The following is a 56703-nucleotide window of genomic DNA, read 5'->3' on the forward strand; positions in this document are numbered from 1 at the left end:
CGAAAACCTTGTCGCCCGGATCAACGCATGGTGGGGGATGGTTGTGCTGCTGGCGCTGGCGATGCTGGGCGGGCAGGCGGGCGTCGTGATCCTGTTCGCGCTGCTCAGCTTTGCGGGGCTGCGCGAGTTTCTGACGTTGACCGCCAAACGGCGTGCAGATCACTGGGCGCTGGTGGTCAGTTTCTTCGTGATCCTGCCGGTGCAATACGTGCTGATCTGGGTGGATTGGTATGGCATGTTCTCGGTCTTCATCCCGGTCTATGCCTTTCTTCTTCTACCCATCGTCATCGCCGTCCAAGGCGATACCGACGGATACCTGACCCGCGTCGCCGAAACCCAGTGGGGTCTGATGATCTGCGTGTTCGCGGCCAGCCACGTGCCCGCACTTCTGTCGCTGAATATCCCCGGATATGAAGGCAAGAACGTGCTTCTGGTCGCCTTCCTTGTGGTCGTGGTGCAGCTGTCGGATGTGCTGCAATATGTCTGGGGCAAGCTCATCGGTCGCCACAAGATCGCGCCGCACCTGTCACCCTCTAAAACGTGGGAGGGGTTTGTGGGCGGGGTCGCCAGCGCTTCGGCCGTCGGGGCGGGGCTTTGGTGGATGACCCCCTTCACCCCGCTCGAGGCCGCTGGTCTGGCCTTGGTCATTACGCTGATGGGGTTCTTTGGCGGGCTTGTGATGTCCGCCATCAAACGCGACAAGGGTGTGAAGGACTGGGGCCACCTGATCGCAGGGCATGGTGGGTTCATTGATCGGCTGGATAGCGTGGTCTTCTCTGCCCCGGTCTTCTTTCATCTGACCCGCTATTTCTGGTCGGTCGCCTAATCGGAAAGCAACGTCGCATGACACAACGTCGACCCATCGCAAGCCGCGACCGAAAATGGGCGCAACGCATCGCCGGCGCGCTGGCTGCCCGTGCTGCAACGCCAAACCAGATCAGCCAAGCCTCGTTACTGTTTGCTGCACTGGCCGGGGCCGCGTTCTGGCTGTCGGGTGGCGTGTCTCCGGTGTGGCTGGTGGTCGCTGCACTGGCGGTGCAGGGGCGACTGTTGTGCAACCTGTTCGACGGCATGGTCGCAGTCGAAGGTGGGCGCGCGGAACCGGATGGGCCATTTTGGAACGAAGCGCCTGACCGTTTCGCCGATATCGTGATCCTGGTTGGTATGGGCTTGGGGGCAGGCACGCCCGCGCTGGGCTGGGCGGCGGCGACGATGGCGGTTTTGACGGCCTACACGCGCGAAACGGGCGCAGCGCAGTCGTTGGCGCCAGATTTCAGCGGCCCAATGGCAAAGCCGCACCGCATGGCTTTGGCGACCGGGGCGGCTGTCGTCGCGCTGTTCGTGCCTGTGATTTTCAGCGTGCCAACCATTGCGCTTGCGCTTTGGGTGATCGCGCTTGGGGCGATGGCTACGACACTGCGACGCAGCATGAACATGATTACAAACCTAAAATCGCGCTGACCCGTTTTCCGTGCTATGGTTAATGAATTGGAGTGTAGGGAGTGTGCGATGAAATTCATTTTTAGCGCAATAAAGGGCTTTGTTCTGTTAACTCTTGCTATGTTCGCACTGGCGTTTTTTCTGCCGGACGAAGTAACGGTCAGCAGGTCAACCGTGGTGTCGATCGAACCAGAAGAAGTCTTTCCCTATGTTAACTCGATGCAATCCGGGGAAGCCTGGTCGCCATGGCTGGCCCGGGATCCGGATATCCAGATGACATATGAGGGGCCGGTGGAAGGTGTTGGGAACACCCTGCGTTGGACCTCGGACCATCCGGATGTCGGCAGCGGCATGCAAGTCATCACCGAAAGCATCCCCTCTGAACGGGTTGTGATGGGATTGGATTTTGGCGGGCAAGGGCTTGCCACCGCCACGTTCGACCTTGAGCCCATCGACGGGGGAACCGAAGTGACGTGGAGCTTGAATACCGAGCTTGGCTACAACCCGGTTGCCCGTTGGATGGGGTTAATGTTCGATGGCTGGATCGGCCCTGATTTCGAAGCTGGTCTGGCAAATTTGAAGACGTTGGTTGAAGGCGGGTGAAGCGGCTTGGATGGCCGTTCTATGGACTTTTCAGTCGATGAATATCGACAAGAAAGTCGTCTTACATCACCCAGTATCTAAGTCTTATCACCATCGCTCTTCGACTTAGCAATTTCTTCAAGCGCGTCCGCAATGCGCGCTTGTTCTCTGGATTTTCTCTTACTTGAGCGTCTTATAAGCCAAGTCGGCAAACCGATAATCAACACCAACAAAAACAATCCTGGTAAACCAATGTTTTTGAGCATCTTGCTTGACCTTTGTGTGAATTAGACATCGTTGATCAATCTATGCAGAGGCTAAAGGAAACCTCAAGGTCAACTTTTGGTTGTTCTTGAGGTTTGTACAATGGACTCCCATCAAGCACACAAAAGCCCCCGTCAATAGACGAGGGCTTTGGCAGTCAAATCAAAAGCGTTAATCAGCCCTTCTTCAAAACCTCACGGCCCAGAAGTTCGGCGATCTGAACGGCGTTCAGCGCAGCCCCTTTGCGCAGGTTGTCTGACACACACCACAGGTTCAGGCCGTTTTCCACGGTCACGTCCTGACGGATGCGGCTGACGAAGGTGGCATAGTCGCCGACGCATTCCACCGGCGTGACATAGCCGCCATTTTCGCGCTTATCGACGACCAGAATGCCCGGAGATTCACGCAGAATGTCGCGGGCTTCGTCTTCGTCCAGAAACTCCTCGGTCTCGATGTTCACCGATTCCGAGTGGCCGACGAAAACCGGGACGCGCACGCAGGTGGCGGTCACCTTGATCGACGGGTCGACGATCTTCTTCGTCTCGGCGACCATTTTCCATTCTTCTTTCGTGTCGCCGCTGTCCATAAAGACATCAATATGCGGGATCACGTTGAAGGCGATTTGCTTGGGGTAAACCGAAGGCTCGACTTCCTGACCCGGCACATACATGCCCTTGGTCTGGTTCCACAGCTCGTCAATCGCGTCTTTGCCCGAGCCGGACACCGACTGATAGGTCGACACGACAACCCGCTTGATCTTGGCGCGGTCATGCAACGGCTTCAGCGCCACAACCATCTGCGCGGTCGAGCAGTTGGGGTTCGCGATGATGTTCTTCTTGGCATACCCGTGGATCGCCTGTGGGTTCACCTCGGGCACGATCAGCGGAATGTCGGCGTCGTAGCGATAGAGCGACGAGTTGTCGATGACCACACAACCGGCCTTTGCCGCCTTGGGGGCGTATTGCTTGGTGGCCTCGGACCCGACGGCGAACAGGGCTATATCCCAACCAGTGAAATCGAACGTGTCGAGGTCTTTGGTCTTAAGGGTGGTATCGCCAAAGCTGACTTCGGTGCCGAGCGACCGGCGCGACGCAAGCGCGACAATCTCGTCCACAGGAAACTGGCGCTCTGCCAGAATGTTCAGCATCTCGCGGCCCACGTTCCCCGTGGCACCAACGACAGCGATTTTATAGCCCATCACGGCCTCCTCTAATATCTATGGCCCGCCCGCCTTGATGTAAGACTCGGCTGGACCGAGGGCGTCCATAGCGCAATTGCCGCGATTGCGAAAGGTTCTAGCACGCAGTTGCAGCGTTTTATCATTGACTTGGCCGCTTCATGCTGTGATACGGGCACAAATCTGTCCGGCTGACGCGTGAGCAGCCCGCCCCTTTATGCGGCAGACAGAAACCCAAGGCGCATACCGCGCCTGACACAAGTTCCCAAATCACGCGGGGTTCTGACGGCCAGATCGGCGGGCAGGAAACTGTATAGGGCACTCGGCCCACCGCGAGCATCAGCCGCTAACCGAAGCGATGGGGCGCTTGCCCCCAAACCCGCGTGATAGCGGTGTGCTAGCGTGCATGCCAGAAAGACGATAATGACAAAATTTGCAGAGCTCGGGCTTGACCCGAAGCTGGTCACAACCGTGACCGAAGCCGGATATGAAACGCCGACACCCATCCAGATCAAAGCGATCCCGCTGGTCCTTGAAGGCCGCGATGTGATGGGTCTGGCCCAGACCGGCACCGGAAAGACGGCGGCCTTTGGCCTGCCTTTGATCCACCAACTTTTGGGCAATCATGACAAGCGCGAACCGAAATCGGTTAAGGCGCTGATCCTTGCCCCCACACGCGAACTGGTGAACCAGATCGCAGTGAACCTGCACGACTATGTAAACGGCACCCACTTGAAAGTCCGCACCGTGGTGGGCGGCATGTCGATCAAGAAGCAGATCAACACGCTGGCCCCGGGCATCGATATTCTAGTAGCCACTCCCGGTCGTTTGATTGACCTGATGGACCGCAAAGCGATCCGTATGGACACGGCGAAGTTCCTTGTCCTCGACGAAGCTGATCAGATGCTTGACATGGGGTTCATTCATGCGCTGCGCCGGATTGCGCCCGAACTGGGCACTCCGCGTCAGACGATGCTGTTTTCGGCCACCATGCCAAAGCAGATGGAAGAACTGTCGCGCGCCTATCTGACCAACCCGGCCAAGGTGCAGGTGTCACCTCCGGGCAAAGCGGCCGATAAGGTGACGCAGGGCATTTATTACTCGCCCGGTCGCAATGAAAAGATCACGCTGCTGATTGACCTTTTGGGCCATGACGCAGACTCGCTGTCGCTGGTGTTTTCGCGCACCAAGCACGGGGCCGAAAAGCTGATGAAAACGCTCGTTGCGGAAGGCTTCAAAGCCGTTTCGATTCACGGCAACAAAAGCCAGGGGCAACGTGATCGTGCGCTGGCCGCGTTCCGGTCGGGTGAAGCACGTGTTCTGGTTGCCACCGATGTGGCTGCCCGTGGCATCGACATTCCGGGCGTCAGCCACGTCTACAATTTCGACCTGCCCGAGGTTGCCGAAAACTACGTGCACCGCATTGGCCGGACGGCCCGTGCGGGCGCTGGTGGCGATGCGATTTCCTTCGTGTCAGGTGTCGAACTTGGCCTGCTGCGTGACATCGAAAAGGTGATGAAGATCGACATCCCGATCCTTGGCGGAACGCGTCCGGCCGAAGAAAAACGCCCGACCCGCAATCAGGGTGGCGGCGGCGGTCGTCGCGGTGGTGGCGGTGGCGGCGGCGGGCGTAAACCCCGCGCCCATGGCGGAGGTGATACGCGGTCTGGTCAATCGGCTGGCCGAGGCGCCCCCAAACCCGCCAACAGCTCAAAGCGTCGCCGCCCGCGTCGTGGTGCGAAATCGGCTTAGTCTGTGCGATCTTCGCTGAGAAGATAGAGCAGACAGCCGATCAGCCCCGGCACAGCAAAAAACAGGAACACGGCCTGATAGGGGGCCGTGACCGCGACGTCGGGCCCTTGTGCCGCACGGAACACACTGGCCGAGCTGTATTGGAAAATCCCGACGCCGCCGATCCCGAACATATTCATCAGCGTCACGCCGCGCCCGACAAGATGCGGCGGATAGAAGCTGCGCCCATGCGCCATGATCAAAGGGAAGCTCGCGCCGAACAGCCCGATGGCCGCCATGGTCAGCGACACCTGCCAAACGCCAGCGCCGGGGACGGCCCATAGTAAGAAGACCAATCCGACCGCGATCATGTTGCCGACAAAGATCACCCATTTTCGCGTGCCAAAGATTCGGTCCAACGGGCCATAGGCGAAACTGCCGATGACCATCGCCAAGGCAATCGCCATTGTGGCCCAGCCAATGCCGGTGGTGTCCAGACCATAGACATCACGCAGATAGGGCCCCGCCCAACTGCCCCTTAACCCGGCGGCGGCGGTATAGTTCACGAACATGATCGGAAAAATCGCCCACAGTGCGGGCATTTTCAGCAAGTCCAGAACCGATCCTTTCGGCGTGCCTTCTTTGGCGACCAGCTTTGGTGGGTTGTCGACCGCCAGCATAATCAATGCGGCCACCACAAGCGTCACCGCCGACAAGGCCCAAAGACAAGCGCGCCAGCCAAATTGCTCGACCGCCAGCGCCATTGGTAATGCACCTGCGATATTGCCCAGTGACCCGATGCCAATCACCATGCCGGCCAAAGTGCCGAAGACCGCAGGGGAATACATGCGCGCAAAGATGAAATAGCTCGCCATCAGAACCGGCGAACAACCGATCCCGATCAGGACCATCGCACAAAGGATGTGATCGGGCGTGGTGGCCACCGCGAAAAGCGCGGCACCTCCGGCACCGCCGAGCGCCAACAGCGCAGCCGCCACTTTGCGCGGCCCGATATTGTCCAAGCCCCAGCCCACCGGAAGCTGCATCAACGCAAACACCAGAAACCAAGCCCCCGAAGCGCGGGCCAGATCCTCAGGCGAGGCACCCAGATCGGCCTTCAGCGCAGGCGTCATCACCGCCAAAAAGGCGCGATAGAACTGGCTCAGCACATAAGCGATAATCAGGGTGGCGATACCAAGCCGCATCGGCTCCTCCTAAAGACAACACGGCCACAAGATATGGCCGCGTGTCAAAAAGCAAGCAGAGAGGTCTTGCGGCGAACGGCTGATCAGCCGCCCCGCACCGTGTCGATCATCAACTGCACGTTTTCCGGGTCTGCATCGGGTGTGATCCCATGGCCAAGGTTGAAAATATGGGGGCCGTTTCTAAACGCCTCGACGACTTTCCGGGTCTCGTCAACCAGCGCCTGACCGCCCGTGACCATGTGGCTTGAGGCAAGGTTGCCCTGCACACAGCCATCGACCTGCACATGCTTGGCGGCCCAGTCCGGGCTGACCGAGTTGTCGATCGCCACACAATCCACACCGGTCGCCTTGGCAAAGCCGATATAGCCGTCGCCCGCTTCGCGCGGGAAGCCGATGACGGGAATGCCGGGGTGACGCTTTTTCAGGGCTTGCGTGATCAGGCGGGCGGGCTCGACCGCGTATTTCTGGAAATCGGCGCTGTTCAGCGACCCAGCCCAGCTGTCAAACAGCTTGACCACCTCGGCACCGGCGTCGATCTGCATCGACAGGTATTCGATGGTCGCCTCGGTCAATCGGTCCATCAGCGCGTCGAACACCGCAGGATTCTCAGCTTTCAAGGCATGCGCCGGACCTTGGTCCTTGGTGCCCTGGCCTGCGATCATATAGGTCGCGACCGTCCACGGCATCCCGGCAAAACCGATCAGGGTGGTCTCGTCGGGCAACTCGCTGCGCAGAATGCGGACCGTTTCGTAGATCGGGTTTAGCGTCTTGTGGATGTCATCCTTGCCCAACAGCTTGTCGAAATCGGCTTGGCTGGTGATCGTGGACAGGCGCGGGCCTTCGCCGGTGACGAACCACAGATCTGCGCCAAGCGCCTGTGGCACCAAAAGGATGTCGGCAAACAGGATCGCGGCATCAAATCCGTAACGGCGAATGGGTTGCAGCGTGACCTCGGCGGCCAGTTCGGGGTTATAGCACAGCTTGAGGAAATCGCCTGCTTGCGCCCGGGTGGCGCGATATTCGGGCAGATACCGCCCCGCCTGACGCATCATCCAGATCGGTGGCGTGGGAAGTGTTTCGCCCGCCAGTGCGCGCAGAATGGTTTTTTGCTGGGACATGATGGCGGGCCTTTCCTGACTGCGTTTGAGCCGTCGTCCCTCACACGCGACAGGATGTCAAGCGTGCGGGGTGCCGCAGGCATGGACAGCCCCGATCTTCCGGCGTAAATGGAGTGCATGACACATGCATATCCGACCCCCGACGCCCCGCTGAAAATCGGCACCCGTGGCAGCCCGCTGGCGCTGGCGCAGGCCTATGAAACCCGCCGCCGCCTGATGGCCGCCTTTGACCTGCCGGAAGCCGCGTTTGAGGTGGTGGTCATCCACACCACCGGCGATGATCGTGCGCTGATCGACGCGGACCGCCCGTTGAAAGAGATTGGCAACAAAGGCCTGTTCACCAAGGAGATTGAAGAGGCGATGCTGGATGGCCGCATCGACATCGCCGTGCACTCGATGAAGGACATGCCGACCGAACAGCCCGAGGGTTTGGTGCTGGACTGCAACCTGCCGCGTGAAGACACGCGCGATGCGTTCGTGTCGATCAATTACCGCTCGATCAGTGATCTTCCCAAGGGTGCCGTTGTCGGCACCTCGTCCTTGCGCCGCAAAGCCCAGCTTCTGAACCGTCGCCCCGATCTTGAGGTTGTCGAGTTTCGCGGCAACGTCCAGACCCGCCTGAAGAAACTGGAAGATGGGGTGGCCGAGGCGACCTTCCTTGCGATGGCTGGCTTGAACCGTTTGGGCATGGATGGCGTGCCGAAAACCGCCATTCCGACTAACGAGATGCTGAATGCAGTCGCCCAAGGCGCCATTGGGATCGAGCGCCGTGCCGACGACATGCGCGCCAAAGAGATGCTGGATGCCATCCACGACGCGGAAACCGGCCAGAGGCTGGCGGCTGAACGCGCGTTTCTGGGCGCATTGGACGGGTCTTGCGAGACCCCGATTGCCGCCCTTGCCACTCTGGATGGCGACACGTTGACCCTGCGCGGGGAAATCCTGCGCACCGACGGGTCAGAGGCTGAATCGGATCAGATGTCGGGGCCTGTATCAGACGGACCCGCGCTTGGCATCAAGCTGGCCGAAGAGCTTTTGTCGCGGGTTGGCGACGATTTCTTCGACTGGAAGTAACGTCTTTGCCCGGCGCTTACGCCGGGCAAGATTGACCTTCTGATCAGATGCGTTCGATGGCCAGCGCGATGCCCTGACCGCCGCCGATGCACATGGTGATCAGCGCTTTCGACCCACCAATACGCTCCAGCTCATACAGTGCCTTGATCGTGATGATCGCGCCGGTTGCCCCGACGGGGTGTCCCAACGCAATTGCGCCGCCGTTCGGGTTCACCTTGGCCGGGTCCAGCCCCAAACCTTTGTTCACGGCGATGGCCTGCGCGGCGAACGCCTCGTTTGATTCGATCACATCGAAATCCGCGACACTCAGCCCGGTTTTCGCCAGAAGGTTTTCGACCGCAGGCACAGGGCCGATGCCCATGACCTCGGGCCGCACGCCTGCATGGCCATAGCCGATGATGCGGGCCATGGGCTTCAGGCCTGCCTTTTCGCCGGCATCTGCACGGGCCAACACCAAGGCGGCCGCGCCGTCATTGATGCCCGAGGCATTGCCCGCCGTGACGCTCCCATCCTTCTGGAACACGGTGCGTAAACCGGCCAAAGCCTCGGCTGTCGTGGGCTTCGGATGCTCATCGCGGGTAAATTCCACCGTTTCGCGGCGCTGTTTGACCTCGATCGGGACGATCTGGCTGTCGAAATGGCCGGCTTCGATGGCGGCGGCGGCACGTTTCTGGCTTTCCAGCGCAAAGGCATCCTGATCTGCGCGGCTGACATCATGCTCGGCCGCGACGTTTTCGGCGGTCACACCCATATGCCCGGTGCCAAACGGGCAGTTCAGCGCGCCCAGCATCATGTCCTGTGCGCCGGTGTCGCCCATCTTCTGACCCCAACGGGCTTGCGGCAAGATATAGGGCGCGCGGCTCATGCTTTCGGCGCCACCTGCGACGCCAAAGTCCGCGTCCCCCAGCATCAGCGATTGTGCGACAGACACCACCGCCTGAAGCCCGGACCCGCACAGGCGGTTCACGTTCATTGCGGGCGTGGAGTCGGGGATGCCAGCCTCGATCATGGCGACGCGCGAAAGATACATATCGCGCGGTTCGGTGTTGATGACGTGGCCAAAGGCTACGTGGCCGATCTGGCCCGGCTCGACGCCCGCGCGGGCCATCGCCTCAAGCGTGACAGCGGCACCCAGCGCGCTGGGCGGAGTCGCGGCAAGGCTGCCGCCAAAGGTGCCAATTGCGGTGCGTGCGCCGCCAAGAATTACAATGTCGGACATGGTAAGCTCCTTTAAACCGTTTGAGTTTAGGATGGCATGGGCGTTGCGGGCTGTCGCCCGTGACGCACCGTCAGATCCCAATTGGCGCGCGCTTAGTCGCGATCCAAGTCTGTTTCATCCTCGAGCGCGGCACTAAGCGCTGCCACACGATCGCGGAAAGCTTGGTCGGCTTCGCCAAGGACCGCCGATAACTGGGCCTCGTAGTCGCGTGCGATCGGGGTAAGAGCCGCAATCATGTCGCGCCCTTTGGGGGTCAGGCTGAGTTCAACAAGACGCCTGTCCTGCGGGTTGATTGTCTTGGTGACATACCCCGCAGCTTCTAGCCGTGACGCCGCGCGGCTGACCTTGGGTTTGTCCATATCCACACGGGCGTGGATTTCGCGCACGCTGACGCTGTCCGCTTGGCTGAGATGGGCAACAACGCGCCACTCGGATACCGAGATGCCATAGGCGTTCCGATAATGCTTCGAGAACCCCGCACTGACCCGGCTGGACAGAACAGTCAGTTGATAGGGCAAAAAGTCGTCAAGCTTGAATGCAGACACTGGCGCACCTTTCATTTCACATACAACAAGCTGCCTTGATATGCGTGGCAAGGCAAGCCACGCTTTGCACCTGACCTAGACCCACTTTGCAAGTGGCGGCAGGCTCATCAATACCGCATCGGCATCATGTCCCGTGGTCAGCCCGAACTTGGTGCCCCGGTCATAGACAAGGTTGTATTCGGCATAAAGACCACGATGGATCAGTTGCTTGTCCTTGTCGTCTTCGGTCCACGGCGTGTTGCGGCGCGCTTCGGTCACCGGCAGGAATGCGGGCAAGAAGGCCAAGCCCACGTCCTTGGTGAACGCAAAATCCTTCGCCCAATCGCCGGTGTTGAGGTCATCAAAGAAGATCCCGCCAACGCCGCGCGCGCGCCCGCGGTGTGGCACGAAAAAGTATTCATCCGCCCAGGCTTTGAACTTGTCGTAATAGCTGATGTCATGGGGCTCGCAGGCGCTTTGAAGCTGCGCGTGGAAATGGGCCGTGTCTTTATCGTATTCGATGCAGGGGTTCAGGTCCGCGCCGCCGCCGAACCACCAGGCGTTCGGGGTCCAAAACATGCGTGTGTTCATGTGGACCGCGGGGGCGTGTGGGTTTTGCATATGCGCGACAAGGCTGATGCCCGAGGCCCAGAACCGCGGGTCGCCTTCGATCCCGGCCACACCACGCGCGGCCATGGCTTGCTGCGCCTGTTTGCCCAAGGTTCCATAGACGGTTGAGATGTTGACCCCCACCTTCTCAAAGACCCGCCCGCCGCGCATCACGCTCATCAGCCCGCCGCCGGCGTCGGTCCCGTCATCGGAGGCCCGCTTGGTTTGCTTAACGTCAAAGCGGCCAGCGTCAAGCGCCGCGGTCGGGCCGGTCACTTGCGTGTCTTCAAGCGCTTCGAACGCGGAAACGATCTGGTCACGCAACTCGCGGAACCACTGGCTGGCGAGGGCTTTTTGGTCTTGCATCTGGTCGGTCACGTGCGCGCTCCTTTTGTCGTTGGGCAAGGGCTAGCAGGTTTCGACCGGCTGCGCCAAGGGGTGTTTGCCCGACATCGAGGAACTGGCTAGTATCGGCGTGTTACCCAGCAAAAGGAGTGCCCCATGGGACGCTTGTTAACCAGTGCCCTCGTCGTTGTGTTGCTTGCCGGCTGCGAAACCACAACGACAGGAATGAAAACACCCAATTCGCAATCTGCGCAAAGCCCCACCCAGCAATCGGCAACAACATGTCGGGTGCAATACAGTGCTCAGATCTCGGCGTTGGATGACCAGATTGCGGCGATGGATGCTAAATTGGCACGCGGTTATCGCACCGTTGGGTCGCCTGTGGCGTTTTCGAACCCGCTGAAGGTTTGCAAAGGCATCGGCCCGTTGGCGCGCATTTGCCTTCCGTCGCCCGAAATACAATCAACCTTGCCGACCCACGCCCAATACCGGGCAATGCATGCCGACAAGGTTGCGCTGGAAAAAGACCGCGACGCATTGGTTGCCAAACGTGCGGATTGCAGCTGACATCGGTCTTCAGTGGCAGGGATTGCCCACGACATCCAAAAGGCTGCGTCCACCGTCCACCGTCAGGATATGCCCGGTCATGAAACCGGATCCTTCGGAGGCAAGGAACTGCACTGCCTCGGCCAGTTCGTTGGCTGATGCAATGCGGCCCAGCGGTGTGCCTTCGATGATGTCCGCGCGGGTGTCGCCCGTTTCGCGGATTGCGTCACGCAGGCTTGCGCTCATCACCGATCCGAATGCGACCGCGTTCACCCGGATGCGGTGACTGGCAAGGGCAACCGCGAGGGACCGGGTCATCTGATCCAGTGCCGCTGATGCGATCGAATAGGCCATCAATCCGGGTTGGGTCCGCGTTGCAGCGACAGATGACAAATTGACGATGGCTCCAAGCGGCGAGGTCTGTTCTTCTTCGTCAAGACCCTCGCCCTGCTGAATCATGCGCCGGGCGACCAGCTGGCTCAACCGCAGGCTGGTCATCAGGTTCTGATCCAGAAGCGTCTGAACGGCGCCGTTGTCCACGTCCAGCGGGTCCGCCAACAGCACCTGACGCGAGGCGTTGACCAGAATATCGACACGTTCAAACGAATCGATGGTGGCAGAGAGCAAGTTGGCGATTGTCAGCTTCTGGCGCAGGTCGCCCGCAAAAATGCGGGTGTTTGATGGTTCGTCCACGCCATCATCGGGGTTCGGGCCCCATTCATCGACAAGCCGCTTTTCATCTATGTCTGCACAAATAACATTTGCGCCGCGATCGGCGAAGTGGCGTGCAATCGACAGGCCAATACCATTTGCCGCGCCGGTCACGATGGCGGTTTTACCAGAAATTGAAAAAGACATGTGAGCCTCCTGATTCCCTGACGAGCCTAGCTGATCCTATCGGTCGGCGCGACGGGGCTTTGTGCCGCTGAGGCACTTGAAACCGGGGCTGCCACCGAGGTCTTCGACCTCTCGAAACAGTTCGGCCAACGTGTCTTCATAGGGCAAATGGCGGTTCGCAACCATGATGAGCCGACCCGAGCCTTTCAGCATCCGCGCCGCCGACCGGATAAAGGCCCGACCCAGATCAGGATCGCCCGCGCGTCCGGTGTGAAAGGGCGGATTGGAAATGACGACATCATAGGGCGCATCAGGTGAAAAACGTGTCGCATCCCCCCAAATGAAGTTGGCACGTTGATCGGTTATATTGAGCTTGGCGCAATCGAGCGCGGCAAGATCCGCCTCGATCAGGTCCAGCGTTGTGACGCCCTCTCGCATCAGGATATGTCGTGACAGATAGCCCCAACCAGCGCCAAGATCGGCCACGCGCCCTTTGATCTCGGTGGGGAGCGCCGCGGCCAACACCGCAGAGCCCTTGTCCACCCCATCGGCTGAAAAAACACCCGGACGGGTGATGAACCCCCCCTCAAGCTGCGTGTCCGCCGGGGCCCAGTCGGCCACCTCTGCGTTGGTCAACCAGACCAGCTTGCCATGTGCTTTGGACAAGCTGGCAAGCCCATCAGCGCGGTTTTTCAGGGCCTTAACAAGGCTGTCGATCCCATCAGTTTTTTGACCATCCAGCACGATCAGACCGCCACCCGTCGCGCGCGCCGCGGCGTAAACCCAAGCCTGCGCAAGCTTCTTGGCGCGGGGCACACACACCACAGCGGCCGCAAACCCGCCCTCAGGCAAGGCTGTGACCACATCGAGCCCGCGCGCCACCCAAGCCGCATGGTCAGGAAAGAACCGACTGTAGATCGTCACCCGGTCCTTGGGCAGATCCGACAGGTCGTGGCCTGCTGTTGGGCCTATAACAAGGATACGCCCGGCAGCAGGCAACGATAGCGCGCCGTCGCGCAGGGCTAGGGACAATCTTGTGTGAAACATGGTGGGCACCGCGGCTGCGGTCATTCCTTTTCCATCGTGCATTGAAGCGGGTGCTGATGTTCACGTGCCAAATGCATAACTTGTGTCACCTTGGTCTCAGCAATCTCGTAGGAAAAAACGCCCGCGACGGCCAACCCCTTCTTGTGAACCGTCAGCATCAATTCAAATGCTTGTGCGTGGTTCATGCCGAAGAACCGCTCCAGCACCATCACGACGAATTCCATGGGTGTAAAGTCATCGTTGAGGATCAGCACTTTATACATGGGCGGTCGTTTGGTTTTGGGCTTTGTGGCAACCGCTACGCCCACCTCACCGTCACCGTCGTCGGCGCCGTCGTCTTGTGACAGGATGAAAGGCAGTGTCGTCATGTCGACATCACTCCACAGGTTGCAAAAGAGTCTGCTTGGGTCTCAGAATATATGGTCACTGTCGCCAATGAAAAGAGGGCAGGGCGGGTGTTCTCTTGAAAGGCACATACAAAATGGGCGCAAAAGTAACAACAATTGGTTTCGATGCGGACGATACGCTGTGGCAAAACGAACAGTTCTTTCAACTGACCCAAGCACGTTTCACCGCCCTGCTGGCTGATTTTGCCGACCCCGATCACCTGTCCGAGCGGTTGTTGGCGGCCGAGCGGCGCAACCTGGGCCATTACGGCTTTGGCATCAAAGGCTTCACCCTATCGATGATCGAAACGGCCTTGGATGTGACCGACGGGAAGGTGCCCGGTCACGTCATTCGAGCTTTGGTCGATGCTGGACAAGAGATGCTGTCCCATCCGATCGAACTTCTGCCCCACGCCAAGCGCGTGATCTCGGAGCTTGCCCGGTCGCACAAAATATTGCTGATCACCAAGGGCGACTTGCTGGATCAGGAGCGGAAGCTTGCACAGTCCGGGCTGGGGGATTTCTTCGATGGGATCGAGATCGTTTCAGACAAGACCCCTGCCGTTTATCTAAGCGCTTTGGCGCGCTTTGGCGGGGTTGCGCAGGGGCTGATGGTCGGAAACTCGTTGAGGTCAGATGTGCTCCCGGCACTTGAGGCAGGCGCGTGGGCCATTCACGTGCCGCACACCCTGACGTGGAGCTACGAACACGCGGTGCCACCTGTTGATCACCTGAAATTTCGCACATTGGGTGATTTGTCGCAGCTGCCCAACTGCTTGGCGGATTTGCCCCAGATATAGGTGTTTGCTCCAGTCAGACCACTACATGTTCTGCCCGTTGCCTGACCGCCACGATTTAGGCCTTTGAAAATAAGCTGTTTTCTCAAACGCGATCTTCGTGTTACGCTGAAAAAAACAAATCAGCCGGGCATAAGACCTAGGCGATTGAGGCAGAAAAGGTGGACGACGTGCAGACACGTCCGTGGCAGTGGGTCCGTTTAGGGCTGTTCCTGGCTATTATTGGCTGTTTGGTCATGCTTGCGCCATCGCGTGCGCAGGCTGCGCCCTATGCGGCGATGGTGATTGATGCGCGCACCGGCGAGGTGCTGCATGCGCGCAACGCCGATACGCGATTGCATCCCGCATCTTTGACCAAAATGATGACACTCTACATCGCGTTCGAGGCCATCAAACGCGGTGAGATTACACCCGACACAGTCGTTACGATCACCCAAAAAGCCGCGTCCGAACCACCGTCCAAATTGGGTCTGCGCGCAGGCCAGAAGATCAAGTTTCGCTATCTGATCCGCGCCGCCGGCGTCAAATCAGCCAATGATGCAGCCACCGCGATCGGCATTGCGATTGCAGGCTCCGAGGCCGCGTTTGCCCGCCGAATGAACCGCACCGCAAAGGCGCTGGGCATGACGCGCACACATTTCAAGAACGCCCACGGGTTGACGGAAAGCGGGCATTTGTCCACCGCGCGCGACATGACGACGCTGGGGCGCCACCTGTTTTTCGACCACCCGGAATATTACAACCTGTTTTCGCGCATAACGACCGATGCAGGTATGCGCCCTGTGTCCAACACGAACCGCCGGTTTCTAAGTGCCTATAAGGGCGCGGATGGCATCAAGACGGGTTACACCCGCGCGGCAGGTTTTAACCTTGTGGCCTCGGCTGAACGTGGATCAGAACGGATTATCACGACCGTTTTCGGCGGTCAGTCCACAGCGTCGCGCAATGCCAAGGTCGCCGAATTGATGGATCTGGGGTTCCGCCGTGCGCCCAGCCGTGCCTCGGTGCGCAAACCTGCGCTGCCTGTCTACTCCGCTGAAGTGTTCGAACCCGGTGCAGCCGGTAAGACAATTCGCCTTGTGACGGCTGTGAAGCGTAGCCCGCGCCCAACGCCGCGCCCGATCACGCAAGACCCCGTCGCCCAAGCCCAGCTTGCGGCCTTGACCGAAGGCATCAAGGATGCTGTCGCAACGGCCATCACCCAACCGGCCCCGGTCGAAGTTGCCGCCGTTGTCGAAACGGCGCCCCCGGCCGTGACGCCAGCCCCCCGCGCCGAACTTGTTGCCGCTTTGGTGCCAACTGCCCAAATTACGACAGCTGCCCCGGTGCAAGCGCGACCAGCGACGCCAGAGGCTCCGACGACTGTCGCACCCCCCCGGCCGCGCCCGGAAGCCATCATCCTGACGGCGCTTGAACCCAAGCCCGCCGCTGCACTGGCCGAACCCGAAGTGGTCAGCCGCATGTCAACATCTGGTGGTCGTCACTGGGCAATCAATGTCGGAGTGCTAGGGTCGCGCTATCAAGCAGAACGGACGCTTCTCAAGACGGCGCTGAAAGAAATCGACACGTTGGATGACGCGCTTCGTAAAGTTGTCCGCCGGTCGGATGGATGGCATGCAAACTTTGTCGGTATGACGCAGACCCAAGCCGATCTGGCATGCCGCCGGCTGAGCGCGCGCAACGCGCGTTGCAACGTGCTGGGACCGTCCTGACCCCCCAAAGATGTGGTTAGTCGGAGGCGCCTTTGGCAACTTCCAGATCGAACGCCGCTGCCATCAGGGCGCGGGTGTAATCTGTTTGCGGGGCATCGAAGATCTGGTCCGCTGGCCCACGTTCCACCACATCACCCGCGCGCATGACCAGCACCTGATGGGACAGCGCACGCACCACCCGCAAGTCGTGCGAGATGAACAGATACGCCAGCTTGTGCTTTCTTTGCAGGCTGCGCAGCAAGTCGACGATCTGCACCTGCACCGTCATATCCAGCGCCGAGGTCGGTTCATCCAGCACAACAAGCTTGGGTCTAAGGATCATCGCCCGTGCAATCGCGATACGCTGGCGCTGCCCGCCGGAAAACTCGTGCGGATAGCGGTGCATCGTGGCAGGGTCCAGCCCGACTTCTTCCATGATCTCCCAGACCATCTCACCCCGGTCACGACCGGGGTCCAACCCGTGAACCGACAAGCCCTCGGCAATAATTTCCTCGGCGGTCATGCGGGGTGACAGCGACCCATAGGGGTCTTGAAACACGATTTGCATGTCACGCCTGAGCGGCTGCAATTGACGTGATTTGCGCCCCTGTATGTCCTCACCCAGAAAAACCACAGGCCCGTCCGAGCTGATCAACCGCATCACGGCCAGTGCCAGCGTTGTCTTGCCCGACCCGCTTTCACCAACGATCCCGACGGTTTCGCCGGCCCGAACCGAGAAGCTGGCCGCGTTCACCGCCTTCACATGCCCCACCGTTCGGCGCAGCAGGCCGCGTTGGATGGGGAACCAGATGCGCAGGTCTTTCGTTGTCGCAATCTCGGGCGCGTTTTCGGGGACAGGGTCGGGGCGGCCCTGTGCCTCGGCATTGATCAGTGTGCGGGTGTAGTCGTGTTTCGGGTTCGCGAAAAGCGCGGCGGTGGGGCCTTCTTCGACGATCACGCCATCTTTCATCACGCAAACCCGATCCGCGATTTTGCGCACAATGCCAAGGTCATGGGTGATGAACAGAAGGCTCATCCCCTCGCTTTCCTTAAGCTCGGCCAACAGGTCAAGGATTTGCGCCTGAATGGTCACGTCCAGTGCCGTGGTGGGTTCATCTGCGATCAGAAGTTCGGGACCATTGGCCAGCGCCATAGCGATCATCACGCGTTGCCGCTGCCCGCCCGACAATTGGTGCGGATAATGCGCCAGTCGCGTTTCCGCGTCGCGGATGCCGACTTTGTTCAAAAGCTCAAGGATGCGCACGCGCACGGCGTCACCGGTCAGGCCTTGGTGCAGCTCAATCGACTCGGCCAGCTGCTTTTCGATCGTGTGCAACGGGTTCAGTGATGTCATCGGCTCTTGAAAGATGAAGCTGATATCGTTGCCGCGCACATCGCGCAATTCGGAGGGCGATGCGCCGATCATCTCGCGGCCGCCATAGGTGATTGACCCTTCGACATGGGCGCTGTCGGGCAAAAGCGACACAGTGGACAGCGCAGTGACGGATTTGCCGGACCCGCTTTCCCCCACAATCGCCACGGTTTCGCCCTTGGCAAGCTTGAAGCTGACCCCACGCACCGCCGGGTGTAGCTGTCCATCCTGCCGAAAGCTGACATGCAGGTCTTTCACGTGAAGAACGCTCATTGGAAGGTCTTTCGCGGGTCGAACGCATCGCGCACGCCTTCAAAGATAAAGACGAGCAGTGACAGCAGGATCGAGAAGGTCATGAAGGCGGTGAAGGCCAGCCATGGCGCTTGCAAATTCGCTTTGGCCTGGCGGGTCAGTTCGCCCAGCGAAGGCGATGAGGACGGAAGGCCAAAGCCCAGAAAATCTAGCGTTGCTAGGGTCGAGATTGTCCCGGTGATGATGAAGGGCAGCATTGTCAGGGTCGCGACCATGGCGTTGGGCAACACATGGCGGAACATGATGATCCGGTTCGACACGCCAAGGGCGCGCGCGGCGCGGACATACTCGAAATTGCGGGCGCGCAGGAATTCCGCCCGCACAACGCCGACAAGCGCGGGCCAGCCGAACAGCACCGTCACGAAGACCAGAAGCCAGAAACTTCGACCCAGAATCGCAAACAGGATGATGATCACGTAAAGCGAAGGGGTGGAGCTCCAGATTTCCAGAATGCGTTGGAACACCAGATCCACCCAGCCACCGAAATAGCCTTGGATGGCGCCAGCGGCGACACCGATGACCGACGTCAGAACCGTCACGATGATGGTAAAGAAGACCGAAAGGCGGAACCCGTAGATCACTCGCGCAAGCACATCGCGCGCCGTGTCATCCGTACCCAGCAGGTGTTTTGCATCTGGCGGCGAAGGGGCGGCCCCGTCAATGTCATTGATGGTGTTGAAGCTGTAGGGCACCGGTGGCCACAACAGCCAACCCGTCGTCACGGCCTCGCCGCCGACTGTGCCGGTGGCGGTTGCCTCGGCAATCGCCTCGTTGGGTGTGTCCCAGCAGGCCTCGGCGCCGCCGGTGGTGATCAGGCATTTCACCTCGATGTCGCGATAGACGGCTTCGGTTTTGAAGTCGCCGCCAAAGGTCGTTTCTGGATAGAAGTTGAAAACGGGGGCGTAATAGCTGCCGTCGTATTTCACCAGGATCGGTTTGTCGTTGGCGATAAACTCGGCGATCAGCGACAGCCCGAACAGGACGCAAAACAAGATCAGCGACCAGAAGGCGCGCCCGTTGCGGCGGAAATTTCGCCAGCGGCGTTGGTTCAGGGGGGACAGTGCCATGATCAGACCTCGCGCCCCTCGAAGTCGATGCGGGGATCGACGAACACATACATCAGGTCCGACAGAATCCCGACCAACAGGCCAATCAGGCCAAACACGAACAGCGTGCCGAAGATGACAGGATAGTCGCGGGCCAGTGCCGCTTCGAAGCCGAGCCGTCCCAAACCATCCAGCGAAAACAGCGTTTCGATGATCACCGACCCGCCAAAGAAGACGCCCAGAAAAACCGCAGGGAAGCCCGCGATCACGATCAGCATCGCGTTGCGAAAGACGTGGCCATAAAGCACCCGGTGTTCGGCCAGACCCTTGGCGCGGGCGGTCACAACGTATTGCTTCTTGATCTCGTCCAGAAAGCTGTTTTTAGTCAGCAGGGTCAGCGTGGCGAAACTGGCGATGGTCGAGGCAAGGACCGGCAAGGTGATGTGCCAGAAATAGTCCACGATCTTACCCCAAAGCGACAGCTGGTCCCAATTGTCCGAGGTCAGCCCGCGCAAGGGGAACCATTGCAGATAGGACCCGCCTGCAAAGACGACCAGCAACAAGATTGCGAATAGAAAGCCGGGGATCGCGTAGGCCACGATGATGATGCCCGAGGTCCAGGTGTCGAATTTCGACCCGTCCCGCACAGCCTTGCGCACACCCAACGGGATCGACACCAGATAGGCGATGACCGTCGACCACAGACCCAGCGTGATCGACACGGGCAGCTTTTCGGCCACCAGTTCAAAGACGCCGATGGACCGGAAATAGCTTTCCCCGAAATCAAGACGCATATAGTTCCAGATCATCGAAAAGAACCGTTCGACCGGAGGTTTGTCGAAGCCAAATTCCTTTTCCAGCTCGGCGATGAACTCCGGCGGCAACCCGCGTGCGCCCAGATATCGTTCATCGCCACCACCGCCGCCGATGCCGGCATCGCCACCCCCACCCGCAATGCTTTCGAAAACGTCGCCTTCGCCCTCCATCTGGGCGATGATCTGCTCAATCGGTCCACCCGGCACGAACTGGGTCAGGGCAAAGTTGATCACCATGATCCCAAATAACGTCGGAATGATCAGAAGTAGCCTGCGCAGAATATAGGCGCCCATATGGGTCTCGCTCTCGTTTTGTTGCCTGTTGCCGGTGGTGCGGCGCGGTTCAGCGCAGCACGCCGTCCGCTTTCAGTTTTGCAGCTTTGTCGGCGTTAAACCACCAGAAGTCCAGATAGCCCAGATCGTAGGGCGGAAGCGGGTCGGGATGTTCGAACTGGTCATAATATGCGACGGTATGTTTGTCTTTATACCATTGCGGAACCATGATCTTCAGTGCCCGCATGACCCGATCCAGTGCTCTGGCGGCGATCACGAGGTCTTCCTTGGATTGGGCATTTCGGATCATGTCGATCAGCTCGTCCACCGCGGGGTCGGCAACACCGGGCGAGTTGAACACGGACACCGCGGCCTCTTTCGATCCAAATGATTGTGCCAGATTGCTGCCCGGTTCATACCCAAACGCCAGTTGGTCCGTGATGATGTCATAGTCAAACGCGTAGCGCCGATCGACAAATTGCGAGGTATCGACCCGGTTCAAAATCGCATCCACGCCTATGTTGCGCAAGTTTTCCACATAGGGATTGATCACCCGGTCAAAGGTTGGTGAAAAGGTCAAGAACTCGACCCTCAGCGTGTCGCCCTTTGCGTTGCGGCGGATACCATCGTCGCCGACGATCCACCCGGCATCGTCCAGAAGCGCCGAGGCCTGACGGGCATTTTTGCGATCAAACTGTCGCGCGCCAGAGGTCGGAGCCATGATCGCTTCGCCCAAGGCACCTTCGGGCAGTTTGTCAGCGAGTGGCTCAAGCAGTGCCAGTTCCTCGGGCGACGGGGTGCCAGTGGCTTCAAGATATGAGTTTTCGGCAAAGCTGTTGACCCGTTCGTAAATGCCATAGAACAGTGCTTCGTTTGACCATGTGAAATTGAACATCAAGCCGATGGCGTCGCGGACGCGGATATCCTGGAACTTGGGGCGGCGCATGTTGAACACGAAGCCTTGCCCCGAGGCCTGAGAGCCATCGTGCAGTTCCGCTTTGATCACCTGACCGCTTCTGACCTCTGGGAAGTCGTAGGACGTGGCCCATTCCTTCGAACTGTTTTCGACCCGAAAGGTGTAGCTGCCCGAAGTAAAGCCCTCGAACGCGGAATTGCTGTCGGCAAAATATTCGATGCGGATGGTGTCGAAATTCCAACGACCCTTGTTGATCGGCAGATCGCGGCCCCAATAGTCCGGGTTGCGCTTATAAACGATGCGCTGATTGATCTTGTAACTGTCAAGCATATAGGGACCGGTGCCCAATGCCTGCTCCAGTCGGCTTTCATCCAGCCGCGCGCCTGTTTTTTCAAACCACGCTTTGGACATAACGGGCGTAGAACCCGCCTGCGAAATGCGATCGCGGACCGACCCATCAGGCTGGAAGGTGAACTTGACCCGTGCCGGGTCCAACGCTTCAACATTGGCAATGATCCGGCTGACGCCTTCGCGGAAACTGATCAGACCTTGCTCCATGAACAGGTTATGCGTGAAAACCACATCTTCGGCGGTGACAGGGCTGCCATCGGCAAACTGTGCTTCGGGGCGCAGGGTGAAGATGACCCAGCTTTGATCTTCCGGGTATTCAAGGCTTTCAGCCAACAGCCCATAGGAGGTGCCGATTTCGTCGGCTGTGCTGGTGAGCAGACGTTCAATGTTGATCGAGGCAAGCGCCCCGGCCACACCCTTGCGCGCATAGGGGTTAAAGCTGTCAAACGTGCCGCTTTCTGACGCGATGACAATCTCGCCGCCTTTCGGCGCGTCTGGGTTCACGTAGTCCAGGTGCGGGAAGTCCGCGCCATATTTTGGCGTGCCGAAATAGGAATAAGCATGCGATATGATCGTTTCCTCTGCCCTTGCCGTCAAAGGGATGAGCAACAACAGCGTGGTCACCACCATCCACCAGAAAACCGAACGGGTCTGGATATCATTGTCGGGCAGGGCGCGCGTCAGGGTTGGCGTCATATGGTGGGCCTCCGATGGAAAAGCAGAAATCGCTCGCCACCAAGCTAAAGGCGGGGCCTGATAACATTCAAGGCGCGAATTGGTGATCACCCCATGAACCCGCCCTGACAGGCGTGATATCGCAAAAGAAAAGGCCGATCCGCTGTGCGAACCGGCCCTGTCTTGGTATTTCAGGTGCGTCTATCCGCCAATGGTTTGCAGATACGCAATCAAGTTGGCGCGGTCTTCTTCTTTTTTCAGACCCGCGTAGGTCATCTTGTTGCCCGGCGCATAGCCTTTCGGATCGGCCAGCCATGCGTTCAGCTCTTCCGGACCCCAGTTTCCGTCAAGCCCTGCCAGAGCGTCCGAATAGTTGAAGCCGTCAACACCGCCGATCGGGCGGTCAACAACACCAAACAAGTGCGGGCCGGTGCCGTTGGCACCGTCTTCCAGCTTGTGGCAAGCGCGGCATTTGCCCCAGACCTTTTCGCCTTTGGCGGGGTCGGCTGCGGCCAGCAGGTCTGCGAAGGGAACAGCTTCTTCTTCCTCCACCTCGGCTTCGCCGTCGTCAGCGGTGGCGATCACGTAACCAGAGGTCGCGTGACCTTCGTCGCCATGGCCCCCGGCTTCTGTCGAATACAGGCTGTCTGCTGCCCAAGAGCCCAGCAAGAAGAACAGGAGGGTGCCAAGAACAGCGGCCCCGGCTTTCGTCATTGTCATTGTGTCGAACATGTCGCGATCCGTCTCATCCAAAGTCAAAAGCCTTCTAGCCGCTTCCATTGCCATGTTTCAAGCGATATGAGGCGCCACAGCTTGAGGTTTACCGCTAAACTGCAGGAAGGACCCGCGAAATGACCAACCGCATCGCCTTTCAGGGGGAACCCGGCGCCTATTCACACGAAGCCTGTCTTGCCGCACGCCCTGACATGGACCCCATGCCTTGCGATTCCTTTGAAGAGGTGATCGAAGCCGTGCGCTCGGGGATTGCGGCGCAAGCCATGTTGCCGATCGAAAACACCACATATGGCCGCGTGGCGGATATCCACCGCCTGTTGCCGGAAAGCGGGCTGCACATTCTGGATGAGGCATTCGTGCGCGTGCGCATTTCCCTGCTCGGCCTGCCCGGGGCCAGGATTGAAGACATCAAAACCGTGCGCGCCCATCTGGTCTTGCTGCCGCAATCGTCGGAATTCCTTAAACTTCATGGTATTCGCGGCGTCTCTGCCGCCGACAGTGCTGGCGCCGCGGCCAATCTGGCGCGCTCGAAAGCCGCGGAAGAAGGTGTGCTGGCCTCTGCGCTGGCTGCCAAGATCTATGGCCTGGACGTGTTGGCCGAAGATGTCGAAGATCACGGCCACAACACCACGCGCTTTGTGATCATGGGGCCTGAGCCAGACCACACCCGCCGTGGGGATCACGGAATGATCACCACGTTTGTCTTCGAAGTGCGCAACATTCCCGCGGCCCTGTTCAAGGCGATGGGGGGCTTTGCGACCAACGGTGTGAACATGACCAAGCTGGAAAGCTACATGGTGGATGGATCGTTCAGCGCCACGCGGTTTTACGCCGATATCGAAGGTCATCCGGACGACCGCAACGTGCAATTGGCGATGGAGGAGTTGGACTATTTCACATCGTCACTGGATATTATCGGTGTGTATCCACGCGATCCCGCGCGCGACTGAGCACTGAGCACGGCCAGTGTTATCCAGCCTGCCGCGCACGAACGCGCCCTTCGATGGTGCGTGCATAGGTCGCCACACGGTGCTTGAACCGCCGGGCCAGATTTGACCGCGCCAGTCTTGCGGATTGCAGCAACAGGCGCGCTGGTATTGTTTTCGGACGAATGTCGATGCTCATATTCATCCGGGTGCGGTTGCGCGACAATTCGACGAAATCAATTTCGACAAGCGCTTCCATACCAGACACTTTGGACAGCATTGCCAGCGCATTGGGCGCATCGTAGGTCATCATTTCCATATCCGCGATCCGGTCACGGTTGCGATAGGGAAACTTGGCCTGCCAACGCATCCCGGCACCCGGCACGCTAAGCGTATCGGTTCGGCTTACCTCGGCGCCCCGCCGCAGCGCCGCGCGCTCCAGCCCATCGAAGTCCGAAACCGCTTCAAAGGCCTGTTCGATGGTGGCTTCGATGTCTTCGCGTGTCGCAAATTTCATTGTGAAAGGCCCTCTGTCTGCCCAATATTCTGGGGCAGGAATGTGGTCTTAATCCAGCCTGTCCGCAAGCCAGTTTGTCAAAAGAAAATGCGCGATAGAACCTTTTCGCGCTGCGGCAATGTCCGGATGACGGCCGGCAAACACCTCCAGCATGTCTTCGCGCGACACCCAAAGGGCGCCTTCCAGTTCGATGGGGTCAAGAGTGATATCGGTCGTGGTCGCAAGCCCGCGTGTTCCGATCATCAACGACGCTGGATAGGGCCAGGGCTGCGAGGCCAGATAGTCGACCCGATCGACACGCACACCGGTTTCTTCAAACACTTCACGCCGGGTGGCAGCTTCGATCGTTTCGCCGGGCTCCATGAAGCCTGCAAGCAGTGAATACATGCGCGGCGGCCAGTTTTCATTGCGCCCAATCAAAGCCGAATTGCCATGCGTGATCAGCATGATCACCACAGGATCGGTGCGTGGAAAGTGCATTCGACCGCAGCTATTGCAGCGGCGCTGCCATCCGCTCATGATGACATCGCTCATCTCGCCGCAATTGGCGCAGAACCGGTGAATGCGGTGCCACTCCAATATACCTCGTGCGGTGGCCGCTATTTCGGCTTCAAGCTGAGTGAGCTGCGCCATCACACCGCGCAGCTCGCCAAAGCTGTGATCTTCAGGCGTGCCAGTTAGATGTTGCAAACTGAGGTCAAGAAACTCATCTGCGTCGGGCAATTCGCCCTCTGGTGTCAGGTCCGAGATGTCTACGGCAAAGACGGGGCTGGTTTCAGTGTCGCCAAGATACACGCACCGGTCCAACCGGTCTTGCAGAACGGCATGGTCGGCTGACAGAAACGCAAGGCTTTGTCGGCCATCCAGATCGGGCCTGAGCAGCGGTTTGCCGCGCCAGAGGGGAAGGATTCTACCCTTCTTGATGCGATCTTCGATGGCGCCTTGGTTGCCTCTGATTTCAGCCAAGCGGTTCAGCAGACCCGCCCCGAATGTGACCTCTTCGGCAATTTTCATCAGACCCTCGCGTCGGTTCAAAGCCCGATGCACGCTAGCAGGATCACGGACGAATACCATCCAGTTTTGCGCCTCAAAAAACACGCAAAGATAGAAAACAGTTTGTTTCCCACTCGCCCAGATGGCATTTCCGTTGTCAGAAGCCTAGTGTGAGGTTGCGGCTAACATGTTGGCCCCGAATTTGTTCCAGAAGACAAGGTTTGTCGACGTTGAAATCCATTCGAAATCGTGACGCAAGGCCCGTGCCCCCTCACACAACGTTGCGCGTAATGGCGACGACAGACCTGCACATGCATATTCTCCCCTACGACTACCTGTCTGACAATCGCGTGGACCAGTGGGGATTGGCGAATACCGCGTGTCTGATCCACGCAGCCCGACAGCAAGTGCCCAACTCGATCCTGCTGGATAATGGCGATTTTCTGCATGGGACGGCGATGGGCGATCTTGTGCTGGAGCGGTCCGGGTTGGACGATGCGCCTGCCATCGATGTTGCCACCCATCCAATGATTGCTGCGATGAACCATCTGGACTATGACGCGGCAAATCTGGGCAACCATGATTTCGACCGTGGGGTCGATGTGCTGCTGGGGGCGATCGGACAGGCAAGTTTTCCAGTTCTGTCTGCAAATTCAGTTCTCAGGCGCGCCGCGTGTCCGACCCAAGACACAACACTTATGCCCCCGTTCACGATCCTGCACCGCAAGGTCACAGACACAGGGGGGGCAGTGCGCGATCTTGGGATCGGAGTGCTTGGTCTGCTGCCTCCGGGATCGCTGCGACAAGGCAGTGGGCAAGATAACCTGCCCGAGACACGCGATATCGTCGAAACAGCACGCGCCTATATTCCGCTGATGCGTCAGAACGGTGCCGACATCGTCATCGTGCTTGCCCATTCAGGGCTGGGCGGCAGCACGCATGTTCCCAACATGGAAAACGCCCTTGTGCCGTTGTCACGACTGGATGGGATTGATGCGATTGTGGGCGGTCACACCCATCAGGTGTTTCCGGCTGGTGATCACGCGGCCCATGGCCCGAATTCGACCGAGGGGCGACTGAACGGCATACCCACGGTGATGCCGGGGTTCTGGGGGTCCCATCTTGGAATCGTTGATCTTGACCTGACCCATCAGGATGGGCGCTGGCAGGTAAGCTCGGCCAAGGTCGATCTGCGTGCCGTGACAGGGGCGGATCGAACGCCGGCGAACAGCGTGGTCAAGACGCCGTCAACGCTGCGAAAACCGCACACACCACCGACACCCGCATCTGCCCCAGACTTGCCGACCCTTCTGGATGGCTTACATGAAAAGACACTCAGCCACATGCGAACGCGGGTGGGTCACAGTCTGGAAGATCTCGATACCTATCTTGCCTTGGTGGGGGCCGACAATGCCACGCGCCTTGTGCAGGTGGCGATGGCGGATTACGCGCATCAGATTCAGCAAGATATGGCGGGTGAGGTGCTGCCCGTTCTTGCCTCAAGCGCGCCGTTCAAGTCGGGCGGGTTGGGGGGGGCGAATTATTACTCCGACGTTCCAGCAGGCGACATCACGCTGCGGTCGGTATCAGATCTGTATATCTTTCCGAACGAGTTGATCCTTGTGCGCGCGACCGGCGCCTATCTGAAAGATTGGCTGGAGCGCTCTGTCAGCATCTACAACCAAGTGCTTCCGGGCGACCGTCGAGTCGCGCTGAAAGAAGATGCGACACCGGGCTATCTGCTCGAGGCGGTGTTCGGGTTGACCTATCAGGTTGATCTGTCACAGCCCGCGCGGTTCACGCCCGCCGGGGCCGCGTCTGGGCTGGCAGCTGGTCGCATCATTGATCTTTGTCATAACGCTCAGGCCGTGCACGATGATGACGAGTTCCTTTTGGCGACCAGTGATTTCAGGGCGCGCGGCGGTGGTGGCTTTCCGGTCGCGCCGGCCGACCGGATCATGCCAACGCCACCGATTGCCATACGCGACGTTCTGAAGGCTTTTGTGGAACGAAACGAGGTGATCGAGGTGTCCCCTGCACCGATCTGGAGATTTGCGAATGTGCCGGGGGCCAGCATCATGTTCAAGTCCTCGCCGCGCGCCGCGACGGCCGTCCAGAAATACCCCTGGCTGTCGATCGATTGCGTGACGGCGCGCGACGCAAAAGGTTTTGCACATTACGAGATGGAACTCTGAGGCTTGCATCGACGGTTTTCGCCTCATATATGAGGGTCGAGAGGTTGGCGCGGGCAGGCACCTCGCCAATCTGGTCAGGTCCGGAAGGAAGCAGCCACAACGAGCCCCGCTTGGGTCGTGTTCAGCCTCTCACCCAGTTTCAAATTCGCAAAATTTGGAACCCCGACAGGCGAAACAAAGTTTTGCCGGACGGGACACCACCCAAAGGCCCGCCAAATTGCAGGCCATAGATGATCGGAGGGCCAATATGAATGTCGTCATCACCCTTCGGGCAGGAATTTGCTAAGCGGGTTTATCCCCTTTCTGCCTGAGCACGCACACCCCAAGCCGCGTTTGCGCGCGGGGTGCAATGCCATGCTTAAACAGGCAGACCAATGACACACACACTTACGGACCTTGGTTGGTCCCCTTTCTTCGAAGCGCAGCGCGACGACGCTGCCGACTTGACCCCTTACCGGATCACCGACATTCACCGCAGCCGCATGAATGCGCTGGGCGAGGCGGGCGAGGTCACCCTGACCTCTCCCAAGATCGTGGCTGGCGAATTGGCGGTTGGCGATTGGGTTTTGGCCGACCCAGAGCTTCGCATACAACGATGTTTGGAGCGAAAATCACTGCTTCAACGACGTGCCGCCGGGACCGATGCACATACGCAGCTGATCGCGGCGAATGTCGATACGCTGTTTATCGTGACCTCGTGCAATGATGATTTCAACATTGCCCGGATCGAACGGTTTTTGGCACTGGCACATGAGGCTGGATGTTATCCTGTTCTGGTCCTGACAAAAGCGGACCTGTGCGATGATCCCCTTCGATACGAGGCCGAGGCACAGACCCTTGACCCGATGCTGACGATCCTGACCGTCAACGCCCGCGACCCATCCGGTGCGGCAGCGGTGGCGGCGTGGTGCAAAGCCCCGCAAACGGCGGCCTTTATCGGGTCGTCCGGCGTGGGCAAAACAACCCTAACCAATGGCTTGACTGGGGGCGACGCCGACACCGGCGGTGTCCGCGAAGACGACGCGAAGGGCCGCCATATCACAACCTCGCGCAGTATGCGTCCCATGCTGCAGGGCGGTTGGATCATTGATATGCCCGGCATGCGTGCGTTACGTCTTTTGGACACCCGCGAGGGGATCGACAGCGTTTTTGACGATCTGGCCGAGCTGGAAACCCAATGTCGGTTTTCCGACTGTGCGCATGAAACCGAGCCAGGGTGTGCCGTACGCGCGGCCATCGACGCGGGAGAGCTTGATCTGGACCGTTTGGCACGCTGGCGCAAATTGCGCGCCGGTGATGCAAAGAACACCGAGACGGTGGCCGAAAGCCGCGCGCGACAGCGAAAGTTCTCGAAAATGGTGAAGAGCGTTACCAAGGGCGCAGGAAAGCGCAAAGGACGTTAGTCCAAGGGGATATCATTTGGCGCGCGTCCGCAAATCAGGTCGCACTGAGGTAACTGACAGGATAGGGTCGGAACATGGCCAGTCACGATGCAAAAGATGATGAGGAAAAAGCTGAAATCCGAACGCGGTGGGCCGAGGATCGAACGATCATGGCCAACGAGCGCACGTTTTCAGCGTGGATGGGAACCGGCCTTGGCGCGGTGGGTGTTGCGATCGGGTTAAAGGCCGTGTTTGGGGCGTTTGATCCAACCTGGGCGGCCAAGCTGGTCGCGACTTTGTTCTTGCTGGCAGCGATCGTGATCTATTGGGCGGCACGGCGGCAGGCTTGCAAAACTCTGTCGCGGCTATCTGAAAACGATGCAGAAGCGTTACCGACACAGTCTTTCACCCGTCTTGCCGCTTTGATGACTGTGGCAACGGTTGGGGTCGGGGGGATCTTGTGGGCGTTGTGACCAGCGACCGCATCTTTGGTGGACCCCTGCCTCGCCCCGCTTTAGTCTTCTGTGACTGGACGAATCTCGACAAAGGTTGACGATGAGCGACACCACTCCCGACACGGCGCAAGCAGCCCGGCCATATCAGGTTCTGGCGCGCAAATACCGCCCAGAAACGTTCGCCGATCTGATCGGGCAAGAGGCGATGGTGCGCACGCTCAAGAACGCGTTCGAAGCCGATCGGATCGCGCAGGCCTTTGTAATGACGGGCATTCGCGGCGTGGGCAAAACCACGACGGCGCGGATCATCGCCAAGGGTATGAACTGCATCGGACCGGACGGCACGGGCGGACCAACCGTCGAGCCCTGCGGCACTTGCGAACACTGCGTGGCAATTGCCGAAGGTCGCCACGTGGATGTGATGGAGATGGACGCGGCCTCGCGCACCGGTGTCGATGATATCCGCGAGATCATTGACAGCGTGCACTATCGGGCGGCCTCGGCGCGTTACAAGATCTATATCATCGACGAGGTTCACATGCTGTCCAAGAACGCGTTCAACGCGCTTCTGAAGACGCTGGAAGAACCTCCCGAGCATGTGAAGTTCATTTTTGCGACCACCGAGATTCGCAAGGTGCCTGTCACGGTTCTGAGCCGCTGCCAGCGGTTTGACCTGCGCCGGATCGAACCTGAGGACATGCTGGCCATGCTGCGCCGGATTGCCGATGCGGAAGGGGCTGCAATCGCCGATGATGCGCTGGCGCTGATCACGCGCGCCGCCGAAGGCTCGGCCCGTGATGCGCAATCGCTGCTGGATCAGGCGATCAGCCATGGCGCGGGCGAAACGACTGCCATTCAGGTGCGCGCCATGTTGGGGCTTGCCGACCGGGGGCGGGTGCTCGACCTGATCGACTTGATAGCCAAAGGCGAAGCCGCTGGCGCGCTAAGTGAGTTGGGCGCGCAATATGCCGATGGGGCCGACCCCATGGCGGTCTTGCGTGATCTAGCCGAGGTGACCCACTGGATCAGCGTGATCAGGATCACCCCCGAGGCCGCCGAAGATCCGACCGTTTCCCCTGACGAACGCACACGCGGACAAGCGATGGCCGAGGCCTTGCCGATGCGGGTTTTGTCGCGGATGTGGCAAATGCTTTTGAAATCCATAGAAGAAGTCGCCAATGCACCCAATGCCATGATGGCGGCTGAAATGGCGATCATTCGCCTGACCCATGTGGCTGACCTGCCGTCGCCGGAAGACCTTGTGCGCACCTTGCAGAATGCACCGGCCCCGCCGCCGTCCTCATCTCCACCCCCGTCTTCACCGTCCGCGCCGTCTGGCGGGTCGTCGGGCGGTGCGGCGCCCCAAGCGGGTGGGTCGATGGGTCAGCAGTCGGGCGTTTCGTCATCGGGTGGCACATCCGGAGGCGGTGGCGCGACAGCCAGGGCCGTGGCGCTCGCCCCCGAGATGTCTTTGGCGCGTTTTGCGCGCTTTGAAGACGTGATCGAACTGATCCGTGCAAACCGCGATGTGAAGCTGCTGGTCGAGGTCGAAAGCGGCGTGCGTTTGGCAGCCTATGCGCCGGGTCGGATCGAATTCACACCCACCGACAAAGCACCATCAGACCTTGCGACGCGGCTTGCACAGCGGCTGCAAGGCTGGACCGGCGTGCGCTGGGGCGTCACGTTGGTGAACGACTGCGCCGTGGCGACGATCGCTGAGACGCGGGATGGCGAAAAGCTCGCGTTGGAGCAGAAAGCCGTGGAACACCCGCTGGTGCAGGCCGTCATCGCGACCTTCCCGACCGCGCGCATCACCGAAATTCGCACTGAGGCAGATCTTGCCCAAGAGGCCGCGACCGAGGCGTTGCCCGAGGTCGAAGACGAATGGGATCCTTTTGAGGAAGGTTGATGCAATCACACGGGTGCGCCTTGTAAGCCGATAGCCCCGACCGTATCTAGAACTGAACACACAAGATCGAGGAGCGTGACATGCTTAAAGGACTGGGTGGTCTTGGCGATATGGCCAAGATGATGAAAGCCGCACAAGAGATGCAGACCAAAATGTCGGATATGCAGGAAAGCCTGTCCACGATAACCGTGGTCGGTGAAAGCGGCGCAGGTCTGGTGCGGGCCACCGCCACCGCCAAGGGCGTGTTGACGGGGCTGGATATTGACCCCTCGATCTTTAATCCCGATGAAAAAGAAGTGGTCGAGGACCTGATACTGGCCGCGATCAAGGATGCGCAGGCCAAGGCGCAGGAGCGTAGCGAAAGCGAGATGTCGCGCCTGACCGAAGAGCTTGGCCTGCCCAAGGACATGAACCTGCCGTTCTAAGGCAGATCACCGCATGTCAGAAGCCCCTCGCGATATCGAGAACCTGATCGAGCTGATGGCCAAGCTGCCGGGGCTTGGACCACGATCGGCCCGGCGGGCGGTGCTGTATCTGATCCGTAAGCGCGCGCTCGTGCTGACGCCATTGGCGGACGCGATGGCCGCCGTGGCCGAAACGGCGCGCGAATGTGTGGTCTGCGGCAACGTATCGACCGCCGATCGTTGCGATATCTGCCTGTCGGAAAAGCGCGCTGTGGGCGAGATTTGCGTGGTCGAAGATGTGGCCGACCTGTGGGCGATGGAACGGGCCGCCCTGTTCAGAGGGCGCTATCACGTGCTGGGCGGCACCTTGTCGGCGCTGGATGCGATCGGTCCCGAAGATCTTGGCATCCCGCGTCTGATCCAGCGGGTCATCGATGAAGGCGTAACCGAGGTTATTTTGGCGCTGAACGCCACCGTCGATGGTCAGACCACCGCGCATTACATTGCCGAAGAGCTTGAAGGGCGTTGCACCGTTTCGTCTTTGGCGCAGGGTGTCCCGATTGGGGGCGAGCTGGATTATCTGGACGAAGGCACCATTTCGGCCGCTTTGGCAGCGCGCAAACGATATTGAACGTGTTGCCAGCTGTGGCCCATCAGAACTGATCCAGAAGACGCCTTAGGTAGTCGCGCTCAAGGTCAGGACGGTCGCCATCACCGGACCGACGGCGCAATTCTTCCATCAATTCTTGCGCGCGTCGATAGACGTCCTCCCCATCCTCCAGCGGCCCGTCTGACGCAACCGCGCCTGATTGGCCGTCCGGGTTTCGTCCCAAGGGATCACGTTGGCTGGACTGGCGGCCTTCGCCGGGGCTATTGCCCTGCTCACCCTGTCGCTGCGCCTGTTGGTTTTGCATTGCTTCATCAAACTGGCGCATACCCTCGCGCAGCGCCTCCATCGCATCTGCCTGACGGTCCAATGCCTCGGGCAGATCACCTTGTTCAAGAGCGTCGGCGGCGTCGCCCATGGCGCGACCGGCGTCGTCCAGTGCATCACGTGCGGCCTGACCGGCCTCGTCGCCTGCACCGGGCAGGTTGCGGCGCTGCTCTTGCAACTGCCGCTGCAATTCACGTTGCTGTTGTGTCAGATCACCGCCTTGCCCGGCGCTGTCGCCTTGTTCGGGACCGTTTCCTTGTCCGTCCTGGCCGTCTTCGCCGCCGGATCCATCATGGCTCTGGCCGCGTCCCTGGCCACCGTCGCGGCCTTCGTTGCCTTCAGCTTCACCCGCTTGCGCTGGCCCGCCTTGTTCTTGCAGGTCGCGGAACGCCTGATCTGACAGACCTTGTTGTTCGCGCAATGTCTCCTGCAGTCCCTCGCGGGCGCTGTCGCCGGGTTCGCCCGATTGACCGTTCTGCGCCATTTGCATGTTTTCCATCATCTGGCGCATTTGGTCGAGCAACTGCATCGCTTCGTCTTCGCGCCCCTCGCGCATCAGTTCTTCGATCCGGTCCATCATCGCTTCCAGATCGGCTTGGCTCATCTCGATCCCGTTTTCAGGTGGCGGTTGGTCGGATTGCGGGCCGTTTTCCTGGTTCTGAGCAAGCTGGTCCATATAGTCGCGCATCGCGTCACGCACCTCGTCCATCAGCTCGGCCAGTTCCTCTTGGCTGGCGCCGTCGCGTATGGCTTGTTCCAGCCGGTCCTGTGCCTGCTTCATCCGGGCCAATGCGTCGGCAAGGCGACCATCTTCCAGCTCGACGGCGACATCCCAAAGCAGTTGGGCAACCTCGTTGCGCAGTTCTTCGGGCAGGCCCGATGGCAGGTCGGAAAATGCGATGCCAGCTTCGAGCCGCCGGATTGCACCGCGCAGGCGCAGATAGGCGCCCTCTGCCAGGTCAAGCTCATCAGGTCGGTTCAGCACCGTGCGCAATATCTGCGCCACGCGGGGCGCGTTGTCGCGCGACCACAGCAGGTCGCGGCGTTGTTCCACCAGAGCTTTGGCGACCGGATGCAGAAAACGACGCGCAGGCAGGATCATCGAAAGCGGCGCGGAGGTGCCCGTCTGTTCAGCGCCATCTTGCGCAACCAGCAGCAGATCGACCGGCAGCCCAGCCCATGGGTGTTCAATCTGCACCTCTTCGATCGTGCCTTCAATCAGCGTGCGCGCGCCCCGATAGGGCAGTGGCAGGTCAACAACCAGCGGGTCGCGCGGTTCGGGTTCGATGGCCAGTCCGTGCCGACGATCAATGCGACCAAGGCCCAGAGTTGCCTCGGCGCGGCCAGATGTGACGGCATAATCGTCACTGGCAACGAAGGGCAGCGCGAAATCCCCGGCAAGGCGGCGCGTCAACTCTCCGTCAATGCGGACCGTCGGCGGGGTGTCGCCGATGGCGGTGATCTTCCAGGCGGATGCCTGAGGTCCGTCGATTGTCAGCGTGCCATTTTGTGCGATGTCAAAAGTATAGCTTTGCTGCGTGTCCGCGGCGATCGGTGCCTGCGTGATGTCTGTCGCGACAGACAATTCACCCAAATCGCCATAAAGCCGCAGCGTCAATCGGCTTCCCTGTGGAACTGCCAGCGGCCCCGGCGGTTGATCGGCAAGATAAAGGCTGGGCCGTCCGGTATAGGCGGGCGGTTCGATCCACCCTTCCCAACTGGCACTGGCCACGTCCAAAGGTCCTGTTGTGTCAGAAGGTCCGCGTGTCGCGTCCAAGCCGTCTGCCCAAGGGGTGAACAGCAGCGCCAACGCCGCCGCGGTTGCAGCGATCAGGCGCAGCGAAAACGGGTCGTTTTTGGCAACCCGCATATCCGGTGAAACGGGCTTTACACCCTTCAGGCGCAAGGCCATGCGCGCCAAATGCGCCTGCCACAGCGCGCGTGACGCCATGTCATCGCGGCCTGTGGCCTGTTCGTCCATCAGGGCAGAAATCGGGTGGCCGGACAGGCTATTGTCCAATTTGGAAATTCTGGCGGCGTGGTCCGGCCATGAAAACCTGCGCGCGCCCCAAACCAGCGCGGCGAGGGCTGCAACCCCGCCCCCCCACATGACCGCTTTCATGGCGGGTGACGGTCCGAAGCTCCAAAAGCTCCAGATAGCAAAGGCAGCAAGCAGGATGGTTGCGAGCGGCCAGAAGGCTTGCCAGAAGCGTTCCAAAACCATCCCCGCCCCTGTCGCGCGCAAGGGCCATCTGAGATGCGACTGCACCTCGTCAGGAAGGGTGGGGCGGGTCATCGGACCCGCACGTGGTTCACAGCCATGCAGGGATGGTATCGCGTCCCAGCATCTGTTCATAGGTGGGACGGGCACGGATGACTTCAAATTGATCACCCATCACCAAAACCTCGGGGATCAGGGGGCGGGAATTGTATTCCGAGGCCATAACGGCCCCATAGGCGCCCGCCGACCGGAAGGCGATCAGGTCATCGGGTTGAAGACTGTCCAGATCGCGACCCTTGGCAAAAGTGTCGCCGGTTTCGCAGATTGGACCGACGATATCATAGCGGGCTTTTTCGTCACCGGGTGTCGCCTCGATCACCGGGATAATATCATGGTGGGCCTCATACATGGACGGGCGCACAAGGTCGTTCATGGCGGCGTCAACGATCAGAAAATCCTGCCCTTCGCCTTCCTTGACATAGATGACCGAGGTCACCATCAGGCCCGCATTCCCCGAGATCAGTCGCCCCGGTTCGATCTCGATCTCGCAGTTCAGATGCCCTACGGTTTCGCGCACCACCTGTCCGTATTCGATGGGCAGCGGCGGCGCGGTGTTGGACCGTTCATAGGGAATGCCAAGCCCGCCGCCCAGATCAAGTCGGGTGATGTCGTGGCCGTCTGAGCGCAGGGCTTCAGTCAGTTGCGCAACCTTCTGGTAAGCTTGGCGGAACGGCTCCAGCTCGGTCAGCTGGCTTCCGATATGCACGTCGATGCCGACCGCTTTCAGGCCGGGCAGGGTGGCGATCTCGGCATAGACCTCGCGGGCGCGGGCGATCGGGATGCCGAACTTGTTTTCCGACTTCCCGGTCGAGATTTTAGCATGGGTTTTTGCGTCCACGTCCGGGTTAATCCGCACGGTCACGGGGGCAACAACACCCATCTCTGACGCGACTTCGGACAGAACCCGCATTTCGGGTTCGCTTTCCAAGTTGAACTGCCGGATGCCGTGGGTCAGTGCCAGCCGCATTTCGTCACGGGTTTTGCCAACACCGGAAAAGACAATCCGGTCGCCCGGCACACCTGCGGCCAATGCGCGGCGGTATTCCCCGCCGGAAACCACATCCATGCCAGCCCCCATGTCACCCAACAGCTTCAGAACAGCGAGGTTCGAGTTCGATTTGACGGCAAAGCAGACCAGATGATCGGCCCAGTCGAGCGCCTCGGTGAACAGTCCGATATGACGCTTCAGGGTGGCGGTCGAATAGACATAGAAGGGCGTGCCGACCTTGGCGGCAATATCCTGGATCGAAACGTCTTCGGCGTGCAAGACGCCGTCACGGTAAAGGAAATGGTCCACGGGGCGTGCCCTTTCTGTCTGCGCTTGGGCATTGCCCTAAAGGATGCGCCGCGATCTGGCAATTGCGAAGCGATTGCTTCGGCCTGTCAGATGGGGCGCGTGCGCAGAAACAGATAGAGCGGTAGGCCGCAACTGACCCCCACGAGGAAGGTGGCCGGGATCGCCCAAAGGGCCGACCAGTTTCGGCGCACCGAGGTTTCAGCGATGATCCAGACGGTCAGGGTGACGCCTGCCAGCAAGAGGTCCAACGTGGCGCCCCGCGTTGCAAGGTTCGCGCGCCAGGCCTGAAACAGGTCGCCAAGCGATAGCCCGTTTTGCGCAAACCAAGCGGCGAAATAGGCACCCGGCACGACCGCTCCGATCACCGCCAGCGCAAGATAGGTTTTGCGCAGGCGCGACAGAGGCTGGCGGGTTGTCATTGCGCAGCGCCTTGGTTGGCGGTGTCTTCAGCGCTGCCGGGGCGCACGGGCTCTCCGTCTGCACCGCACGCGGCCAGACCAAAAAGGGCGAGGAACAGGGCTGCGCGGATCATGCCAGCACCTCTTTCCAGCGCGCGATCTGCGCGCGCACCTCGGATGGGGCCGTGCCGCCATAGGATGTGCGGCTGGCGACCGAATTATGCACGCCAAGAACGCCGAAAACCTCGTCGGTGATGGCCGCGTGAACCGATTGCATATCGGCCAGCGACAGATCGGGTAGGTCGCAACCGCGATCCTCGGCCATCGCGACCAGTGATCCGGTCACGTGGTGGGCATCGCGGAACGGCATGTTCAGCGCGCGCACCAACCAGTCGGCAAGGTCGGTGGCGGTCGAGAAGCCGGAAGAAGCCGCAGCCTCAAGCGCGTCCGTATTGGCCGCCATGTCCGACACCATGCCGGTCATTGCAGCCAGCGCCAGCATCAGGTTGTCTGCGGCATCAAAGACCTGTTCCTTGTCTTCCTGCATGTCCTTGGAATAGGCGAGCGGCAGCCCCTTCATCACGGTCATCAGGCCCACGGTGGCCCCCATGATCCGCCCGATTTTGGCGCGGATCAGTTCAGCCGCGTCCGGGTTGCGTTTCTGCGGCATGATGGACGACCCGGTCGACCATTTGTCCGACATACGCACAAACCGGAACTGGGCCGAGGACCAGATCACCAGTTCTTCGGCGAAACGCGACAGGTGCATGGCGCAGATCGTGGCCGAGGACAGAAATTCCAGCGCGAAGTCGCGATCCGCCACAGCGTCGAGCGAGTTGGCGGTGGGGCGGTCAAAACCCAGAGCATTCGCGGTCATGTGCCGGTCGATGGGGAAAGACGTGCCGGCGAGGGCGGCCGACCCAAGCGGGCATTCGTTCATCCGGGCACGCGCGTCGCGAAAGCGCGACATGTCGCGGGCGAACATCTCGACATAGGCCATCATGTGGTGGCCCCACGTCACAGGCTGCGCGGTTTGTAGATGGGTGAAGCCGGGCATGACCCAATCGGCCCCCGCCTCGGCCTGACTTAATAGCGCGCGGATCAGTGCCTCCAGCCCGTCAATCGCCGCGTCCATCTGGTCGCGGACCCATAGGCGGAAATCAGTGGCGACCTGATCGTTGCGCGACCGGGCGGTGTGCAAACGTCCTGCGGGTTCGCCGACGATTTCTTTAAGGCGGGATTCGACATTCATGTGGATGTCTTCCAGCGCGGCAGAGAAGGCGAAAGTGCCGCCTTCAATCTCACTCAGGACTTGCGTCAGACCTTCGTGGATCGCTTCAGCGTCCTGCTCTGTGATGACGCCGGTCGCGGCCAGCATTGAGGCGTGCGCGCGCGATCCGTCGATATCTTGGCGCGCCATGCGCTGGTCATAGCTGATCGAGGCGTTGATCGCCTCCATGATTGCATCGGGGCCAGCGGAAAAGCGGCCCCCCCACATGGCGTTGGCGGTTTTGCTGTCGTCACTCATGGTCATCCTTTCGGAAGGTCGGATCTGCGTTGCCTTGCTATACGCGCCGCGGGCCACGGGTGCAATTGGGCAACCGTCTCAAGGTGTCTGGGGCGTCGTGTCTGCACGTGTCGCCGTGCGCTTGAGGCAGCGGAAACGGCGCTGGATTGCCGATGCCCGGTTTCGGGCTTTGTGGCCGCTCGTCCCGGGTATATTGTGTGACCTTGCTGCTTGGGTGGACAAACTGCGGAGGAAAGAATGGCCGGCAGGTCTTGGGAGATGTCGCGAAGAACGGCCGCAGGGGTGATTTTGGCCGCAGGAATGATGCCGCGCACCGCGCTGGCCAATGCGGGGTTTGACGCTTGGCGATCGCAGTTCAAGGCCCGCGCCCGCGCCGAAGGCATTCCGACGGCGGTGACACGTGCGCTGGATGGTGCGCGGTTTTTACCCGACGTGGTGCGGTCCGACCGCAAGCCTGCCGAAACCGCGCGATCCCTTGGGGACTATATTGCGTCGGCCGCATCGCCGCAGCGGATCAAGGCCGGTCAGGTGGCGATGTCCCGCTATCCCACGCTGCTTGGCCGGATCGAACAGCGCTATGACGTTCCGCGCGAAGTTATCGTGGCAATCTGGGGGATGGAAAGCAGCTATGGGGCCGTGCGCGGTTCTGCCTCGGTGCTGTCGACCCTTGCCTCGCTCGCCTTTGAAGGCCGCCGCCGCGAACTGTTTGAAAACGAGCTTCTGGCCGCACTGCAGATCCTTGCCTCCGGGGACGTGACGCAAACGCGAATGCGCGGGTCCTATGCGGGGGCGATGGGGCACACGCAGTTCATGCCCAGCTCGTTTCTGGAACATGCAGTGGACTTCAACCGCGATGGCCTGCGCGATATCTGGGCGGATGATCCGACAGATGCGCTGGCCTCGACCGCCGCGTATCTGCGCGCGAAAGGGTGGCGCAAAAGCCAGCCCTGGGGCTATGAAACACGCTTGCCAAATGGCTTTGACCTTTCGCAAACCGGCCGGGTGTTCCCGCGACGCTTGCGCGATTGGTCCGCCCTGGGCGTAACCCGGGCTGACGGAGGAAAGCTGAGCGGTTCATCCCGCGGCGCACTGATCCTGCCTGCGGGTCCGACGGGTCCGGTTTTCATGATCTTTGACAATTTCCATGTCCTCAAGACCTACAACTACGCCGACAGCTATGTCATCGGGGTGGGGCACCTATCCGACCGGTTGGCAGGTCGGGGCACCATTGTCGCAGATTTTCCCACCAACCCATGGGGGATGTCGAATGCTGAACGCCAAGAGCTCCAGAAACGACTGAATGCGCTGGGGTTTCAAGCAGGTCGCCCGGACGGGGTAATCGGCGAAAAAGGGCGTGCTGCGATCAGATCTTATGAAACCGCGCGCGGGCTGCCGGTCACGGGCGTTCCCAGCCCGGACTTGCTGGCGGTACTTCAGTAGCGACCTGACCAAACCGGTGGCAAGTGACAAGGTGATTGTTGAACACGCCGCAGGCTTCTAACCAAGCATAGACGATCGTTGGCCCACAGAATTTAAACCCAACCCCCTTCAGGTCTTTCGAGATCGTCTGGCTAAGCGCGCTTGAGGTTGGCACTTCGGCCTGCGTCGCATAACCGCCGACCAGCGGCTCACCATCGACATAGCTCCAGATCATATCCGAGAACGCCTGAGACCCGCCGAGGTCAAGAAAAGCCTGTGCGTTTCCGATTGTGGCCTCGATCTTGCCGCGGTGGCGGATGATGCCCGCGTTTCCCAAAAGCTGGTCAACCTCCGGGGCGCCCCAGCGCGCGATCGTCGCGGGGTCGAACCCGCCAAACGCCGCCCGGAAGTTGTCCCGCTTCTTAAGGATCGTGATCCAGCTTAGGCCAGCCTGAAACCCATCCAGGATCAGCTTTTCCCACAGGGCCCGCCCGTCATATTCAGGCACGCCCCATTCCGTGTCGTGATAGGCTCGATAAAGCGGATCATCACCACACCACGTGCATCTTTGCGGATTGGGTTGGGTGGACTGGCACATCGAAGAAAGAACCTTGAATTTAGTGAAAATTAAAAGTTTTACAGGTTGTTAGCATATTTGCGCAACGTTGCTTCTAGTTGGGACGGAGAATGGCGATGAACCACGGCCAGGGCAACTCGGATATGCAGAATACTGATTTCGGACCACAAGGCAGCCCCTTGTCGGTGGCAATTGCACAGCGCGACAGGGATGCTTTGAACCTTGTGCGCGAGGCGTTGCAGAAAAAGCGCGTGCGGTTGGCTTTTCAGCCTATCGTGCAGGCCAACTGTCCAGACCGGATGGCGTTCTACGAAGGCCTGTTGCGGGTGATGGACCCAACCGGGCGCGTGATTCCCGCCAAGGATTTCATCGACTCGGTTGAAGATACGGAAATGGGGCGCATGCTGGATGCGCTGGCCCTTGAAAAAGGGTTGGAGGCCTTGTCCTGTGAGCCCTCGTTGCGCTTGTCGATCAATATGTCAGCTCGTTCGATCGGTTATCCAGGTTGGAAAAAGGTATTGGACAGGGGATTGCAAGACGACCCAACCGTTGCTGAACGACTGATTTTGGAAATCACCGAACGCACCGCGATCTCCTTGCCAGATCTTGTGCAGGTTTTCATGGCGGATATGCAGCGCAAGGGTATCAGCTTTGCACTGGACGATTTCGGCGCAGGTTACACGTCTTTCAAGTATCTCAAGGACTTCTACTTCGACATCCTGAAGATCGATGGTGATTTCATTCGAGGTATCCACGACAACGCCGACAACCAGATCCTTGCCGAGGCGATGATCTCGGTTGCCCGCCATTTTGACATGTTTACGGTCGCCGAAAGTGTCGAATCCTACGAAGACGCAGCATACCTGACTTCAATTGGGGTCGATTGCATGCAGGGCTACTATTTCGGCGCACCGACGCTCAGCCCATATTGGCAGAAGGTCGCCTGAAATATGTGCGCCAATTGACGCTACGTGACCGTCTGACTTGATTTCCTCTGCAATGCAGCACAGGATGCGCTCACCAAGGGATTGATGCAGCGCGCCCGCGCCCGCAGCTTGTGATTTACGGTCGCCGCCGCGCCATCGCATATCCCTATGACTGGAGGAAAAGGAACCAATATGACCAACGTCGTTATCGTATCCGCAGCGCGGACTGCCGTGGGCAGCTTCTCGGGCGCTTTTGCCAACACACCTGCCCATGATCTTGGCGCTGCGGTGCTTGAAGCTGTTGTGGAACGCGCCGGAGTCGACAAGAGCGACGTCAGCGAAACTATCCTGGGCCAGGTGCTTCAGGCTGGGCAAGGCCAGAACCCTGCGCGTCAGGCACATATCAACGCAGGCCTTCCCAAGGAAGCATCGGCTTGGGGCATCAACCAAGTGTGCGGATCTGGTCTGCGCACCGTCGCGCTTGGCGCTCAGCACGTGATGCTGGGTGATGCGGCGATTGTCGCCGCTGGCGGTCAGGAGAACATGTCGCTCAGCACCCATGTCGCGCACCTGCGCGCGGGTCACAAAATGGGCGATATGAAGTTCATCGACTCGATGATCAAAGATGGTCTGTGGGACGCCTTCAATGGCTATCACATGGGGCAGACTGCAGAAAACGTGGCCGAGCAATGGCAGATCACGCGCGAAATGCAGGATGAATTCGCCGTGGCTTCGCAAAACAAGGCCGAGGCGGCGCAAAAGGCTGGCAGGTTCGCAGACGAGATCGTTCCTTTTGTCGTGAAAACGCGCAAAGGTGACATCGTCGTCGATCAGGATGAATACATCCGCCACGGCGCGACGATGGAAGCCATGCAAAAGCTGCGCCCTGCCTTTACCAAGGATGGGTCGGTCACGGCGGCAAACGCTTCTGGGATCAACGATGGGGCGGCTGCCGTCCTATTGATGAGCGCGGAAGAGGCTGAAAGACGCGGCCTTGAGCCCCTTGCCCGGATCGCCTCATACGCGACCGCTGGCCTTGACCCATCGATCATGGGTGTCGGCCCGATCCACGCCTCGACCAAGGCCTTGGCCAAGGCGGGGTGGAAGGCGCAGGATCTTGACCTTGTTGAAGCCAACGAAGCGTTTGCAGCGCAGGCCTGCGCGGTGAACAAAGAAATGGATTGGAACACCGACATCGTGAACGTGAACGGTGGGGCGATCGCCATCGGGCACCCGATCGGCGCATCGGGTTGCCGTATTCTGAACACGTTGCTGTTTGAAATGAAGCGCCGTGATTCCAAGAAGGGCCTCGCGACGCTTTGCATCGGCGGTGGCATGGGTGTCGCGATGTGTCTTGAACGCCCCTAAGACCCGGCGCGGCTGACAAATGAAAAGGCGCCTTCGGGCGCCTTTTTTGGCGCAGGTCTTCTGCGGGTGCGAAATAAACCCAGTGCCGAACGGTGTATATTGCGCAATATTATTGCGCATGATGCCTGAAAAAGATAACAGAGTTTCTAGACCCAGAATCGAACGGAGGAAAATATGGCTCGAGTTGCATTGGTTACCGGTGGTTCGCGCGGCATTGGCGCGGCAATTTCAAAAGCTCTGCAGGCGGACGGTTATACTGTCGCGGCCACCTATGCAGGCAATGACGAAAAAGCAGCAGCTTTCACGAAAGAAACCGGCATCAAAACCTACAAGTGGAATGTCGCCAACTACGAGGACTCCAAAGCGGGTTTGGCTCAGGTCGAAGCCGATCTTGGACCAATCGAAGTGGTCGTGGCGAACGCCGGCATCACCCGTGATGCGCCGTTCCACAAAATGACGCCCGAACAGTGGCAGGAAGTGATTGATACGAACCTGACAGGCGTGTTCAACACGGTCCACCCGCTGTGGCCCGGTATGCGCGAACGCAAGTTTGGCCGTATTATTGTGATCAGCTCGATCAACGGTCAGAAGGGTCAGTTTGCACAGGTCAACTATGCCGCGACCAAGGCCGGAGATCTTGGGATCGTGAAGTCACTGGCACAGGAAGGCGCGCGCGCTGGGATCACTGCAAACGCGATCTGTCCGGGCTATATCGCAACTGAAATGGTCATGGCGGTGCCGGAAAAGGTCCGTGATTCGATCATCGCCGGCATTCCCGCCGGCCGCCTTGGTGAACCTGAGGAGATTGCGCGCTGCGTGACCTTCTTGGCCTCCGATGATGCCCAATTCATCAATGGCTCGACCATTTCCGCAAACGGTGCGCAGTTCTTCGTCTGACCCTGCGTGCGACATCAATCAGGGACCGGCCCGCGGGGTCGGTCCCTTTTTCGTGTCGGGGTCGCTGGCTGAACTGCACTTTCGGCTTTTTGTTTCGGCGAACTGCAAATAGTTTCGCGCAAGGGCGTTGCGGGCACCACTGGCACCGCGCAAATGTCGGGGGCAGGGTATGAACCGCAAACAGGCCACGCTTACGGGTTTTCTGGCCGTCCTGCTGTGGGCGCTTTTGGCGTTGTTCACGGTAGGGTCAGCGCCCGTTCCCCCGTTCCAATTGTCGGCACTGACTTTTCTGATCGGCGGGAGCATCGGGCTGATCTGGATCATCAAAACGGGCGAGATTCGCCGCCTGGCCAGCATCGGCTGGCGGGTCTACGTGTTCGGCACCTTGGGCCTTTTCGGCTATCACGCCCTCTATTTCTCAGCGCTGCGCATGGCGCCCGCTGCTGAAGCAGGATTGATCGCTTATCTGTGGCCATTGATGATCGTTCTGTTTTCGGGCCTGTTGCCGGGCGAGCGGTTAAGACCCCTTCATGTGGCAGGCGCAATCGTGTCGTTCATTGGCGCGGCAATCCTTGTTCTGGGTGGCGCGGCAGGCTTCGACATGCAGGCGTTGCCTGGGTATGGGCTGGCATTTTTGTGCGCCCTGACCTGGTCAGGCTATTCGGTGCTGTCGCGGCGTTTGGGCGATACACCTACCGCATCGGTAGTTGTGTTTTGCTTTGCAACCGCCACGCTGGCTGCGGCTGCCCATATTCTTTGGGAAGACACCTCTTGGCCGCAGGGTGCGCTGGGCTGGGCATCGGTGCTTGGACTGGGCCTTGGTCCCGTGGGGCTGGCTTTCTATGTCTGGGACATCGGCGTGAAGCGTGGCGACATTCAGTTTTTGGGTGCCGCAAGCTATAGCGCGCCCCTATTGTCCACGCTCGTGCTGATACTTGCTGGCGTAGCAGACCCACACCCCTCTCTGCTCTTGGCCGGAGGGTTGATCACGTTCGGCGCTCTGATGGCGGCGCGGGCCAGCTCGGTTCGTGATGAACAGACCTGACCCGGTAGGTTCACTTTCAGGCGGTTGCGAGCCGCTCAATTTCTTCCTTGAGCTTGAGTTTCTGCTTCTTCAGCTCTGAAATTTCAAGATCGCTGCTCCCCGGCGCGCGCTGCGCTGCCTCGACTTTTTCAGAGAGAACCTCGTGTTTCCTCCGCAGCTCTTCAAGATGCGAACTCATGCTCATGGGCGTTCCTCCTATAGTGTGATTAGACATCTTCAGTGCACCACAAAAATGGATGCTTGTCACGGGGTGGATGCTGCTGAATGGCGAAAAGTCGCAACAATCCAGGCGACCATACGCCAGCGAATGTTTACCACAAGGGCAACGCCATTCCGTCGCGCAATATAGCGGACACCTCGGGCGTGTAGTGGTCCCGGTCCGCTTCGTGGGTGGCACCTTCATGCAAGATCAGCGGGGCTGCCAAACGGAACGCCCCGCGCCCCCCCTTGCGGGCCTGCACCAGAACAAGCGTGGCCGCCCGACCATTGCGCGGGCACAGCGGTTTGACCAAAACGGACCCAAGCCGGTCATCCATGGCGCGCATCACTTCTGGCAATCGCTCGGCGTTCTGGACCAGCGTGACATAGCCGCGCGGCTTCAACCGGCGCGTCGCCTGATCCAGCCATTGCACCAGTGGCGTATCCTCGCCCATCGCGCCTTCGCGATGCGTGTCAGGCGATGCTGTTCCACGCGCGCGCAGAAAATAGGGTGGGTTCATAATGACATGATCGAAACTGTCTTCGCGCAGCGCATGCGGCATATCCGCCAGATCGCCGTGATGTATTGCCATGTCGATGCCGTTGTCTTTTCCGTTCAGCCGGGCAAGGTCGGCATACAGCGACTGACGCTCCAGACCGACAAGCCGCAGCCCGTCGACCCGTTTGCCCAGACACAGCGACGCAGCCCCGGCACCGCAGCCAAGTTCAAGCACTGATTGACCGGGTTCGGCGGGAACTGCGGCTGCCAAAAACACCGGGTCCACACCGGCGCGGTAACCCGTTACGGGTTGTGACACGGTCAACTGCCCGCCCAAGAAAGCGTCACGGGTCAGATTGGATGTGGCGTGTGTCATGCTATCCCTCGAACTCAATCCCCAGATCGCGCAGAACGGCGCGGGCCCTGTGCAGGTCTTGTTGGCGAACCATAAGGCGTCGAGGTAAAATTCCTATTGATCCTTCCAGCGCGCTCATATGGACGTCCATCGCAAAGCAGTCTATATCCTCGCCCTCAAGAAGGGTTGTGACAAAGGGGATCAAAGTTGGGTCTGTTGTCCGAAGAAGCTCTTTCATGTTTCTGGACTTAAAGGCAGACCCGTGCCTTTGTCGAGCCGGATGACGGGACTGTTGACGGGAAGGTGATGATGCTGATCGAAGCTGCACATAAACCGCACGAACGCTTGGGTGCGCATCTTGAAACAGAGATGGCTGCGGTGAACGCGTTGATTCGCGATCGGATGGCGTCAAAGCACGCTCCTCGCATCCCGGAAGTCACCGCGCATCTGGTCGACGCAGGCGGCAAGCGTCTGCGCCCGATGCTGACGTTGGCGGCGGCAAAGATGTGCGGCTATCAAGGCCCCTACCACATTCATTTGGCGGCGACAGTTGAATTCATCCACACGGCGACGCTGCTGCATGATGACGTGGTGGACGAAAGCGGCCAGCGCCGTGGGCGGCCAACGGCGAACCTGCTGTGGGACAACAAGTCAAGCGTGCTGGTCGGCGACTACCTTTTCTCGCGCAGTTTTCAGTTGATGGTGGAAACCGGCAACCTTCGGGTGCTCGACATCCTGGCCAATGCCTCGGCCACGATCGCCGAGGGTGAAGTGCTACAATTGACCGCCGCGCAGGACTTGGCGACGGATGAGGCAATTTATCTTCAGGTGGTGCGAGGCAAGACGGCCGCGCTGTTTTCAGCCGCGACCGAGGTGGGGGGCGTTATCGCAGGGGCCAGTGAGGCCCAGGTTCAGGCGCTGTATGCCTATGGCGACGCGCTGGGCGTGTCGTTCCAGATTGTCGATGATTTGCTGGATTATTCTGGTGGCGATGCAATCGGCAAGAACCTTGGCGATGATTTCCGCGAACGGAAGCTGACCTTGCCGCTGATCAAGGCGGTTGCCAAAGCCAATACCGAAGAGCGCGCTTTCTGGTCGCGCACGATCGAGAAGGGGCGCCAGCAAGATGGTGATCTTGACCATGCCCTGACCCTTCTGAAAAAGCACGGCGCGCTTGACGCAACACGGGCTGATGCGCTGGCTTGGGCGGCCAAGGCAAAGGCGGCCCTGACAGAGCTTCCCGACGATCCAATCCGTGACATGCTGCATGATATCGCAGATTACGTGGTGGCGCGGATCAACTAAGCCGGGTCGCTTCAATCCACCAATCAGGGTGCGATTTCGCCAGAAGAAGGGCTGCGTCTTGCGCGGCCTTTTCTGTTTCAAAAAGGCCAAAACAGGTTGCGCCGGACCCGGACATGCGGGCAAGGCGCGCCTTGGGCAATGCCGCCAGGGCGCCCAATACGTTCGCGATGACAGGGGCTAGCGAGATCGCCGGGGCTTCAAGATCGTTGCGTTGTGTCGCCAGCCAATCAATGAAAGCGCGCGTTTTCATGCCTTGCGGCAGGCGCTTTGGCATGGGTGGATTGGACGGGTCGCCCAGGGCTCCGAAAACCGCAGGGGTCGGCACCTCGATACCGGGGTTGGCAAGAACCGCGAACAGCGGCGGAAGACCCGGGCAGGGCGTGACATCATCGCCAATGCCGCGCATCCGTGCTGCTTGGCGCATCAGGCACACACGCAGGTCGGCGCCCAGATCCGTGACGCCAACAGGAAGGCGGGCATCACCAATGATGTCGGACAAAGCCAGGATAGTTGCAGCCGCGTCCGAGCTGCCACCCCCGATCCCCGCGGCCGAAGGCAGGTGTTTGGACAGGATGATATGAACCGGAATGCCAAACAGATCCGCCGCCCGTGCAACAAGGTTTGACCTATCCGTGGGCACGCCTGCGGCCCGTGGCCCGGTCACCTCTAACAGGTTTTGTTTTGCGGGCATAACCGTCACCCGGTCACCTACATCGGCAAACATCACAAGGCTGTCCAGCAGATGATAGCCATCTTTGCGTCGCCCCGTGACATGCAGCGTCAGGTTCACCTTTGCCGGGGCAAAAACCTTGGCAATTGTCATTCGGGTTGGTGCAGGGGCGCGGCCCCTTCGTCTGCCAGAACCGCATCAAGCCCGACAGCCAGTTTGCGGCGCACGCGGTCTGGGTTCATCTCGGTCAGGTCGGTGTCGTCGGTGACGAAGCTCAGCGCGCGGCTCCATTGAAACCGGGCTTCGCGTTTGCGGCCGACGGCCCAATAGGTGTCGCCCAGATGGTCGTTCAGGATCGGATCGACGGGCATGAGTTCGACGGCACGTTCCATGTGCTGCACCGCTTCGTCATAGCGCCCCAGCCGGAACAGCACCCAGCCGAGGCTGTCCACGATGAACCCGCTATCGGGGCGGGCTTCGACCGCGCGTTCGATCATTGACAAAGCTTCGTCCAGATTGATGCGTTTTTCGACATAGGTATAGCCAAGGTAATTCAGCACCGCCGGTTGTTCCGGACTCAATTCCAGGGCCTTGCGAAAATCAGCCTCGGCCGCGGGCCATTCGCCGATCTTTGTCAGTGCGATGGCGCGCTGGAAATAGGTGGCCCATTGCCCTGGCAGTTCCTGCGTAAACGCACCGATTGCGATGTCATAGGCCGCCCGCGCTTCGTCGAAGCGATCTTGTTGCATCAAGGTATCACCCAAGGCGACGCGAAACCGGGGCGTTTCGGGGTAGTCATCAGCCAAGGCGCGAAGCTCCTCCGTCGCCTCCTCCAGTTTTTCCCAGCGGCGCAGCACATCGGTGCGTCCCAAAGCGGCCTGCGGGTAGGCCACGCTGTCTTTCGGGATGCGCGCATATGCCTCTAACGCGAGGTCATAGTGTTCCATACTTTCAAGAAGTTGTGCCGAAAGAAGCAGCGCGCCTTCCTGATCCGGGTTCAGGTGTTCGGACACGCGGTTATAGAGCAAAACGACGGTGGGATCGGCCCCAGAGGCAAGGCTTTCTGCAAGGGCAAACATAAGCTCGGCAATGCCGTCTTTTGGCGTTTGAATGCCAGAAAAGGCGATCACTTCGCGCGCTTCCAACCGGGTCAAAAGATCTTCGACCTCAGCGTCCCGCGTTTCTCCGGAATTGGCCTTGAGCAACTCGACCGCGTCATCGTGGCGATCCAACTGGCTCAGGATCTGTGCATAGGAAATGATCCCGCGCCGGTTCAGTTGAAGCGGCCCGTCTTCGCCGCCGAAGATTTTCGCGGCACCTTCGAAATCGCCAACATGGGCCAGCGCCAGCGCCTTTTGAAACAGCGCGAAGGACCGGCTGCCTTCGTCCGAGGCCAGTTCATCGAAGATCGTCAGCGCCTGCGACATACGCCCCTCGCCAAGGCTGGCCCAAGCAGAAATCATCGCGTCGATCATTGGCGCGATCGACGCCTTGCCATTCAAAAGTTCAGTCGCCTCGTTCCAGTTCTCAGCCTGGATCGCATCGGCCAGAAGGACCAGACCGGCCAACTGGTTGTCAGGGCTCAGACCCGCCAATCGCCGCGCGAAGGGGATGGCCTTGTCGATCTCGCCCAATGCCGTGTGCGCAACAACAAGCCCCTCTATGATATCAAGACGCTCTGCATCTTCTGCCAAGGCGCGCGTGCCGTATTCCACAACGCGCGGATAGTCGCCCGCCAGATCTGCGTGACGCGCCGCCAGATAAGACCCGGCAGTGTTATCTGCTTGCGACGCCGTGGCGGTCAGCGCGAAGACGCTGGCGGTCGCAACAAGGGTGGCGCCAATCTGACGGGCAAAGAACAATCTTAGGGGCGTCACGGGCAACTCTCTTCTTCAATTGTCCCCGCAAGTGTCGGGGGTTGGTCGGAACCTAATCGGCGCGGACCCTGAAAACAATGAGGGGCAGCGCTTCGCCACCCCTCACAATCGCGTTTTTCGCTGATTTAGCCTTACATATTCGGGTAATTCGGCCCGTCGCCCCCCTGTGGGACAGTCCAAGTGATGTTCTGGCTGGGATCTTTGATGTCACATGTTTTGCAGTGAACGCAGTTTTGGAAGTTGATGACAAAGCGCGGATCTTTGCCGGCTTCCTCGACCACTTCATAGACACCAGCCGGGCAATACCGCTGCGCGGGTTCGTCGAACTCCGGCAAGTTGACGGAGATCGGCAGATCAGGGTCAGCAAGCTTCAGGTGGCAGGGCTGGCTTTCTTCGTGGTTGGTGGCGGCAAAGCTGACATTGGTCAAACGGTCAAAGCTAAGCGTGCCATCGGGTTTGGGGTAGTCGATGACAGGGAAGTCAGCGGCTTTGCCCGTAGCCTGCGCATCGTTCTTGCCGTGCTTTACTGTCCCGAACGGTGAGAAGCCGAAAAGGGATTGCACCCACATGTCAAAGCCGCCCAGCGTCAAAGAGGCCGCCAGACCGAGTTTCGACCACAAGGGCTTTACGTTACGGACCTTTTTCAGGTCTTTGGCAATATCGCCGGTGCGCAGTTCTGCTTCATATTCGATAAGATCGTCGCCCGCGCGACCTGCCTTGATGGCTTTCACGGCAGCCTCGGCGGCGGCCATGCCAGACAGCATCGCGTTATGGTTGCCCTTGATGCGCGGCACGTTGACCAGCCCGACCGAACACCCCAGCAGCGCGCCGCCGGGGAACGAGGCCTTCGGCATCGATTGATACCCACCTTCGGAAATGGCACGCGCGCCGTAGGCCACGCGCTTGCCGCCTTCAAGTAGCTTGGCGATTTCCGGGTGGTGCTTGAACCGTTGGAATTCCATGTAGGGATAGACATGCGGGTTGCGGTAATTCAGGTGCACCACAAAGCCGACATAGACCTGGTTGTTTTCAAGGTGATAGATAAACGACCCGCCGCCCGCGTTTTTGCCAAGCGGCCAGCCCATCGTGTGGGTGACGGTGCCTTCGCGGTGCTTTGCGGGGTCGATTTCCCAGATTTCCTTCATGCCAAGGCCGAATTTCGGCGCGTCTCGACCCGCTTGCAGGTCATATTTGGCGATGATTTCCTTGGCCAGCGATCCGCGCACACCTTCCGAGATAAAGACGTATTTGCCGTGCAGCTCCATCCCCGGTTCCGTGTTAGTGCCGTAAGATCCATCTGGCTCCAGCCCGAAGACGCCAGCGACGACGCCCTTCACTTCACCATTGTCGCCGAAAACCAGATCGGAACACGCCATGCCGGGGAAGATTTCGACCCCCATCTCTTCGGCCTGTTCCGCCATCCAGCGGCACACATTTGCCATCGAAACGATGTAGTTGCCGTGGTTGCTCATCAAAGGCGGCATGGGCCAGTTGGGCACACGCAAATGACCGGCGGGGCCAAGCACAAGGAAGTTGTCTTTCTTGACGGGCACGTTCAACGGCGCGCCCCTTTCTTTCCAGTCCGGCAGCAGCTTGTTCAGCCCGCAAGGGTCCAGCACCGCGCCCGACAAGATATGCGCGCCCACTTCCGAGCCTTTTTCCAACACGACCACATTCAGGTCTGCATCCAGCTGCTTCAGGCGGATCGCTGCCGACAGGCCAGCGGGCCCCGCGCCCACGATGACCACATCGTATTCCATGCTTTCGCGTTCAATGGTGCTCATTTTCTTTTCCCCGGATGGTCCGTTTCGCAAGATCGTTAGCTTGGCACATCGTGCGGGTCAATTGCGACACGGCGTTACAATAAGACGTTACAGGCGATTTTGGGCGATTCCGCTTGTGTTTGCGCTGACATTTGGTCAAGCGGTTCGGATGACGCCTACCGAAGGTCGCCTCAAACAAGATCGTTGCAAATTCCGCGCGTTTGCTAGATTTTCGGCTCAGCCGGGTGCATTGCGCGCGAGTGGCGACCAGATAAGACGATAGCAACCCTGCCAATGCCTGCCGTGCAATGGCCACTTGAACGACGAAAAAGATTTCATGGACAAGATACCGCTGACCCGCGCGGGCCACACCGCGCTGAATGACGAATTGAAATTCCTCAAATCCGAGGAACGCCCAGCCATCATCAAGGCAATTGCCGAAGCGCGCGAGCACGGCGATCTGTCCGAGAATGCTGAATACCACTCTGCCCGCGAAAAGCAGAGCTTCATCGAAGGCCGGATCAAAGAGCTTGAAGGCACTTTGTCACTGGCCGAAGTCATCGACCCCACGACCCTGTCTGGCACCGTGAAGTTTTCGGCGACCGTCTCCATCGTTGATGAAGACACGGACGAAGAAAAGACCTATCAGATCGTCGGGGAACCCGAGGCGGATATCGAAAGCGGCAAGCTTAATATCAAGTCGCCTTTGGCGCGCGCCCTGATCGGCAAGGAAGAAGGCGACAGTGTTGAAGTGCGCACCCCAGGTGGCGAGAAGGCTTATGAGATCCTGAAGATCGAATGGATTTGATCGAATGGCTCAGATGAGACAGGCAAGATGAGCGCAAACCCGAAAAATGATGCCTCCAGCTTGGGGACGGGCCGTGTCGGCACACAGAACACGCAGGTCCCATCGCTGAGCGCGGGCGAGGTGATCGGCCTTGTGCTGTCTGCGTTGTGGCTGGTCGGTTGTGTGCTGTTTTTTCTTGTGATGGGGGTCGGCGAAGGTAGCCCCGGTGGTCTTTCAGACCCGTTGCGATTTGTCATGACAGTGGTGGCGATCGTGATGCCGGTCGCGGTGATCTGGGTTGCTGTCGCGGCAATGCGGTCGGCCCGGATCATGCGCGAAGAAAGTGCGCGGCTGAAATCTGCGATTGATGCGATGCGGTCGGCCTATATCCAGCAACAGCAGGGTTTCGGCGGCACGCCGGCGCAGGCCTCGAAGGTGGAACAAAAGCTGGAAGAGATCGCGCAGGTCAGCCGCAAGACGGAAACCGCGCTGACGACCTTCACGTCGATCCGGCCCGGCATGCCAACTTTGGCCAACCCGACGCCCTTGCAAGGCAACCCCGCCATTTTGCCGGTGAAACAAGCGGAAGCAGGTGCGGACCAGACCAGCCTTGCCCTTGGCACCCCGCTAGAGGACATAGCCCCCCCACTGTCGATCGAAGACTTCATCCGCGCGCTCCATTTTCCCGAGAACGCCGAGGATGCAGATGGGTTTCGCGCCCTGCGCCGTGCGCTTCAGGACCGTCAGGTGGCAGGCTTGGTGCAGGCCTCGCAAGATGTGCTAACGCTGTTGTCGCAGGATGGCATCTATATGGATGACCTGCGCCCCGACCGTGCCCGTCCGGAGATCTGGCGGAAATTCGCAACCGGCGAACGGGGTCGCAGCGTTGCCGCTTTGGGCGGAGTGCGCGACAGGTCCTCGCTGGCGCTCAGTGCGGGTCGGATGAAGAAAGACCCGATTTTCCGGGACGCAACGCATCACTTTCTGCGCCGTTTTGACCAAACCTTTGCGGAGTTTGAAAAGAACGCCTCGGACGCGGATATCGCAGCGCTGGCCGACACGCGCACCGCGCGGGCCTTCATGTTGCTGGGGCGCGTGGCAGGCACCTTCGACTGACCCACGCCCGACCGTCCGCAGGCCACAAGGTCAAGCGCGCTTGCGCCTCAGGCCCAGAAACCCAACACCATAGCCAAGCAGTGCCAGTGCGGCGCTTAGGCCGACGAAGCCTGCAATGGTCGGGACAGACAGGCCCCAGATCAGAACCGAACCCACAAAGGTTGCCACCATCGCCAGCGCCACCGCGCCGACCAGCCAAACGGCAGCTCCAAGGTCGCCACGGTGGCGCCCGCGCATCATGCGACGCAAGGCGTGGACCATGCGGCCCACATCAGCCTGCATGGCAACCAGCGCAGGCACGACCACCAGAACCAGCACCATACCAAACCCCAACCCATAGGTCAGTGTGATCACGGTAGGTTTCAGAAACTGCGCCTGTCGCGATTGCTCGTAAAGCAGGGGGCCTAGTCCCAGAACGGTTGTCATAGTGGTCAGCATCACGGCCCGCAAACGGTCCGCTGCCCCGTCGATGATCGCGGGCACGAGCCCTCGATCGCGGGCATACTCGTCGATCGTGGTCACAAGAACGATGGAATCGTTGATGATGATCCCCGTCATGCCGATCAATCCCACGACCGAAAACATGGACAAGGGCACCCCCCAATGAACGTGGCCGACAATGGCCCCGACCAGACCAAAGGGAATGATCGCCATCACCACCAGCGGTCGCGTCCAGCTTGAGAAGATCCAGGCGAGCGTCAGAAAGATGCCCAGAAGCACAAGGATCAGGCCGGTGCGCGCATCGGTCATGAACTCTTTTTGTTGCTCTGCCAACCCGCCCAGTCGGAATGAAATGCTATGGTCCTGCGCAAGCGCGGGCAGGATCTCGGTTTCGATGGTGCGTTGGATTTCTTCGGCGCGGGCCGGATCACCTTCGTCAATGTCGCCGGTGACGCTGACCAGACGAATGCCGTTTTCGCGCTGCACGCTGGCAAATCCGGTGCGCGAGCGGACCGATACAAGGTCCGACAGGTTCACATAGGCGCCCGCGTCGGTGCGCAGTTGCGTGCGCTCAAGGAAATCAGAGGTCAGTTCGTTATCGGGCAGTTGGACGCGGATCTCGGCAGAGCGGGTGCCATCGGGATAAGAGGCGGCCTCGACCCCGTTCAGGCGGTTGCGCAGCACGCGGCCCAACCCGTCGATGGTGAACCCAAGCGCCTGACCTTGCGCGGTCAGATCCAGGATCAGCTCTTCCTTGTCATAGGCCAGGCTATCCTCAAGCGCCGAGATTTCGGGGAAAGCCACCAGTTGCGTCTTTAACGCTTCGGCAGCCGCTTTCAGTTGGTCCGAGCTGGCGCCGTAAAGATCGACATCCAGACTGTCACCCCCCGGCCCATAGCGCGACCCTCGGAACGACAGCACCTCTAGCAACGGATGATGGGCGACAGCCTCTTGCAGCGCGCCGACAAAGGCGAACGAGCTATAGGGGCGCAGGTCCGCGTCGATCAGCTCGACCGAGATCGAACCAAGAAGATCGGTGTCTTTCGCGTCCACGCCCGACAAGCCGCGCCCGGCATTGCCCCCGATCTGGGCCAGAGCGTGGGCAACAGGGCTGCGGCCATATTCTGCCTCATAAGTCGCGGCGGTGTCTTCCACGGCATCTTGCAAAATGGCCATCATCTCGCGGGTGTCTTGCTTGGTCGCGCCGGACACCATGGCGAAATTGCCGGTTACAGAGGACTGTTCAGGAGCGTTGAAAAAGCGGAAGGTCAGGTCGCCACGAATGAAGATCGAGGCTTGGCTTGCCAAGATCAGGATGGTGGCGGCCATCACAGGATAGCGCGCCTTGATGACAAACCCGATCAGCGGCCGGAATGCATGGTCGCGCACCCAGCGAAAGCCCTTGTTGACCTGACGTGATGGCCAATCATACCAGTGCTCTTTGGCGGTGTGGGTCAGCGCGTGCGCCATGTGGTGCGGCAAGATCAGGAAGCATTCCACCAGCGACGCGGCCAACACCACGATCACCGTAAAGGGAATGTCGGCGATCATGTCGCCAAACCGGCCGCCGATTGCCGTCAGCCCGAAAAAGGCGATGACGGTGGTCAACGTTGCAGAGAATACCGGCGGAAACATACGCTGAGCGGCGTTTTCGGCGGCGTTGAAGGGGGATTCGCCCAGCCGCCGCGCCCGGAAATCGGCATGTTCGCCCACAACAATGGCGTCATCCACAACGATGCCCAGTGTGATGATCAGCGCGAACAGCGAAATCATGTTCAGCGTCAGCCCGGACATATACATCAAGAAAATCGCGGTGGTCATCGCCACCGGAATACCAGCGGCAACCCACAGAGCAGTGCGCGCGTTCAGAAACAAAAACAGCAGCAAAAGCACCAGCGTCAGACCCTGAAGGCCGTTTTCAAGCAACATTTCAAGCCGGGCGGTGATCAGGTCAGAGCGCGTGCGCACGAGCGAGATTTTCACCCCCTCGGGCAGGCTGGCCAGCATTTCGGTGCGGATCTCTTCGACAATTTCCTGCATGCGGATCGCGTCGCCCTGTGCCGAGCGTGATACATTCAACGCAACCGCCGGATCGTCGCCGACGAAATAGGACCGGTCGCGGTCAACACCTTCCACCAGCACTTGCGCGACATCGCCAATGGTCAGGTTCGACCCGTCCGGGTTCGGGCGCAGCACGATCGCCTCGATCTGATCCACGTTGCGTTTGGCGATACCGGTGCGCACGCGAGCCGCCCCCGATGCAACATCGCCTGCCGGATCAGCCGAGACCTCGCCTGCGATGGCCGCGCCGATCTGGGCCATCGTCACGTCATGTTTGATCAGCGAGGTTGAGGTCACCTCGATCACCGTTCGTGGTGCTGCAACCCCACGGATCCCCGTGCGTGTCACACCGCGTTCAAACAGGCGAATGACCATTTCATCCGCGAAACGGCCCAACTGTTCAATACCGACCGGACCCGAGATGACCACATCCGTCACACTGTCGCGCCATGCCCCGCGTCGCACTTGGGGGATGTCGGCGTCTTCGGGCAAGTCCGTCAGTTCATCCACCGCCGCCTGCGCATCATCAGCGGCCCGGCTGACATCCCAGCCGGGTTCGAATTCCATCGTGATGCTGGCACGCCCTTCAAAAGCGCGCGAGTTGACGCTTTCGACGCCTTCAACGGCCAGCAAGGCGGGTTCCATGATCTGGACAATCGCTTCGTCCACATCCTCGGCCCCGGCGCCTTGCCAGTTGGTGGTGATCGATACGCTTTCGATCACCACGTCGGGAAAGAACTGCGCACGCATTTTGGGATAGGAAAGAAGCCCCAGCGCCAAGAGCACCACCAAAAGCAAGTTCGCCAAGGTGGCGTGACGGGTGAAATAGGAAAGAAGGCCCAGACCGCGTCCCATTGCTTATTGCCCCATCCGGCTTTCAAGCCGTTCCAGCGTTTCTGCGGGCAATATGCCCTTTTCCAACTGTTCAAGAATGCGGTCACGCGCCGCTTCGGGCATCCGCGAGCTGCCTTGGACGAAACTGCGCAACAACGCCACACGGTCAGGATCAAGCGAGACCATCTCGGCTTCGGCTTCGGCTTCGGGGGCGATTCCGACCCCCTGACGCACGGGGCGGATGCGGATACCTGCCCCA

Annotated in this window: 53 protein-coding genes and 1 other RNA gene (2 of these 54 cut by a window edge); 24 read left to right on the top strand and 30 right to left on the bottom strand. The window is 59.8% G+C overall.

Features of this window, described 5'->3' with window-relative positions; translation table 11 throughout:
- The 3 genes in view from ACXYMP_RS03935 to ACXYMP_RS03945 are tightly spaced (at most 48 nt apart) and all read left to right on the top strand, a layout consistent with a single transcriptional unit that may run on beyond the window.
- Positions 1 to 826: the 3' portion of a phosphatidate cytidylyltransferase gene (locus ACXYMP_RS03935; RefSeq protein WP_458904472.1), read on the top strand. The gene continues 116 nt to the left of window position 1, outside the view; only the last 826 of its 942 coding nucleotides appear in the window; the start codon falls outside the window, past its left edge; its stop codon occupies positions 824 to 826.
- Positions 827 to 843: 17 nt separating this feature from the next.
- The gene (locus ACXYMP_RS03940) at positions 844 to 1461 is read left to right on the top strand and encodes a CDP-alcohol phosphatidyltransferase family protein (protein WP_458904474.1); all 618 of its coding nucleotides are present in this window, start codon (positions 844 to 846) and stop codon (positions 1459 to 1461) included.
- Positions 1462 to 1509: 48 nt separating this feature from the next.
- Positions 1510 to 2043, top strand: a complete 534-nt coding sequence (locus ACXYMP_RS03945) for an SRPBCC family protein (protein WP_298568515.1) — start codon at positions 1510 to 1512, stop codon at positions 2041 to 2043.
- Between the two features lie 77 nt (positions 2044 to 2120).
- Here ACXYMP_RS03945 and ACXYMP_RS03950 read toward each other — a convergent pair whose 3' ends face one another.
- Both ACXYMP_RS03950 and ACXYMP_RS03955 read right to left on the bottom strand, forming a co-directional pair.
- The gene (locus ACXYMP_RS03950; RefSeq protein WP_458904476.1) at positions 2121 to 2288 is read right to left on the bottom strand and encodes a hypothetical protein; all 168 of its coding nucleotides are present in this window, start codon (positions 2286 to 2288) and stop codon (positions 2121 to 2123) included.
- 173 nt (positions 2289 to 2461) lie between these two features.
- Entirely contained in the window at positions 2462 to 3484 is a 1023-nt protein-coding gene (locus ACXYMP_RS03955) for an aspartate-semialdehyde dehydrogenase (RefSeq protein WP_298568512.1), read from the bottom strand.
- Between the two features lie 402 nt (positions 3485 to 3886).
- Between ACXYMP_RS03955 and ACXYMP_RS03960 the strand changes: the two genes are divergently transcribed.
- Positions 3887 to 5215, top strand: a complete 1329-nt coding sequence (locus tag ACXYMP_RS03960; protein ID WP_458904478.1) for a DEAD/DEAH box helicase — start codon at positions 3887 to 3889, stop codon at positions 5213 to 5215.
- On the opposite strand, the gene ACXYMP_RS03965 is transcribed toward ACXYMP_RS03960, so the two are convergent.
- Positions 5212 to 6399, bottom strand: a complete 1188-nt coding sequence (locus ACXYMP_RS03965) for an MFS transporter (protein WP_458904480.1) — start codon at positions 6397 to 6399, stop codon at positions 5212 to 5214. The two genes, ACXYMP_RS03960 and ACXYMP_RS03965, sit on opposite strands and share 4 nt — an antisense overlap.
- 83 nt (positions 6400 to 6482) lie before the next feature.
- Complete coding sequence (gene hemE, locus ACXYMP_RS03970; protein WP_458904482.1) at positions 6483 to 7517, bottom strand: uroporphyrinogen decarboxylase; 1035 nt, start codon at positions 7515 to 7517, stop codon at positions 6483 to 6485.
- A 117-nt stretch (positions 7518 to 7634) separates the two neighbouring features.
- Here hemE and hemC point away from each other — a divergent pair, with 117 nt between their 5' ends.
- Complete coding sequence (hemC, locus tag ACXYMP_RS03975; RefSeq protein WP_298568501.1) at positions 7635 to 8591, top strand: hydroxymethylbilane synthase; 957 nt, start codon at positions 7635 to 7637, stop codon at positions 8589 to 8591.
- A 43-nt stretch (positions 8592 to 8634) separates the two neighbouring features.
- Here hemC and ACXYMP_RS03980 read toward each other — a convergent pair whose 3' ends face one another.
- The 3 genes from ACXYMP_RS03980 to hemF all read right to left on the bottom strand — a co-directional run bounded on the left by ACXYMP_RS03980 (position 8635) and on the right by hemF (position 11309).
- Positions 8635 to 9810 carry an acetyl-CoA C-acyltransferase family protein gene (locus tag ACXYMP_RS03980; protein WP_458904485.1) on the bottom strand — a complete coding sequence of 392 codons (1176 nt, stop codon included), beginning with the start codon at positions 9808 to 9810 and terminating at the stop codon, positions 8635 to 8637.
- Between the two features lie 92 nt (positions 9811 to 9902).
- Positions 9903 to 10355, bottom strand: coding sequence for a MarR family winged helix-turn-helix transcriptional regulator (locus ACXYMP_RS03985; RefSeq protein ID WP_298568494.1), 453 nt, complete (start codon positions 10353 to 10355; stop codon positions 9903 to 9905).
- A 75-nt stretch (positions 10356 to 10430) separates the two neighbouring features.
- Positions 10431 to 11309 carry an oxygen-dependent coproporphyrinogen oxidase gene (gene hemF / locus ACXYMP_RS03990; RefSeq protein ID WP_458905319.1) on the bottom strand — a complete coding sequence of 293 codons (879 nt, stop codon included), beginning with the start codon at positions 11307 to 11309 and terminating at the stop codon, positions 10431 to 10433.
- A gap of 135 nt (positions 11310 to 11444) precedes the next feature.
- Here hemF and ACXYMP_RS03995 point away from each other — a divergent pair, with 135 nt between their 5' ends.
- A complete protein-coding gene (locus ACXYMP_RS03995; protein ID WP_298568490.1) occupies positions 11445 to 11855 on the top strand; it encodes a hypothetical protein in 411 nt (136 codons plus the stop codon).
- Positions 11856 to 11864: 9 nt separating this feature from the next.
- Here the strand turns inward: ACXYMP_RS03995 and ACXYMP_RS04000 are convergent, their stop codons facing one another.
- From ACXYMP_RS04000 to clpS, 3 genes are read right to left on the bottom strand one after another with little or no spacing between them, the layout of a single operon-like run.
- Positions 11865 to 12692, bottom strand: a complete 828-nt coding sequence (locus ACXYMP_RS04000; protein WP_298568487.1) for an SDR family NAD(P)-dependent oxidoreductase — start codon at positions 12690 to 12692, stop codon at positions 11865 to 11867.
- 36 nt (positions 12693 to 12728) lie between these two features.
- Positions 12729 to 13718 (bottom strand): class I SAM-dependent methyltransferase, encoded by a 990-nt coding sequence (locus ACXYMP_RS04005; RefSeq protein WP_458905321.1) that lies wholly within the window; start codon positions 13716 to 13718, stop codon positions 12729 to 12731.
- A 20-nt stretch (positions 13719 to 13738) separates the two neighbouring features.
- On the bottom strand, positions 13739 to 14086 hold the full coding sequence (clpS, locus tag ACXYMP_RS04010) for an ATP-dependent Clp protease adapter ClpS (protein WP_298568484.1): 348 nt from the start codon (positions 14084 to 14086) through the stop codon (positions 13739 to 13741).
- Positions 14087 to 14199: 113 nt separating this feature from the next.
- Between clpS and ACXYMP_RS04015 the strand changes: the two genes are divergently transcribed.
- Positions 14200 to 14904, top strand: coding sequence for an HAD family hydrolase (locus ACXYMP_RS04015; RefSeq protein WP_458904488.1), 705 nt, complete (start codon positions 14200 to 14202; stop codon positions 14902 to 14904).
- 233 nt (positions 14905 to 15137) lie between these two features.
- Positions 15138 to 16613, top strand: a complete 1476-nt coding sequence (locus tag ACXYMP_RS04020) for a D-alanyl-D-alanine carboxypeptidase family protein (protein ID WP_458905323.1) — start codon at positions 15138 to 15140, stop codon at positions 16611 to 16613.
- A 16-nt stretch (positions 16614 to 16629) separates the two neighbouring features.
- Here the strand turns inward: ACXYMP_RS04020 and ACXYMP_RS04025 are convergent, their stop codons facing one another.
- The 5 genes from ACXYMP_RS04025 to ACXYMP_RS04045 form a co-directional block, all read right to left on the bottom strand.
- Entirely contained in the window at positions 16630 to 18237 is a 1608-nt protein-coding gene (locus tag ACXYMP_RS04025) for an ABC transporter ATP-binding protein (protein WP_458904490.1), read from the bottom strand.
- Positions 18234 to 19343 (bottom strand): ABC transporter permease, encoded by a 1110-nt coding sequence (locus ACXYMP_RS04030; RefSeq protein WP_458904492.1) that lies wholly within the window; start codon positions 19341 to 19343, stop codon positions 18234 to 18236. The genes ACXYMP_RS04025 and ACXYMP_RS04030 overlap by 4 nt, the downstream gene beginning before the upstream one ends.
- Positions 19344 to 19345: 2 nt before the next feature.
- Complete coding sequence (locus tag ACXYMP_RS04035) at positions 19346 to 20431, bottom strand: microcin C ABC transporter permease YejB (RefSeq protein WP_298568471.1); 1086 nt, start codon at positions 20429 to 20431, stop codon at positions 19346 to 19348.
- Positions 20432 to 20480: 49 nt separating this feature from the next.
- On the bottom strand, positions 20481 to 22373 hold the full coding sequence (locus tag ACXYMP_RS04040; protein ID WP_458904495.1) for an extracellular solute-binding protein: 1893 nt from the start codon (positions 22371 to 22373) through the stop codon (positions 20481 to 20483).
- Between the two features lie 180 nt (positions 22374 to 22553).
- Positions 22554 to 23084 carry a c-type cytochrome gene (locus ACXYMP_RS04045; protein ID WP_298568465.1) on the bottom strand — a complete coding sequence of 177 codons (531 nt, stop codon included), beginning with the start codon at positions 23082 to 23084 and terminating at the stop codon, positions 22554 to 22556.
- Positions 23085 to 23203: 119 nt separating this feature from the next.
- Here ACXYMP_RS04045 and ACXYMP_RS04050 point away from each other — a divergent pair, with 119 nt between their 5' ends.
- Complete coding sequence (locus tag ACXYMP_RS04050) at positions 23204 to 24037, top strand: prephenate dehydratase (protein WP_298568462.1); 834 nt, start codon at positions 23204 to 23206, stop codon at positions 24035 to 24037.
- A gap of 19 nt (positions 24038 to 24056) precedes the next feature.
- On the opposite strand, the gene ACXYMP_RS04055 is transcribed toward ACXYMP_RS04050, so the two are convergent.
- Both ACXYMP_RS04055 and nudC read right to left on the bottom strand, forming a co-directional pair.
- A complete protein-coding gene (locus ACXYMP_RS04055; protein ID WP_298568460.1) occupies positions 24057 to 24530 on the bottom strand; it encodes an SRPBCC family protein in 474 nt (157 codons plus the stop codon).
- Between the two features lie 48 nt (positions 24531 to 24578).
- Positions 24579 to 25544, bottom strand: a complete 966-nt coding sequence (gene nudC, locus ACXYMP_RS04060) for an NAD(+) diphosphatase (RefSeq protein WP_458904498.1) — start codon at positions 25542 to 25544, stop codon at positions 24579 to 24581.
- A 242-nt stretch (positions 25545 to 25786) separates the two neighbouring features.
- Here nudC and ACXYMP_RS04065 point away from each other — a divergent pair, with 242 nt between their 5' ends.
- The 7 genes from ACXYMP_RS04065 (at position 25787) to recR (ending at position 32499) form a co-directional block, all read left to right on the top strand.
- Complete coding sequence (locus ACXYMP_RS04065) at positions 25787 to 27718, top strand: bifunctional 2',3'-cyclic-nucleotide 2'-phosphodiesterase/3'-nucleotidase (protein ID WP_458904500.1); 1932 nt, start codon at positions 25787 to 25789, stop codon at positions 27716 to 27718.
- 37 nt (positions 27719 to 27755) lie between these two features.
- An RNA gene (gene ffs / locus ACXYMP_RS04070) (signal recognition particle sRNA small type) lies at positions 27756 to 27853 on the top strand.
- A gap of 239 nt (positions 27854 to 28092) precedes the next feature.
- Positions 28093 to 29121, top strand: coding sequence for a ribosome small subunit-dependent GTPase A (rsgA, locus tag ACXYMP_RS04075; RefSeq protein WP_248368827.1), 1029 nt, complete (start codon positions 28093 to 28095; stop codon positions 29119 to 29121).
- 74 nt (positions 29122 to 29195) lie between these two features.
- A complete protein-coding gene (locus ACXYMP_RS04080; RefSeq protein ID WP_248368829.1) occupies positions 29196 to 29573 on the top strand; it encodes a YidH family protein in 378 nt (125 codons plus the stop codon).
- A gap of 82 nt (positions 29574 to 29655) precedes the next feature.
- The gene (locus ACXYMP_RS04085; protein WP_458904503.1) at positions 29656 to 31464 is read left to right on the top strand and encodes a DNA polymerase III subunit gamma/tau; all 1809 of its coding nucleotides are present in this window, start codon (positions 29656 to 29658) and stop codon (positions 31462 to 31464) included.
- A gap of 80 nt (positions 31465 to 31544) precedes the next feature.
- Positions 31545 to 31889 carry a YbaB/EbfC family nucleoid-associated protein gene (locus ACXYMP_RS04090; protein WP_298568441.1) on the top strand — a complete coding sequence of 115 codons (345 nt, stop codon included), beginning with the start codon at positions 31545 to 31547 and terminating at the stop codon, positions 31887 to 31889.
- 13 nt (positions 31890 to 31902) lie between these two features.
- Complete coding sequence (recR, locus tag ACXYMP_RS04095; protein WP_298568438.1) at positions 31903 to 32499, top strand: recombination mediator RecR; 597 nt, start codon at positions 31903 to 31905, stop codon at positions 32497 to 32499.
- 22 nt (positions 32500 to 32521) lie between these two features.
- Here recR and ACXYMP_RS04100 read toward each other — a convergent pair whose 3' ends face one another.
- The 4 genes from ACXYMP_RS04100 to argH form a co-directional block, all read right to left on the bottom strand.
- Positions 32522 to 35098, bottom strand: coding sequence for a TIGR02302 family protein (locus tag ACXYMP_RS04100; protein ID WP_458904506.1), 2577 nt, complete (start codon positions 35096 to 35098; stop codon positions 32522 to 32524).
- A 16-nt stretch (positions 35099 to 35114) separates the two neighbouring features.
- On the bottom strand, positions 35115 to 36380 hold the full coding sequence (gene lysA, locus ACXYMP_RS04105) for a diaminopimelate decarboxylase (RefSeq protein WP_298568433.1): 1266 nt from the start codon (positions 36378 to 36380) through the stop codon (positions 35115 to 35117).
- 86 nt (positions 36381 to 36466) lie between these two features.
- Positions 36467 to 36799 carry a DUF2834 domain-containing protein gene (locus ACXYMP_RS04110; RefSeq protein ID WP_298568430.1) on the bottom strand — a complete coding sequence of 111 codons (333 nt, stop codon included), beginning with the start codon at positions 36797 to 36799 and terminating at the stop codon, positions 36467 to 36469.
- 109 nt (positions 36800 to 36908) lie between these two features.
- A complete protein-coding gene (gene argH / locus ACXYMP_RS04115; RefSeq protein WP_458904509.1) occupies positions 36909 to 38306 on the bottom strand; it encodes an argininosuccinate lyase in 1398 nt (465 codons plus the stop codon).
- A gap of 258 nt (positions 38307 to 38564) precedes the next feature.
- On the opposite strand from argH, the gene ACXYMP_RS04120 reads away from it, so the two are divergent.
- Positions 38565 to 39746 carry a lytic murein transglycosylase gene (locus tag ACXYMP_RS04120; RefSeq protein ID WP_458904511.1) on the top strand — a complete coding sequence of 394 codons (1182 nt, stop codon included), beginning with the start codon at positions 38565 to 38567 and terminating at the stop codon, positions 39744 to 39746.
- Here the strand turns inward: ACXYMP_RS04120 and ACXYMP_RS04125 are convergent.
- Entirely contained in the window at positions 39703 to 40323 is a 621-nt protein-coding gene (locus ACXYMP_RS04125; RefSeq protein ID WP_298568422.1) for a DNA-3-methyladenine glycosylase I, read from the bottom strand. The genes ACXYMP_RS04120 and ACXYMP_RS04125 overlap by 44 nt on opposite strands.
- A 95-nt stretch (positions 40324 to 40418) precedes the next feature.
- Between ACXYMP_RS04125 and ACXYMP_RS04130 the strand changes: the two genes are divergently transcribed.
- The 4 genes from ACXYMP_RS04130 (at position 40419) to yddG (ending at position 44538) form a co-directional block, all read left to right on the top strand.
- A complete protein-coding gene (locus ACXYMP_RS04130; RefSeq protein WP_298568419.1) occupies positions 40419 to 41249 on the top strand; it encodes an EAL domain-containing protein in 831 nt (276 codons plus the stop codon).
- A gap of 171 nt (positions 41250 to 41420) precedes the next feature.
- Positions 41421 to 42596, top strand: a complete 1176-nt coding sequence (locus ACXYMP_RS04135; RefSeq protein WP_298568416.1) for an acetyl-CoA C-acetyltransferase — start codon at positions 41421 to 41423, stop codon at positions 42594 to 42596.
- Between the two features lie 174 nt (positions 42597 to 42770).
- Positions 42771 to 43493: an acetoacetyl-CoA reductase gene (gene phbB / locus ACXYMP_RS04140; RefSeq protein ID WP_298568413.1), complete on the top strand. Its 723-nt coding sequence runs from the start codon at positions 42771 to 42773 to the stop codon at positions 43491 to 43493.
- A 169-nt stretch (positions 43494 to 43662) separates the two neighbouring features.
- Positions 43663 to 44538 carry an aromatic amino acid exporter YddG gene (gene yddG, locus ACXYMP_RS04145; RefSeq protein ID WP_458904516.1) on the top strand — a complete coding sequence of 292 codons (876 nt, stop codon included), beginning with the start codon at positions 43663 to 43665 and terminating at the stop codon, positions 44536 to 44538.
- A gap of 16 nt (positions 44539 to 44554) precedes the next feature.
- Here the strand turns inward: yddG and ACXYMP_RS04150 are convergent, their stop codons facing one another.
- From ACXYMP_RS04150 to ACXYMP_RS04160, 3 genes are all read right to left on the bottom strand, one after another.
- Entirely contained in the window at positions 44555 to 44722 is a 168-nt protein-coding gene (locus tag ACXYMP_RS04150; RefSeq protein ID WP_298568407.1) for a DUF465 domain-containing protein, read from the bottom strand.
- Positions 44723 to 44849: 127 nt separating this feature from the next.
- A complete protein-coding gene (locus ACXYMP_RS04155; RefSeq protein WP_298568404.1) occupies positions 44850 to 45611 on the bottom strand; it encodes a tRNA1(Val) (adenine(37)-N6)-methyltransferase in 762 nt (253 codons plus the stop codon).
- 1 nt (position 45612) lies between these two features.
- Entirely contained in the window at positions 45613 to 45828 is a 216-nt protein-coding gene (locus ACXYMP_RS04160; protein WP_298568401.1) for a putative signal transducing protein, read from the bottom strand.
- A gap of 68 nt (positions 45829 to 45896) precedes the next feature.
- Here ACXYMP_RS04160 and ACXYMP_RS04165 point away from each other — a divergent pair, with 68 nt between their 5' ends.
- Complete coding sequence (locus tag ACXYMP_RS04165; protein WP_298568398.1) at positions 45897 to 46895, top strand: polyprenyl synthetase family protein; 999 nt, start codon at positions 45897 to 45899, stop codon at positions 46893 to 46895.
- Here ACXYMP_RS04165 and ACXYMP_RS04170 read toward each other — a convergent pair.
- The 3 genes from ACXYMP_RS04170 to ACXYMP_RS04180 form a co-directional block, all read right to left on the bottom strand.
- Entirely contained in the window at positions 46888 to 47718 is an 831-nt protein-coding gene (locus tag ACXYMP_RS04170; RefSeq protein WP_458904519.1) for a 4-(cytidine 5'-diphospho)-2-C-methyl-D-erythritol kinase, read from the bottom strand. The genes ACXYMP_RS04165 and ACXYMP_RS04170 overlap by 8 nt on opposite strands.
- On the bottom strand, positions 47715 to 49442 hold the full coding sequence (locus ACXYMP_RS04175) for a tetratricopeptide repeat protein (protein ID WP_458904521.1): 1728 nt from the start codon (positions 49440 to 49442) through the stop codon (positions 47715 to 47717). Before ACXYMP_RS04175 ends, ACXYMP_RS04170 begins: the two co-directional genes overlap by 4 nt.
- Before the next feature lie 131 nt (positions 49443 to 49573).
- Positions 49574 to 51226, bottom strand: a complete 1653-nt coding sequence (locus ACXYMP_RS04180) for an electron transfer flavoprotein-ubiquinone oxidoreductase (RefSeq protein WP_458904523.1) — start codon at positions 51224 to 51226, stop codon at positions 49574 to 49576.
- Positions 51227 to 51542: 316 nt separating this feature from the next.
- On the opposite strand from ACXYMP_RS04180, the gene greA reads away from it, so the two are divergent.
- Positions 51543 to 52013: a transcription elongation factor GreA gene (gene greA, locus ACXYMP_RS04185; RefSeq protein ID WP_298568386.1), complete on the top strand. Its 471-nt coding sequence runs from the start codon at positions 51543 to 51545 to the stop codon at positions 52011 to 52013.
- Between the two features lie 27 nt (positions 52014 to 52040).
- The gene (locus tag ACXYMP_RS04190; protein WP_298568385.1) at positions 52041 to 53108 is read left to right on the top strand and encodes a hypothetical protein; all 1068 of its coding nucleotides are present in this window, start codon (positions 52041 to 52043) and stop codon (positions 53106 to 53108) included.
- 30 nt (positions 53109 to 53138) lie between these two features.
- Here ACXYMP_RS04190 and ACXYMP_RS04195 read toward each other — a convergent pair whose 3' ends face one another.
- The gene (locus ACXYMP_RS04195; RefSeq protein ID WP_298568382.1) at positions 53139 to 56465 is read right to left on the bottom strand and encodes an efflux RND transporter permease subunit; all 3327 of its coding nucleotides are present in this window, start codon (positions 56463 to 56465) and stop codon (positions 53139 to 53141) included.
- 3 nt (positions 56466 to 56468) lie between these two features.
- Positions 56469 to 56703, bottom strand: partial view of an efflux RND transporter periplasmic adaptor subunit gene (locus ACXYMP_RS04200; protein WP_458904526.1) — the final stretch only. 1232 nt of this gene lie beyond the right edge of the window; 235 of the gene's 1467 nt are visible here — the last part of the coding sequence; its start codon lies off the right edge, out of view; the stop codon is at positions 56469 to 56471.

Source organism: Aliiroseovarius sp. CAU 1755 (genome assembly GCF_054482655.1).

Bases quoted from the DNA above. Each gene is read 5' to 3' on its own strand.
- ACXYMP_RS04190 (WP_298568385.1), top strand. From the start codon at position 52,041: ATGAGCGCAAACCCGAAAAATGATGCCTCCAGCTTGGGGACGGGCCGT.
- ACXYMP_RS04195 (WP_298568382.1), bottom strand. From the start codon at position 56,465: ATGGGACGCGGTCTGGGCCTTCTTTCCTATTTCACCCGTCACGCCACC.
- ACXYMP_RS04085 (WP_458904503.1), top strand. From the start codon at position 29,656: ATGAGCGACACCACTCCCGACACGGCGCAAGCAGCCCGGCCATATCAG.
- hemE (WP_458904482.1), bottom strand. From the start codon at position 7,517: ATGTCCCAGCAAAAAACCATTCTGCGCGCACTGGCGGGCGAAACACTT.
- ACXYMP_RS03960 (WP_458904478.1), top strand. From the start codon at position 3,887: ATGACAAAATTTGCAGAGCTCGGGCTTGACCCGAAGCTGGTCACAACC.
- ACXYMP_RS03950 (WP_458904476.1), bottom strand. From the start codon at position 2,288: ATGCTCAAAAACATTGGTTTACCAGGATTGTTTTTGTTGGTGTTGATT.
- ACXYMP_RS04045 (WP_298568465.1), bottom strand. From the start codon at position 23,084: ATGTTCGACACAATGACAATGACGAAAGCCGGGGCCGCTGTTCTTGGC.
- ACXYMP_RS04025 (WP_458904490.1), bottom strand. From the start codon at position 18,237: ATGAGCGTTCTTCACGTGAAAGACCTGCATGTCAGCTTTCGGCAGGAT.
- hemF (WP_458905319.1), bottom strand. From the start codon at position 11,309: ATGCAAGACCAAAAAGCCCTCGCCAGCCAGTGGTTCCGCGAGTTGCGT.
- ACXYMP_RS04130 (WP_298568419.1), top strand. From the start codon at position 40,419: ATGAACCACGGCCAGGGCAACTCGGATATGCAGAATACTGATTTCGGA.
- ACXYMP_RS04100 (WP_458904506.1), bottom strand. From the start codon at position 35,098: ATGACCCGCCCCACCCTTCCTGACGAGGTGCAGTCGCATCTCAGATGG.
- ACXYMP_RS04125 (WP_298568422.1), bottom strand. From the start codon at position 40,323: ATGTGCCAGTCCACCCAACCCAATCCGCAAAGATGCACGTGGTGTGGT.
- ACXYMP_RS04165 (WP_298568398.1), top strand. From the start codon at position 45,897: ATGATGCTGATCGAAGCTGCACATAAACCGCACGAACGCTTGGGTGCG.
- ACXYMP_RS04055 (WP_298568460.1), bottom strand. From the start codon at position 24,530: ATGAAATTTGCGACACGCGAAGACATCGAAGCCACCATCGAACAGGCC.
- ACXYMP_RS04180 (WP_458904523.1), bottom strand. From the start codon at position 51,226: ATGAGCACCATTGAACGCGAAAGCATGGAATACGATGTGGTCATCGTG.
- ACXYMP_RS03940 (WP_458904474.1), top strand. From the start codon at position 844: ATGACACAACGTCGACCCATCGCAAGCCGCGACCGAAAATGGGCGCAA.
- nudC (WP_458904498.1), bottom strand. From the start codon at position 25,544: ATGAAAATTGCCGAAGAGGTCACATTCGGGGCGGGTCTGCTGAACCGC.
- ACXYMP_RS04020 (WP_458905323.1), top strand. From the start codon at position 15,138: ATGCTTGCGCCATCGCGTGCGCAGGCTGCGCCCTATGCGGCGATGGTG.
- ACXYMP_RS04035 (WP_298568471.1), bottom strand. From the start codon at position 20,431: ATGGGCGCCTATATTCTGCGCAGGCTACTTCTGATCATTCCGACGTTA.
- yddG (WP_458904516.1), top strand. From the start codon at position 43,663: ATGAACCGCAAACAGGCCACGCTTACGGGTTTTCTGGCCGTCCTGCTG.
- ACXYMP_RS04090 (WP_298568441.1), top strand. From the start codon at position 31,545: ATGCTTAAAGGACTGGGTGGTCTTGGCGATATGGCCAAGATGATGAAA.
- ACXYMP_RS04040 (WP_458904495.1), bottom strand. From the start codon at position 22,373: ATGACGCCAACCCTGACGCGCGCCCTGCCCGACAATGATATCCAGACC.
- ACXYMP_RS04015 (WP_458904488.1), top strand. From the start codon at position 14,200: ATGGGCGCAAAAGTAACAACAATTGGTTTCGATGCGGACGATACGCTG.
- ACXYMP_RS04030 (WP_458904492.1), bottom strand. From the start codon at position 19,343: ATGGCACTGTCCCCCCTGAACCAACGCCGCTGGCGAAATTTCCGCCGC.
- clpS (WP_298568484.1), bottom strand. From the start codon at position 14,086: ATGACGACACTGCCTTTCATCCTGTCACAAGACGACGGCGCCGACGAC.
- ACXYMP_RS04110 (WP_298568430.1), bottom strand. From the start codon at position 36,799: ATGACAACCCGCCAGCCTCTGTCGCGCCTGCGCAAAACCTATCTTGCG.
- ACXYMP_RS04050 (WP_298568462.1), top strand. From the start codon at position 23,204: ATGACCAACCGCATCGCCTTTCAGGGGGAACCCGGCGCCTATTCACAC.
- ACXYMP_RS04120 (WP_458904511.1), top strand. From the start codon at position 38,565: ATGTCGCGAAGAACGGCCGCAGGGGTGATTTTGGCCGCAGGAATGATG.
- ACXYMP_RS04080 (WP_248368829.1), top strand. From the start codon at position 29,196: ATGGCCAGTCACGATGCAAAAGATGATGAGGAAAAAGCTGAAATCCGA.
- rsgA (WP_248368827.1), top strand. From the start codon at position 28,093: ATGACACACACACTTACGGACCTTGGTTGGTCCCCTTTCTTCGAAGCG.
- recR (WP_298568438.1), top strand. From the start codon at position 31,903: ATGTCAGAAGCCCCTCGCGATATCGAGAACCTGATCGAGCTGATGGCC.
- phbB (WP_298568413.1), top strand. From the start codon at position 42,771: ATGGCTCGAGTTGCATTGGTTACCGGTGGTTCGCGCGGCATTGGCGCG.
- ACXYMP_RS03965 (WP_458904480.1), bottom strand. From the start codon at position 6,399: ATGCGGCTTGGTATCGCCACCCTGATTATCGCTTATGTGCTGAGCCAG.
- greA (WP_298568386.1), top strand. From the start codon at position 51,543: ATGGACAAGATACCGCTGACCCGCGCGGGCCACACCGCGCTGAATGAC.
- argH (WP_458904509.1), bottom strand. From the start codon at position 38,306: ATGAGTGACGACAGCAAAACCGCCAACGCCATGTGGGGGGGCCGCTTT.
- ACXYMP_RS03980 (WP_458904485.1), bottom strand. From the start codon at position 9,810: ATGTCCGACATTGTAATTCTTGGCGGCGCACGCACCGCAATTGGCACC.
- ACXYMP_RS03945 (WP_298568515.1), top strand. From the start codon at position 1,510: ATGAAATTCATTTTTAGCGCAATAAAGGGCTTTGTTCTGTTAACTCTT.
- ACXYMP_RS04135 (WP_298568416.1), top strand. From the start codon at position 41,421: ATGACCAACGTCGTTATCGTATCCGCAGCGCGGACTGCCGTGGGCAGC.
- ACXYMP_RS04005 (WP_458905321.1), bottom strand. From the start codon at position 13,718: ATGTTTCACACAAGATTGTCCCTAGCCCTGCGCGACGGCGCGCTATCG.
- ACXYMP_RS04155 (WP_298568404.1), bottom strand. From the start codon at position 45,611: ATGACACACGCCACATCCAATCTGACCCGTGACGCTTTCTTGGGCGGG.
- ACXYMP_RS03995 (WP_298568490.1), top strand. From the start codon at position 11,445: ATGGGACGCTTGTTAACCAGTGCCCTCGTCGTTGTGTTGCTTGCCGGC.
- ACXYMP_RS04150 (WP_298568407.1), bottom strand. From the start codon at position 44,722: ATGAGCATGAGTTCGCATCTTGAAGAGCTGCGGAGGAAACACGAGGTT.
- ACXYMP_RS04170 (WP_458904519.1), bottom strand. From the start codon at position 47,718: ATGACAATTGCCAAGGTTTTTGCCCCGGCAAAGGTGAACCTGACGCTG.
- hemC (WP_298568501.1), top strand. From the start codon at position 7,635: ATGACACATGCATATCCGACCCCCGACGCCCCGCTGAAAATCGGCACC.
- ACXYMP_RS04000 (WP_298568487.1), bottom strand. From the start codon at position 12,692: ATGTCTTTTTCAATTTCTGGTAAAACCGCCATCGTGACCGGCGCGGCA.
- ACXYMP_RS03955 (WP_298568512.1), bottom strand. From the start codon at position 3,484: ATGGGCTATAAAATCGCTGTCGTTGGTGCCACGGGGAACGTGGGCCGC.
- ACXYMP_RS04160 (WP_298568401.1), bottom strand. From the start codon at position 45,828: ATGAAAGAGCTTCTTCGGACAACAGACCCAACTTTGATCCCCTTTGTC.